Origin of the sequence: Caballeronia jiangsuensis (assembly GCF_046030135.1) — a bacterium.
GTDB lineage: Bacteria > Pseudomonadota > Gammaproteobacteria > Burkholderiales > Burkholderiaceae > Caballeronia > Caballeronia jiangsuensis.
The window spans coordinates 1-56,846 of record NZ_JAQQDB010000028.1 but is presented as its reverse complement, the minus strand read 5'-3'; the positions used below and the strand labels follow the sequence as shown (position 1 = coordinate 56,846).

At 64.3% G+C, this 56,846-nt stretch carries 51 protein-coding genes and 1 pseudogene; 24 read left to right on the top strand and 28 right to left on the bottom strand.

The window, feature by feature from the left end; translation table 11 throughout:
* Positions 1-33: 33 nt before the first annotated feature.
* Both PQR08_RS26110 and PQR08_RS26105 read left to right on the top strand, forming a co-directional pair.
* Positions 34-1,131 (top strand): DUF3300 domain-containing protein, encoded by a 1,098-nt coding sequence (locus tag PQR08_RS26110; protein ID WP_250487633.1) that lies wholly within the window; start codon positions 34-36, stop codon positions 1,129-1,131.
* Positions 1,132-1,141: 10 nt separating this feature from the next.
* Complete coding sequence (locus tag PQR08_RS26105; RefSeq protein WP_250487634.1) at positions 1,142-2,056, top strand: DUF2950 domain-containing protein; 915 nt, start codon at positions 1,142-1,144, stop codon at positions 2,054-2,056.
* A gap of 70 nt (positions 2,057-2,126) precedes the next feature.
* Here the strand turns inward: PQR08_RS26105 and PQR08_RS26100 are convergent, their stop codons facing one another.
* Together PQR08_RS26100 and PQR08_RS26095 are read right to left on the bottom strand one after the other, a co-directional pair.
* Positions 2,127-3,068 (bottom strand): alpha/beta hydrolase fold domain-containing protein, encoded by a 942-nt coding sequence (locus tag PQR08_RS26100; protein WP_250487635.1) that lies wholly within the window; start codon positions 3,066-3,068, stop codon positions 2,127-2,129.
* A 171-nt stretch (positions 3,069-3,239) separates the two neighbouring features.
* Positions 3,240-4,598 carry an epoxide hydrolase family protein gene (locus tag PQR08_RS26095; protein WP_250487636.1) on the bottom strand — a complete coding sequence of 453 codons (1,359 nt, stop codon included), beginning with the start codon at positions 4,596-4,598 and terminating at the stop codon, positions 3,240-3,242.
* Between the two features lie 399 nt (positions 4,599-4,997).
* On the opposite strand from PQR08_RS26095, the gene PQR08_RS26090 reads away from it, so the two are divergent.
* The 11 genes from PQR08_RS26090 (at position 4,998) to PQR08_RS26040 (ending at position 17,636) form a co-directional block, all read left to right on the top strand.
* Positions 4,998-5,627: a TetR/AcrR family transcriptional regulator gene (locus PQR08_RS26090; RefSeq protein WP_250487637.1), complete on the top strand. Its 630-nt coding sequence runs from the start codon at positions 4,998-5,000 to the stop codon at positions 5,625-5,627.
* A 45-nt stretch (positions 5,628-5,672) separates the two neighbouring features.
* Positions 5,673-6,584 carry a LysR family transcriptional regulator gene (locus PQR08_RS26085; RefSeq protein WP_238213015.1) on the top strand — a complete coding sequence of 304 codons (912 nt, stop codon included), beginning with the start codon at positions 5,673-5,675 and terminating at the stop codon, positions 6,582-6,584.
* Between the two features lie 138 nt (positions 6,585-6,722).
* Positions 6,723-8,843 (top strand): 3-hydroxyacyl-CoA dehydrogenase NAD-binding domain-containing protein, encoded by a 2,121-nt coding sequence (locus PQR08_RS26080; RefSeq protein WP_250487638.1) that lies wholly within the window; start codon positions 6,723-6,725, stop codon positions 8,841-8,843.
* 45 nt (positions 8,844-8,888) lie between these two features.
* Positions 8,889-10,070, top strand: coding sequence for an acetyl-CoA C-acyltransferase (locus PQR08_RS26075; protein ID WP_250487639.1), 1,182 nt, complete (start codon positions 8,889-8,891; stop codon positions 10,068-10,070).
* A 13-nt stretch (positions 10,071-10,083) separates the two neighbouring features.
* Entirely contained in the window at positions 10,084-11,292 is a 1,209-nt protein-coding gene (locus tag PQR08_RS26070) for an acyl-CoA dehydrogenase family protein (RefSeq protein ID WP_250487640.1), read from the top strand.
* Between the two features lie 10 nt (positions 11,293-11,302).
* On the top strand, positions 11,303-12,415 hold the full coding sequence (locus PQR08_RS26065; RefSeq protein ID WP_250487641.1) for an acyl-CoA dehydrogenase family protein: 1,113 nt from the start codon (positions 11,303-11,305) through the stop codon (positions 12,413-12,415).
* Between the two features lie 4 nt (positions 12,416-12,419).
* Positions 12,420-13,232: an oxepin-CoA hydrolase, alternative type gene (locus PQR08_RS26060; RefSeq protein ID WP_250487642.1), complete on the top strand. Its 813-nt coding sequence runs from the start codon at positions 12,420-12,422 to the stop codon at positions 13,230-13,232.
* A gap of 38 nt (positions 13,233-13,270) precedes the next feature.
* Complete coding sequence (locus PQR08_RS26055) at positions 13,271-14,479, top strand: CaiB/BaiF CoA transferase family protein (protein WP_250487643.1); 1,209 nt, start codon at positions 13,271-13,273, stop codon at positions 14,477-14,479.
* A 20-nt stretch (positions 14,480-14,499) separates the two neighbouring features.
* Positions 14,500-15,486 carry an NAD(P)H-dependent flavin oxidoreductase gene (locus PQR08_RS26050; protein ID WP_250487644.1) on the top strand — a complete coding sequence of 329 codons (987 nt, stop codon included), beginning with the start codon at positions 14,500-14,502 and terminating at the stop codon, positions 15,484-15,486.
* A gap of 143 nt (positions 15,487-15,629) precedes the next feature.
* On the top strand, positions 15,630-15,947 hold the full coding sequence (locus PQR08_RS26045; RefSeq protein ID WP_187603234.1) for a DUF485 domain-containing protein: 318 nt from the start codon (positions 15,630-15,632) through the stop codon (positions 15,945-15,947).
* A 3-nt stretch (positions 15,948-15,950) separates the two neighbouring features.
* Positions 15,951-17,636 carry a cation acetate symporter gene (locus PQR08_RS26040; protein ID WP_250487645.1) on the top strand — a complete coding sequence of 562 codons (1,686 nt, stop codon included), beginning with the start codon at positions 15,951-15,953 and terminating at the stop codon, positions 17,634-17,636.
* Between the two features lie 55 nt (positions 17,637-17,691).
* On the opposite strand, the gene PQR08_RS26035 is transcribed toward PQR08_RS26040, so the two are convergent.
* From PQR08_RS26035 to PQR08_RS26010, 6 genes are all read right to left on the bottom strand, one after another.
* Entirely contained in the window at positions 17,692-18,639 is a 948-nt protein-coding gene (locus tag PQR08_RS26035) for a LysR family transcriptional regulator (RefSeq protein ID WP_250487646.1), read from the bottom strand.
* Between the two features lie 72 nt (positions 18,640-18,711).
* The gene (locus tag PQR08_RS26030) at positions 18,712-19,962 is read right to left on the bottom strand and encodes an acyl-CoA dehydrogenase family protein (protein WP_250487647.1); all 1,251 of its coding nucleotides are present in this window, start codon (positions 19,960-19,962) and stop codon (positions 18,712-18,714) included.
* 24 nt (positions 19,963-19,986) lie between these two features.
* Complete coding sequence (locus tag PQR08_RS26025; RefSeq protein WP_250487648.1) at positions 19,987-20,751, bottom strand: SDR family oxidoreductase; 765 nt, start codon at positions 20,749-20,751, stop codon at positions 19,987-19,989.
* 53 nt (positions 20,752-20,804) lie between these two features.
* On the bottom strand, positions 20,805-21,833 hold the full coding sequence (locus PQR08_RS26020; RefSeq protein WP_250487649.1) for a phosphotransferase: 1,029 nt from the start codon (positions 21,831-21,833) through the stop codon (positions 20,805-20,807).
* Positions 21,834-21,872: 39 nt separating this feature from the next.
* The gene (locus PQR08_RS26015; RefSeq protein ID WP_250487650.1) at positions 21,873-22,547 is read right to left on the bottom strand and encodes a histidine phosphatase family protein; all 675 of its coding nucleotides are present in this window, start codon (positions 22,545-22,547) and stop codon (positions 21,873-21,875) included.
* 110 nt (positions 22,548-22,657) lie between these two features.
* Positions 22,658-23,542 carry a LysR family transcriptional regulator gene (locus tag PQR08_RS26010; RefSeq protein ID WP_408162820.1) on the bottom strand — a complete coding sequence of 295 codons (885 nt, stop codon included), beginning with the start codon at positions 23,540-23,542 and terminating at the stop codon, positions 22,658-22,660.
* 184 nt (positions 23,543-23,726) lie between these two features.
* Here PQR08_RS26010 and PQR08_RS26005 point away from each other — a divergent pair, with 184 nt between their 5' ends.
* The gene (locus tag PQR08_RS26005; RefSeq protein WP_313761224.1) at positions 23,727-24,725 is read left to right on the top strand and encodes an NAD(P)H-quinone oxidoreductase; all 999 of its coding nucleotides are present in this window, start codon (positions 23,727-23,729) and stop codon (positions 24,723-24,725) included.
* A 27-nt stretch (positions 24,726-24,752) separates the two neighbouring features.
* Here PQR08_RS26005 and PQR08_RS26000 read toward each other — a convergent pair whose 3' ends face one another.
* The gene (locus PQR08_RS26000) at positions 24,753-25,694 is read right to left on the bottom strand and encodes a LysR substrate-binding domain-containing protein (RefSeq protein ID WP_250487652.1); all 942 of its coding nucleotides are present in this window, start codon (positions 25,692-25,694) and stop codon (positions 24,753-24,755) included.
* A gap of 182 nt (positions 25,695-25,876) precedes the next feature.
* Here PQR08_RS26000 and PQR08_RS25995 point away from each other — a divergent pair, with 182 nt between their 5' ends.
* On the top strand, positions 25,877-27,115 hold the full coding sequence (locus PQR08_RS25995; RefSeq protein WP_250487653.1) for a CaiB/BaiF CoA transferase family protein: 1,239 nt from the start codon (positions 25,877-25,879) through the stop codon (positions 27,113-27,115).
* Positions 27,116-27,124: 9 nt separating this feature from the next.
* Here PQR08_RS25995 and PQR08_RS25990 read toward each other — a convergent pair whose 3' ends face one another.
* On the bottom strand, positions 27,125-27,574 hold the full coding sequence (locus tag PQR08_RS25990; protein WP_250487654.1) for a MaoC family dehydratase: 450 nt from the start codon (positions 27,572-27,574) through the stop codon (positions 27,125-27,127).
* Between the two features lie 124 nt (positions 27,575-27,698).
* Entirely contained in the window at positions 27,699-28,394 is a 696-nt protein-coding gene (locus PQR08_RS25985) for a TetR/AcrR family transcriptional regulator (RefSeq protein WP_250487655.1), read from the bottom strand.
* A gap of 282 nt (positions 28,395-28,676) precedes the next feature.
* Here PQR08_RS25985 and PQR08_RS25980 point away from each other — a divergent pair, with 282 nt between their 5' ends.
* The 5 genes from PQR08_RS25980 to PQR08_RS25960 all read left to right on the top strand — a co-directional run bounded on the left by PQR08_RS25980 (position 28,677) and on the right by PQR08_RS25960 (position 34,658).
* Entirely contained in the window at positions 28,677-29,441 is a 765-nt protein-coding gene (locus PQR08_RS25980) for an enoyl-CoA hydratase/isomerase family protein (protein ID WP_035498378.1), read from the top strand.
* Position 29,442: 1 nt separating this feature from the next.
* Entirely contained in the window at positions 29,443-30,678 is a 1,236-nt protein-coding gene (locus PQR08_RS25975) for a CaiB/BaiF CoA transferase family protein (protein ID WP_250487656.1), read from the top strand.
* Complete coding sequence (fahA, locus tag PQR08_RS25970) at positions 30,668-31,984, top strand: fumarylacetoacetase (RefSeq protein ID WP_250487657.1); 1,317 nt, start codon at positions 30,668-30,670, stop codon at positions 31,982-31,984. The genes PQR08_RS25975 and fahA overlap by 11 nt, the downstream gene beginning before the upstream one ends.
* A gap of 46 nt (positions 31,985-32,030) precedes the next feature.
* A complete protein-coding gene (locus PQR08_RS25965) occupies positions 32,031-33,395 on the top strand; it encodes an MFS transporter (protein ID WP_250487658.1) in 1,365 nt (454 codons plus the stop codon).
* Positions 33,396-33,470: 75 nt separating this feature from the next.
* Complete coding sequence (locus PQR08_RS25960; protein ID WP_250487659.1) at positions 33,471-34,658, top strand: porin; 1,188 nt, start codon at positions 33,471-33,473, stop codon at positions 34,656-34,658.
* Between the two features lie 65 nt (positions 34,659-34,723).
* Here the strand turns inward: PQR08_RS25960 and PQR08_RS25955 are convergent, their stop codons facing one another.
* A complete protein-coding gene (locus tag PQR08_RS25955) occupies positions 34,724-35,206 on the bottom strand; it encodes a MarR family winged helix-turn-helix transcriptional regulator (RefSeq protein WP_250487660.1) in 483 nt (160 codons plus the stop codon).
* 68 nt (positions 35,207-35,274) lie between these two features.
* Here PQR08_RS25955 and PQR08_RS25950 point away from each other — a divergent pair, with 68 nt between their 5' ends.
* The 3 genes and pseudogenes from PQR08_RS25950 (at position 35,275) to PQR08_RS25940 (ending at position 37,970) form a co-directional block, all read left to right on the top strand.
* On the top strand, positions 35,275-35,406 hold the full coding sequence (locus tag PQR08_RS25950) for a hypothetical protein (protein ID WP_284509265.1): 132 nt from the start codon (positions 35,275-35,277) through the stop codon (positions 35,404-35,406).
* A 132-nt stretch (positions 35,407-35,538) separates the two neighbouring features.
* A pseudogene (locus PQR08_RS25945) lies at positions 35,539-36,687 on the top strand (2-isopropylmalate synthase); the annotation flags it as partial.
* A gap of 188 nt (positions 36,688-36,875) precedes the next feature.
* Positions 36,876-37,970, top strand: coding sequence for a branched-chain amino acid aminotransferase (locus PQR08_RS25940; RefSeq protein WP_250487661.1), 1,095 nt, complete (start codon positions 36,876-36,878; stop codon positions 37,968-37,970).
* An 80-nt stretch (positions 37,971-38,050) separates the two neighbouring features.
* On the opposite strand, the gene PQR08_RS25935 is transcribed toward PQR08_RS25940, so the two are convergent.
* The 16 genes from PQR08_RS25935 to PQR08_RS25860 all read right to left on the bottom strand — a co-directional run bounded on the left by PQR08_RS25935 (position 38,051) and on the right by PQR08_RS25860 (position 56,236).
* Positions 38,051-38,941: a LysR substrate-binding domain-containing protein gene (locus tag PQR08_RS25935; protein ID WP_238213041.1), complete on the bottom strand. Its 891-nt coding sequence runs from the start codon at positions 38,939-38,941 to the stop codon at positions 38,051-38,053.
* Between the two features lie 74 nt (positions 38,942-39,015).
* Positions 39,016-39,741 carry an amino acid ABC transporter ATP-binding protein gene (locus tag PQR08_RS25930; RefSeq protein ID WP_035498350.1) on the bottom strand — a complete coding sequence of 242 codons (726 nt, stop codon included), beginning with the start codon at positions 39,739-39,741 and terminating at the stop codon, positions 39,016-39,018.
* A 43-nt stretch (positions 39,742-39,784) separates the two neighbouring features.
* Positions 39,785-40,441 (bottom strand): amino acid ABC transporter permease, encoded by a 657-nt coding sequence (locus PQR08_RS25925; RefSeq protein WP_238213042.1) that lies wholly within the window; start codon positions 40,439-40,441, stop codon positions 39,785-39,787.
* Complete coding sequence (locus PQR08_RS25920; RefSeq protein WP_250487662.1) at positions 40,438-41,202, bottom strand: amino acid ABC transporter permease; 765 nt, start codon at positions 41,200-41,202, stop codon at positions 40,438-40,440. Before PQR08_RS25920 ends, PQR08_RS25925 begins: the two co-directional genes overlap by 4 nt.
* Before the next feature lie 43 nt (positions 41,203-41,245).
* On the bottom strand, positions 41,246-42,058 hold the full coding sequence (locus tag PQR08_RS25915) for a transporter substrate-binding domain-containing protein (protein ID WP_238213044.1): 813 nt from the start codon (positions 42,056-42,058) through the stop codon (positions 41,246-41,248).
* A 37-nt stretch (positions 42,059-42,095) separates the two neighbouring features.
* Positions 42,096-43,169 (bottom strand): ABC transporter ATP-binding protein, encoded by a 1,074-nt coding sequence (locus PQR08_RS25910; protein WP_238287383.1) that lies wholly within the window; start codon positions 43,167-43,169, stop codon positions 42,096-42,098.
* 13 nt (positions 43,170-43,182) lie between these two features.
* The gene (locus PQR08_RS25905) at positions 43,183-44,025 is read right to left on the bottom strand and encodes an ABC transporter permease (protein WP_250487663.1); all 843 of its coding nucleotides are present in this window, start codon (positions 44,023-44,025) and stop codon (positions 43,183-43,185) included.
* Positions 44,022-44,942, bottom strand: a complete 921-nt coding sequence (locus PQR08_RS25900) for an ABC transporter permease (protein ID WP_408162814.1) — start codon at positions 44,940-44,942, stop codon at positions 44,022-44,024. Before PQR08_RS25900 ends, PQR08_RS25905 begins: the two co-directional genes overlap by 4 nt.
* 5 nt (positions 44,943-44,947) lie before the next feature.
* Positions 44,948-46,045, bottom strand: coding sequence for an ABC transporter substrate-binding protein (locus PQR08_RS25895; RefSeq protein WP_250487665.1), 1,098 nt, complete (start codon positions 46,043-46,045; stop codon positions 44,948-44,950).
* A 443-nt stretch (positions 46,046-46,488) separates the two neighbouring features.
* Complete coding sequence (locus PQR08_RS25890; RefSeq protein ID WP_250487666.1) at positions 46,489-47,964, bottom strand: aldehyde dehydrogenase family protein; 1,476 nt, start codon at positions 47,962-47,964, stop codon at positions 46,489-46,491.
* The gene (locus tag PQR08_RS25885) at positions 47,961-49,658 is read right to left on the bottom strand and encodes a 5-guanidino-2-oxopentanoate decarboxylase (RefSeq protein WP_250487667.1); all 1,698 of its coding nucleotides are present in this window, start codon (positions 49,656-49,658) and stop codon (positions 47,961-47,963) included. The genes PQR08_RS25890 and PQR08_RS25885 overlap by 4 nt, the downstream gene beginning before the upstream one ends.
* A 296-nt stretch (positions 49,659-49,954) precedes the next feature.
* Positions 49,955-51,472 (bottom strand): hypothetical protein, encoded by a 1,518-nt coding sequence (locus PQR08_RS25880; RefSeq protein ID WP_250487668.1) that lies wholly within the window; start codon positions 51,470-51,472, stop codon positions 49,955-49,957.
* A gap of 78 nt (positions 51,473-51,550) precedes the next feature.
* Positions 51,551-52,537: an ABC transporter permease gene (locus tag PQR08_RS25875; RefSeq protein ID WP_238213053.1), complete on the bottom strand. Its 987-nt coding sequence runs from the start codon at positions 52,535-52,537 to the stop codon at positions 51,551-51,553.
* Positions 52,534-53,514, bottom strand: a complete 981-nt coding sequence (locus PQR08_RS25870) for an ABC transporter permease (RefSeq protein ID WP_250487669.1) — start codon at positions 53,512-53,514, stop codon at positions 52,534-52,536. The genes PQR08_RS25875 and PQR08_RS25870 overlap by 4 nt, the downstream gene beginning before the upstream one ends.
* Positions 53,511-55,073 carry a sugar ABC transporter ATP-binding protein gene (locus PQR08_RS25865; RefSeq protein WP_250487670.1) on the bottom strand — a complete coding sequence of 521 codons (1,563 nt, stop codon included), beginning with the start codon at positions 55,071-55,073 and terminating at the stop codon, positions 53,511-53,513. Before PQR08_RS25865 ends, PQR08_RS25870 begins: the two co-directional genes overlap by 4 nt.
* Positions 55,074-55,108: 35 nt before the next feature.
* The gene (locus PQR08_RS25860) at positions 55,109-56,236 is read right to left on the bottom strand and encodes a sugar ABC transporter substrate-binding protein (protein WP_187603266.1); all 1,128 of its coding nucleotides are present in this window, start codon (positions 56,234-56,236) and stop codon (positions 55,109-55,111) included.
* A 378-nt stretch (positions 56,237-56,614) separates the two neighbouring features.
* Here PQR08_RS25860 and PQR08_RS25855 point away from each other — a divergent pair.
* A partial coding sequence (locus PQR08_RS25855; RefSeq protein ID WP_408162810.1) for a FadR/GntR family transcriptional regulator occupies positions 56,615-56,846 on the top strand: 232 nt, incomplete at its 3' end.

Sequence of the window (56,846 nt, the reverse complement as noted above, 5' to 3'; positions counted from 1 at the left end):
GCTCCGACACCTGCCGCAAGCGGCACGCAAACCGTGGCTCAGGCGTCGGAGGCAGGACGTGCGCAACCTGTCGCGATGGAGTCGGGTTCGCTGGATGCGCTCGTCGGTCCGATTGCACTCTATCCCGACGATCTCGTCGCGATCATTCTTCCTGCATCGACTTATCCGGTCGAAGTGGTGCAGGCAGACCGGTTTCTCGATCGCAGAAAAACCGAGAAGAACTTGCCGGTCAACGAAGCATGGCAGGATCCGATCAAGGCGCTGCTGAACTACCCCGAAGTGCTCAAGACGATGAGCACCAACCTCGACTGGACCGTGGCGCTCGGCGAAGCCGTGGTGACGGATCAAAGCGCCGTGTTGCAGGCCGTGCAGCGTTTCCGGCGTCAGACTCAGTCGGTGGGCAATCTCAAGACGGACGACAAGCAGACGGTGGTGGTCGAGAAGGAAGTCATCAAGATCGTTCCTTCGAATCCCGAGGTCATCTACGTGCCGCAGTACAACCCGTCGACGGTCGTCATCAGCAGCCCGACGCCGGTGTATACCTACTGGCCAGCGCCTTATCCGGTCTACTACTATCCCTACGCACCGGGCGCGGCATTCGCGACGGGCCTCATCTGGGGCGCCGCGATCACGGCGGCGTGGAACGGCGGGCACTACGTGTCGCACTACGAGGGCGGCAACAACACCATCAACATCAACCGCGAAGGGAATGTCAACCGGGCCGAGGTCAAGAACGAACTGAGCAATCGCGCTGCGAACCGCTCGGCGGACGGAACCTCTGCGTCTCAGCGCTCGACCCAGTGGCGCTCGGAAAAGAAGCCCGGACAGGTATCGGGCGCGAGCACGCGCGCATCGGCGCAACGCGTGGGCGATGCGCCATCTCGCGCCGGCGCGCGAACCCCGACGGCCGCGCAGTCGCCACGCGCACAGAGCGCCGGAAATCTTCAGGGACGGGGCGGCGACGCGTTCAGCGGCTACGGGTCCGCCCAAGGCGCGAGAGCGGACAGCGCGCGCGGCGCGGCGAGCCGGCAGTCGATGTCGGGCGGGCAAGGTGGACGCAATTTTCAGGGTGGCTTTTCGGGCGGCGCACGTGGTGGATTTGGCGGAGGCGGCCGCGGCGGTCGCCGATAGGAGACGCTTCATGAATAGCACGTCTCGTCGATTCGTCGCATGCGCGATCGTCGCGATGCTCATCGTTCCTCTGCGCGTTCTCGCCGCCGGGGATCAGGAGACGTTCAGGACACCGGAAGAAGCCGTCAGCGCACTGGAACAGGCGCTCAAGTCGAACGACGACGCCGCGCTCATCGCCATCTTCGGCAATGCGCACAAGGAACTCGTCGTGACGCCGGACGAAGCCGAGAACCGCGAGTTGCGCTCCAATGCGCTCGCCGAGTTCAATGCGTATCACATGCTGGAGGAAACGTCGCCGGACCGCCGCGTTCTGCGTATCGGCGATGAAGCGTGGCCCATGCCGATTCCGCTCGTCCGCACGCAGGGCGCGTGGCGCTTCGCAACCGAAGAGGGTGAGCAGGAAGTGCTGGACCGGCGCATCGGCGCGAACGAGCGCGAGGCCATCAAGGTGATGCGCGCGTATGTCGATGCGCAACGCGAGTACGCGACGCGCGACCGTGTGGGCGATGGCGTGCTGCAATACGCGCGCAAGCTCGGCAGCACGCCAGGCAAGCGTGACGGGCTGTATTGGCCCGCGGATGAATCGAAGGGTGAAGAGGCGAGTCCGTTCGGGCCGCTGATCGCAGCAAGCGCGAACTATCTCAAGGATCGGAACCCGGGCGACGCGTATCACGGCTATTACTTCCGCATTCTCACGCGACAGGGAAAGCACGCGGCGGGCGGTCCTTTCACGTACATCGTCAACGGGCGCATGCTGGCGGGCTTCGCGATGGCCGCGTATCCCGCGCAATATGGCTCAAGCGGGGTGATGACTTTTGTGGTCAACAACAACGGCATCGTGTATCAGAAGAATCGCGGCGCGACGGCGAAGCCGCTGACCGAGTTCGATCCTGATGCGTCGTGGAGCCGTGTGCAGCAGCCTTGAGGGTGCACGGGTCTTGGCCTGCAATCGGCCACGAGCGCGGCGCAAGATCTCATAACAATGCCCGAGGCGATCATCTTCCCATGTGTTCGTCCAGAAAAGCGGCGGTCTGATCGAGCGCCTCTCGCGCGGCTTCCAGGCGCTCGACGCTCTGCTGAAACACGTGGTCCATGCCCATCCATTCCTGCAGCGTGACTGCGTGGCCGGCAGCACAGGCCTTTTGCGCATAGCGCGAGGCGTCGTCGTAGAGAATTTCCTCCGAGCCCACCTGGACGAGCAGCGGCGGCAGCGCATCGGGAATATCGAACAGGGGAGACGCGCGTGGATCGTCGGATGGAGCCGAGCCGAGATAGCCGCGTGCGGCCTCGCGAAGACTGGTCTCGTCGAGCAGCACATCGCTCGATGCACGTTCGCGGACACTCGGCCCGCTCAAGGTCAGATCGGTCCACGGTGAAAACACGACCGCCGCCGATACCTTCGCGACTCGCGCGAGCGTTGCCAGCGTGAGACCGCCGCCAGCCGAGTCGCCCACGACACCGACCTTGCCATGGATGCCGAGCAGCCGTTCGAGTGCTCCGGAGGCGAGATCGAGCGCACCGGGCAACGCGGTTTCGGGCGCGAGCGGGTATTCGAGGATGAACGTCGTGCGCCGCGCGCGCGACGCGATCTGGCTGACCAAGCCGCGATACGCCGGCGCCGTGCCCATCATGTATGCGCCGCCGTGAAGATAGAGCAGCGCCTGATCGTCCACGCGCTTGTCCGGCACGCAGATCCAGCCCGGAATGGCTGCGTCCGTGGACGGATGGAACGTCACGTCGGGCGATGGCGGCGTCATCGCGAAGAACGCATCGTACGCGACGCGCGGCGCGGTCTTCGCGAGCGTACCGGACCATAGATGCCTGAACGTCGCATGCAGCGCGGGAAGGGCGTTCCGGTCCGATGACGTCAACGGAAAGACTTCGACCGCTTTCGGGTCGGCGTTGTCGCGGGTCATGCGGGATCGCGTCATGGTCATCGTCGTCGTCTCCTTGCTGGATGTATCGCAGCTTAGTCGTCCGGGCGCGCGAAACAAGGCGCTGGCGTCGGACGCTGCGTGCAACGCGTTGGACGATCGGTGCGCCGGGCTTTGTTTCCGGCTCTCCTGCGCGGGCATCCGAGCGGCACGTCGGTCGACGAGCGCGCCTGTCTAAGTGCGCAGCGACCTCAACCCCGCACGGACTTCCCCGGCGAAGAGATCCGGCTGTTCCCACGCCGCGAAGTGGCCGCCCTTGTCGAGCCGGTTGTACCAGATGAGGTTGTGATACGCGCGTTCCGTCCAGCTTCGCGGCGCCTGATAGTTCTCGCGCGGAAATACGCTGACCGCAGCGGGCACCGACACGTCCGCTGCGCCGATGAAGTTGAAATGCGATTCCCAGTAGAAACGCGCGGCCGAGACGCCGGTGTTCGTCAGCCAGTAGAGCGTGATGTCGTCGAGCACGTCGTCGCGCGTCATCGCTCCTGACGATTCGCCGTTGACGGTGCGCCCGAACACCGCCGACGTCAGCGCCGCCGCGGGCTGCACGTAACCGTCGCCGTGATCGAGCAACCAGCCCGCAAGACCGATGGGCGAATCCGCGATACCGTACAGCGTCTGCGGGCGCGTACCCATTTCCAGCGCGTATGCGCGGCGCTTCCTTGCGGCGCTGGCGAGCTGGTCGTACGCGTGCTTCTCTTCATCGTCGAGGCCCGCGGGCGGCGGATCGCCGGCTTGCAGCGCCTTGGCGATATCGGCGGGAACGGTCGCCGGGAAGTTGACATGGATGCCGAGCAATTCAGGCGGCGCCTGCTTGCCCATCACGTTCGCGACGACACCGCCCAGATCTCCGCCTTGCGCCGCGAACTTCTGGTATCCGAGCCGCTTCATGAGCGTCACCCAGGCGCGTGCGGTGCGTTCGGGGCCCCAGCCGGTTTGCGTCGGCTTGCCCGAGAATCCATAGCCGGGCAGGGAGGGAATGACCAGATGAAAGGCATCCGACGCACTCGCGCCGTGTGCCGTGGGATTGGTCAGTGGATCGATGATCTTGAACTGCTCGATCACCGAACCGGGCCATCCATGCGTCACGATGAGCGGCATGGCGTTCTCATGTTTCGAACGAACATGGATGAAGTGAATATCCAGTCCGTCGATCTCGGTCACGAAATTCGGATAACCGTTCAGCTTCGCCTCGACCTTGCGCCAGTCGTAATCCGTGACCCAATGACGCGCAAGCTCTTGCATCATCGCGAGCGGCACGCCTTGCGAATCGTCGGACACGGTTTCGCGTTCGGGCCATCGCGTCGCTCTGATACGTCGACGCAGATCGGAGAGTTGCGCCTCGGGTACGTGCACACGAAGCGGACGAATGGCGTCGTTGTCGCCGTTCGCTGCCTTCGTGACTGAAACAATGGACGGATTCGTTTCTGCAAAAGCCAGCCGGCTCAGCGATACCGCCGCGACACCGGCCGCTGCGGCCTCCACGAAACGGCGGCGTGAGGGAGACGGGGGAACGGTTTTGTTGTCGAACATGAGAACTCCTGATGAAAATTAAGCGATCCACGTACTGCCGGTGACACCCATCGCGCCGGCAGCGCCCGTTACGAGAATCGGCCGATCGTGTCCAGATGCACATACATACATAAATGTGCAGTGTTCGAAGCGTTGATGAGTTTCAGATGATATGCGCCACGCTCGCTGATTGTTTCAGGCTGCTCGTTCTGAAGCGAAGTGCCCGCTGTTCTTATTAAAGCGTGCGAACGTATCCCGCACGTGTCGAAAAGCGACGCGCTGAGTAAGCGCGCGTATCTGCATGAGCCGCAGATACGTTGCGATACACAATCGAATGCGTCGATACAGGTCAATGGTGATCGCCATTGTATTTTGTTAAGGGCGATATAATCGAGCGGAGAACGATGCGGAGCATGGACGATGGGCGTTTCGAAACAGCAGGCGGCGGAGAACCGCAAGGCGATCATCGCGGCGTCGGAGAAGCTGTTCCGTGAGCACGGGATCGACGGCGTCGGGCTGAGTGCGTTAATGAAGGCCGCGGGGTTCACTCAGGGCGGCTTCTACAACCACTTCGAATCGAAGGAAGCGCTGGCCGCCGCGGTCGTGGCGAACGCGATGGACAAGGCCAATCGCAACCTGAAGGAAGCCATCGACGCACCGATCGGGCGCGGCGGCAACCGCCTGAAGCGGCAGTTGGACTTTTACTTGTCCGGCTCGCATTGCGGCGACATCGAGCGGGGTTGCGCGGTGGCGGGACTGACCGCCGACGTGCGCCGCCTCGGCCCCGAAGCGCAGTCGCACTTCGCCAGCGGCTTCGAAACGATGATCGATACGCTGACCGCGCTCATCGCAGAACAGCGCGGCGTAGGCGCGGAACACGACGAAGCCCGCCGCGAAGCGCTCGCGTTCTATAGCGAGATGGTTGGCGCGCTGATCCTCTCGCGGGCGATCGGCGGCGCGAATCCGGCGCTCGGCGAGGAAATACTGGAGGCGAGCCGGCGGACGCTTCTCAGGAACTTTGCACTGGACGGGCGACGCGGCAAGCGCTGAAGCCGTGAAGCATCGGTCAGAGAATCAGACGACGGAACGTTTCTCATGGACCTGAACCTCATCGGCCTGTTCGTCGAGATCGTCGAATCGCGCAGCCTGAGCGACGCCGCGCGCAAGCTCGGCATGACGCGCGCGAACATCAGTCAGCGGCTCAAGCTGCTGGAGCGCGAAACCGGCGCGCAACTGCTGCGCCGCTCGACGCGCAACCTCGAACTCACGCAGGCCGGCCACACGCTCTACGACTGCGGGCGACGCATGCTGGAGGACCTCGGCGCGGCGCGCGCATCGATCGACAATCTCGGGCAGTCGCTGACCGGCCGTGTGCGCGTCAGCGTGCCGACGGGCTTCGGGAGAATGTTCATCGGAACGAAGCTGCTCGACTTCGCGCACACGCATCCGGGCATCACGCTGAACGTGACGTTCAACAACCGCATCGAGGATCTGATCGCGTCGGAAGTGGATGTCGCGTTGCGGATCACGAGGACGCCGCCGCTCGATTGCGTGGCGCGCAATATCTGCTCGTTCGACTGGAGCCTGTACGCGTCGGCGGACTACGTCGGCAAACATGGGCCGATCGAATCTCCGGCGGATCTCGAAAGGCTGGCGCTGGTCGCGGCGCCGCATCCGGACCGGCGGATCACGATGACGCTCACGCATCGGCAGGACGAAGCCGATGTCCACGCCATCACCATGCAGCCCGCGCTGCAGTCGTCCGACTTTCCGTTTCTTGCGGAGGCGGTATGTGCGGGCATGGGCGTGGGGCTTCTTCCGGCCTATGTGCCGTATGCGCCCGCGGGACGTGGACTGCTACGCATCCTGCCGCAATATCGTGTCGCGGGCCCGCTGAACACGCTTTATATCGTGACGCTTCCCAACCGCTTTCCTTCGCCGGCGACACAGGCGCTGATCGACTATCTGCGCACCGAAATCACGGCGCTCGCGCAGACCTGGGCCTGAGTTCAGGCTTCGCCTTCGATGGCCGCGCGGTCATCGATGTCAATTTTCAGTTAACAGTTCGTCAACTGCCACTTGGATTGTCAAGGCCAAGGCTGCATTCCACAATCGCCTCACACCAAATATACGGAGACAAGGGCGATGACCCCGGAAGTGTCTGCAGACGTCGTCACGCAGGAATTGCGCGGCCGCATCCTCGTCGTGACCATCGACAACCCGCCCGTCAACGCGCTCGGCGCGAACGTGCGATACGAACTGCAACTTGCGATCGAGGCCGCCGAAACGAATGCCGCCGTCGATGCCGTATTGCTGCTCGGCGCGGGGCGCAACTTTATTGCCGGCGCGGATATCCGCGAGTTCGGCAAAGCGCCGCTGCCGCCGTCGCTGCCCGATGTGTGCAACCAGATCGAAGCCTGCGGCAAGCCTGTCGTCGCGGCGATCCGGGGCGCGGCGCTTGGCGGCGGCCTCGAAATCGCGCTTGCGGCGCACTACCGTATCGCGCTCGCCGATGCAAAGCTGGGCCTGCCCGAAGTGGCGCTCGGCCTCCTGCCCGGCGCGGGTGGCACGCAGCGCGCGCCGCATCTGCTCGGCGCGAAAGCCGCACTCGATCTGATGTTGAGCGGCCGTCATTTGGGCGCGAAGGAAGCCCACGCAATCGGGCTCATCGATCGAATCGGCGAAGGCGACGATGTTCTGACCGAAGGCCTCGCCTATACGCGGGCATTGCTGACCGCGCGTGCACCGGCGCGCCGGACGCGCGACGCGAACGGTCTAGCCGATCATGTTGCGAGCCGCGCGGCCATCGACGTGGCGCGAGCCGAAACATCGAAGAAATCGCGCGGACTCTTTGCGCCGCTGAGGATTGTCGATGCCGTGCGCGCGGCGCTCGAATCGCCCTTCGACGAGGGCTTGCGCCACGAACGCCAGCTCTTCCTGCAATGTCTCGACAGCCCGCAGCGCGCGGGGCTGGTCCACGCCTTCTTCGCGGAGCGCGAGGTGCTGAAAGCGCCCGAAACGCGCGATGCCAAGCCGCGCGCGATCGCGAGCGTGGGCGTGGTGGGCGGCGGCACGATGGGCGCGGGCATCGCGGTGGCCGTGCTCGATGCGGGTCTGCCGGTCACGATGATCGAGCGTGACGACGCGGCGCTGGCGCGAGGCCGCGCGCATGTCGAGAAGGTCTACGAGGCACTGATTGCGAAGGGCCGCATGACACCCGAGACCAGGGCCGCCGTCCTCGCGCGCTTCAGCGGCAGCACATCGTACGATGCGCTGGGCGCGGCCGATCTCGTGATCGAAGCGGTGTTCGAAGACATGGCCGTCAAGCAGGCGGTGTTTGCCGAGCTCGACCGCGTCTGCAAGCCGGGCGCGGTGCTCGCGACCAACACCTCGTATCTCGACATCGATGAGATCGCCGCGAGCATTTCGCGCCCCGCGGATGTCGTGGGCCTGCACTTCTTCTCGCCGGCGAACGTCATGAAGCTGCTGGAAGTCGTGGTGCCCGCGCAGGTCAGCGCCGACGTCGTCGCCACTGCTTTCGAACTGGCGAAGAAGCTGCGCAAGGTGCCGGTGCGCGCGGGCGTGTGCGACGGCTTCATCGGCAATCGAGTGCTGGCCGTTTATCGCGCGGCCGCCGATCATATGATGGAAGACGGCGCGTCGCCCTACCAGATCGACCGCGTGCTGCGCGAGTTCGGTTTTCCGATGGGACCGTTCCAGGTGTCGGACCTCGCGGGCGGCGACATCGGCTGGGCCACGCGCAAGCGCCGCGCCGCCACGCGCGATCCGAAAGCGCGCTATGTTCAGATCGCCGATCGCATCTGCGAACGCGGCTGGTTCGGTCAGAAGACGGGACGCGGCTACTACCTGTATCCCGATGGCGCGCGCAGCGGCGTGCCCGATCCCGAAGTCGAGGCGATCATCGACGCCGAGCGCGAGCGCGCCGGCATCGCGCCGCGCGCTTTCACGGACGACGAGATCATCCGCCGCTACATGGCCGCGATGATCAACGAAGGCGCGAACGTCGTGCATGAAGGCATTGCGCTGCGTCCGCTCGACGTGGACGTGACGTTTCTATACGGCTACGGCTTCCCGCGTCATCGCGGCGGTCCGATGAAATATGCCGACAGCATCGGCCTGGCGAAGGTGCTCGCCGATATCCGCGAGTTCGCGAAAGAGGACCCGATCTTCTGGAAGCCGTCGCCGCTCATCGTCGAACTCGTCGAACAGGGCGAAACGCTTGCGAGCCTCAACCAGTCCGCATGATTCGTTCGGTATTTTATTTTTCTCATTGACTTAGGATTACTACGCATGCGAGAAGCCGTCATTGTTTCTACCGCGCGCACGCCGCTGACCAAGGCGCATCGCGGCGAGTTCAACATCACGCCCGGTCCCACGCTCGCGTCGTTCGCGGTGCGCGCCGCCGTGGAGCGTTCGGGCGTCGATCCGTCGATGATCGAGGACGCGATCCTCGGCTGTGGCTATCCGGAAGGCATCACCGGCCGCAATATCGCGCGCCAGACCGTGATCCGCGCGGGCCTGCCGCTGTCGATCGCGGGCACGACCATCACCCGCTTCTGCGCGTCCGGCTTGCAGGCGATCGCGATGGCGGCGGGCCGCATCGTCGTCGATGGCGCGCCGGCGATCATCGCGGGCGGCGTCGAAAGCATCTCGGGACTGCGCACCCGCGAGGACGGCGTGAGCGGCCTCGATCCGTGGATCGTCGAACACAAGCCCGAGGTCTATATGGCGATGATCGACACCGGCGATATCGTTGCGCGTCGCTATGGCATCAGCCGCGAAGCGCAGGATCGTTTCTCGGCGGAGAGCCAGCGGCGCACGGAGGAAGCTCAGCTTGCCGGGCGCCATGCCGACGAGATCGTGCCCGTCACGACGACGATGGCCGTCACCGACAAGGCAACGGGCGCCGTCAAATACCGCGAGGTGACCGTTTCCGGAGACACCTGCAACCGCCCCGGCACGACCTACGAAGCGCTCGCGAGTCTCGTTCCCGTCAAAGGCCCGGACAAGTTCGTCACGGCGGGCAACTCGTCGCAACTGTCCGACGGCGCATCCGCCTGCGTGATGATGGAAGCCAAAGCCGCCGAGCGCGCGAACCTCACCGCTCTAGGTGCATTCCGGGGCTTCGCGGTCGCGGGTTGCGAGCCGGACGAGATGGGTATCGGCCCCGTGCTCGCCGTGCCGAAGCTGCTTGCGCGTCACGGTCTCACGGTGGACGACATCGGCCTGTGGGAACTCAATGAAGCGTTCGCATCGCAGGCGCTCTGCTGCCAGCAGCGACTCGAAATCCCGTCGGAACGTCTCAACGTCGACGGCGGCGCGATTTCCATCGGTCATCCGTTCGGCATGACAGGTTCACGCCTCGCGGGACATGTGCTCATCGAAGGCCGCCGTCGCGGCGTGAAGTACGCCGTCGTCACGATGTGCATTGCCGGTGGCATGGGCGCCGCCGGGCTGTTCGAAATCTACTGAGAGACACGACGTCATGGATCTGAAATTCAACGCCGACGAGGAAGCCTTTCGCGCGCGCGTCGTGCGCTTCCTCGAGGAGAAGCTGCCGGCGCGGCTATCCGCAAAGGTACGCGGCGGTCTGCGCCTCACGCGCGCCGACATGGCCGAGTGGCACGCCATCCTGAACGAGCAGGGCTGGCTCGCGAACCACTGGCCCGAACAGTATGGCGGGCCGGGATGGAGCGCCGTGCAGAAGTTCATCTTCGAAAACGAATGCGCGCTCGCGGGCGCGCCGCGCATCGTGCCCTTCGGCGTGAACATGCTCGGGCCGGTGCTCATCAAGTACGGCAGCGAGGCGCAGAAGTCCTGCTGGCTGCCGCGCATCCTCGATGGCTCCGACTGGTGGTGCCAAGGCTATTCGGAACCGGGCTCGGGCTCCGATCTCGCGTCCGTGAAGACGAGCGCGGTGCGCGGCATCGATGCACAGGGCGAGCACTACATCGTCAACGGTCAGAAGACGTGGACCACGCTCGGCCAGCACGCGAACATGATCTTCTGCCTCGTGCGCACGGCAACCGACGTGCGCAAGCAGGAGGGCATCAGCTTCCTGCTCGTCGATATGAACAGTCCGGGCGTCGATGTGCGTCCGATCATCACGCTCGAAGGCGAGCATGAGATCAACGAAGTGTTCTTCACCGACGTGCGCGTGCCCGCAGCCAACCTGGTGGGCGAAGAGAACCGGGGCTGGACGGTCGCGAAATATCTGCTGACTTACGAACGCACGAACATCGCGGGCGTCGGGTTTTCGGTTGCGGCGCTGGCGCGCTTGCGGCGCATCGCCTCGAAGCTGAAGCGCCACGGCCGTCCGCTCGCCGACGATCCGCTCTTCGCGGCACGCATGGCGCGTGTGGAGATCGACCTCGCGAACATGAAGACGACCAACCTGCGCGTGATCGCCGCAGTGGCGGGCGGCGGCGTGCCCGGCGCGGAAAGCTCGATGCTCAAGATTCGCGGCACCGAGATCCGGCAGGAAATCTCGTCGCTGATGCGGCGCGCGATGGGTCCGTATGCGCAGCCGTTCATCGAGGAAGCGCTGCACGAAGGCTACGACGAAACGCCCGTCGGCCCGGAAGGCGCCGCGAGCGCCGCCGCGCTTTACTTCAACAACCGCAAGCTGTCGATTTTCGGCGGCTCCAACGAAATCCAGAAGAACATCATCTCCAAGATGATCCTGGGACTGTGAGGGGATCGCGATGAATTTTCAGCACACGGAAGACCGCCGCATGCTGGCGGATACGCTGAACCGTTTTGTCGCCGAGCAGTACGGCCTTGCGATGCGCGATGCGGGCTTCAATGCGGACATGTGGCGGCGCTTGGCCGATCTGGGCGTGGTCGGCGCGCTCTTCTCCGAGGCCGACGGCGGCTTCGGCGGCGATGGCTTCGATATCGCCGTCGTCTTCGAGAGCCTCGGGCGCGGCCTCGTGGTCGAACCTTTCTTGGGCGCGCTGGTGGCCGGCCATGCGCTCGCTCATGCGGGCAACGAAGCGCACAAGGCGCTCATCGCGGGCATGGTCGAGGGCCGCACCGTCGCGGCGCTCGCACATGACGAAGCCGACTCGCATTACGAACTGTCGCGCGTATCGACGCGTGCGACACGCAGTTCGAACGGCTGGGTGCTGACGGGCACGAAGGCCGTCGTACAGCAAGGCGAAGCGGCCGACTTCTTTCTCGTCTCCGCGCGAACGAGCGGGGCGAACGATGCCGAAGAGGGCATCTCGCTCTTCGTCGTCGCCCGTGACGCGGCGGGCGTCGAGCTGCGCGGCTATCCGAAGATCGATGGAGGGCGGGCCGCCGAGGTGCGGTTCAACGAAGTATGCATCGCCGATCACGCGTTGCTCGGCGAACCGGACGCGGGATTCGTGACGCTCGAACGCAGCATCGGCGCCGGCGTGCTTGCCTTGTGCGCGGAGGCGATCGGCGCGATGGATGTCGCGAAGGAATACACGCTCGACTATCTGCGCACGCGCAAGCAGTTCGGCGTGCCGATCGGCAGCTTTCAGGCGCTGCAACACCGCATGGCCGATCTGTTGCTGGAGATCGAGCAGGCTCGTTCGGCGGTCATCAACGCGGCCGCCGCTCTGGGCGCGAGTCGCATCGAGCGCGAGCGTGCGCTGTCGGCGGCGAAGTACACGATCGGGCGCATCGGCACGCGCGTGGCCGAAGAGTGCATCCAGATGCACGGCGGCATCGGCATGACCTGGGAGCTGCCGCTCGCGCACTACGCCAAGCGCCTTGTGATGATCGACCATCAACTCGGCGACGAAGATCACCATCTCGAACGTTTTATCACTCTCGGCAGGAGCTGAAGCCATGAACGAACCCATTCTTGCGCGTCGCGACGGCGCGGTGCAGGTGCTGTCCCTCAACAATCCGTCCGCGCGTAACGCGCTCATGGCGGAAGTGTACAAAGCGCTGCCGGCCGCGCTCGCCGAGGCAGAGCGCGATACGAGCGTCGGCGCGATCGTGCTGACGGGCGTGGGCGCCACTTTCTGCGCGGGCGGCGATCTGAATCGCCTCGCGCAACGGCGCGCGATGGCGCCATCCGAACGGCGCGCAGGCATCGAAAGTCTGCACGGCATGATCCGCGCGATCCGCGACTGCGGCAAGCCGGTGATCGCGGCCGTGGAAGGCGCGGCGGCCGGCGCGGGCCTGTCGATCGCGCTCGCGTGCGACCTGCTGGTCGCGGCGCGCAATGCGTCGTTCTCTGTGGCGTACGTGAAGGTCGGACTCTCGCCCGACGGCGGCGCGACCGCGTTTCTGTCCGACTTCGTCTCGCGGCAATTGCTGACCGAGCTATGCCTGACCGGCAAGCCCGTGACGGGCGAGCGCATGCAGGCGCTGGGCGTGGCGAATCGCCTCGCGGAGCCGGGCGACGCGCTCACGGAAGCGCTCGGCATCGCTCGCACGCTCGCCGCCGGTCCCGAGCGCGCGATCGGCAGGATCAAGGCGCTGTGCCGTCGCGCGGGCGAGAACACCGTCGATGCGCAACTGGATCTCGAAGCGCGTTACATGGTGGAGTCGCTCGGCGATGACGAAGCTGCCGAAGGCATCAATGCTTTCTTCGGCAAACGGCCCGCCGATTTCGCCGCCTTGCGTCTCGCCGCGGTCGCGCAATCCGACTAGACGACGCTTCGGCATCCTAATCTAATATGGAATTTGCCATGTCAAACATGCATTCTTCTTTACCGCTCGCCGGCGTTCGCGTGCTCGATCTGTCGCGCGTGCTCGCGGGGCCCTGGTGCGCGATGGTGCTCGGCGATCTCGGCGCCGAAGTCATCAAGGTCGAGCACCCGACGCGCGGCGACGATACGCGCGACTGGGGCCTGCGCGTCGGCGCGACGGAGACGACCTATTTCAACAGCGTCAATCGCAACAAGCGTTCGGTGTGCCTCGATCTGCAAACGGCGGAAGGTCAGCAGATCGCTCGGGATCTCGCGCAGCAAAGCGATGTCGTGCTGCAGAACTTCAAGTTCGGCGGCGCGGAAAAGCTTGGCCTCGGTTACGAGCAGCTCAAGGAAGGACGCGACGATCTCATCTATCTGTCCATCGCCGGATATGACCGCCACGGACCGGAAGCGGCGCGTCCCGGCTACGACATCGTCGTTCAGGGCGAGGCGGGATTGATGGCGATGAACGGCAACGCGGACCAGCCGCCGCTCAAGTTCGGCATCGCCGCGGTCGATCTGTTCACCGGGATGTATTCCGCGCAAGCGGTGCTCGCCGCGCTGTTCGAGCGTCAGAAGACCGGCAAGGGACGCCACATCGAGATGGCGCTTTTCGACTGCGGCCTGATGATCACCTCGTACTGCGGACTCGAGTCGATGAAGCTCGACGGCGACCCGCCGCGCTACGGCAATGCGCATCCGTCGATCGTGCCCTACGGCGTGTTCGATGCGCAGGACGGTCCGCTCGTGATCGCGGTGGGCACCAACCGCCAGTACGAGCGCTTCTGCCGCGAGGTGATCGAACGCCCGGATCTCGTCGATGACGACCGCTTCCGCACGAACCTCGTCCGTGCTGCTAACCGCGACATGCTCGTGCCCGAACTCAGGCGCGCGATCGGTACGCAAAAGCGGCAAGTGCTGTTGGAGCGCTTGGTGGGCGCGGGGATTCCATGCGGCGAAGTGCTCGGCCTTCACGAGGCGCTCACGTCGAAGCGCGCGGGAGAAGCCGGCCTCGTGACGACGTACAGCCATCCCGAAGCGGGCGAAACGCACGTGCTCGCGCCGCCGTATCGCTTCGACGGTGCGCGTCTGCCGGTGCGCAGCGCGCCGCCGCAACTCGGGGAAGGCACCCACGACGTTCTTCGGTCGCTGCTCGGGCTGTCCGAAGAACGACTCTCGCGACTGAAATCCGAAGGCATCGTATGAGCGTTCGGGAAGGACATATCATGACTCAGCCTGTTTTTTCGAACGCCGTCACCGAACTGTTCGGCACACGCCTGCCGATCGTCGCCGGCGGTCTCATGTGGCTCGCCGATGCGGACTATGTCGCCGCCGCGTCACGCGCCGGCATCATCGGCTTCATCACGGCGGCGAGCTTTCCCGAGCCGCAAGCGTTGCGCGACGAAATCCGCCGTTGCCGCGACCTGTGCGAAGGCGGCCCGTTCGGCGTCAACGTGTCGATGCTGCCGAAACTCGTCCCCGGCGAGAAGACGCGGGACGTCTTCGAACTCATCGTCGATGAAGGCGTTAAGTGCGTCGAAACCTCCGGTCGCAATCCGGAGGAATTCATGCCGCTTCTGAAAAGTGCCGGCGTAAAGGTGCTTCACAAGGTGCCTTCGGTACGGTTTGCGGTGAAAGCGGCCTCGGTGGGTGTCGATGCGGTCGCCATCGTCGGCGCCGAATGCGGCGGGCATCCGGGGCTCGACATGGTCGGGTCGTTCGTGAACGCCGCGTGGGCCGAGAGCCACCTCGAGATTCCTTACCTCATCGGCGGCGGCATCGGCCGTGGTTCGCAACTTGCCGCGGCGCTCGCGATGGGCGCGTCGGGCGTGGTCGTCGGCACGCGTTTCGCCGTGGCCGAGGAGATCTGGGCGCACGATGACTACAAGCGCCGTCTGGTGGAAGCCGGACCCACGGACACCGAGCTGTGCATGCACTCCGTGCGCAACACCGTGCGCTCGCTGCGCAACGAGACCACGGCCGCCGTGATGGAAATCGAGGCGCGCAACCCGAGCGTGACCATTCAGGATCTGATGCCATTCGTCGCCGGCAAGATCGGCCGCGACGCCTACGTCACCGGCGACTGGTCCAAGGGCTTGCTCTCCGCCGGGCAGTCGCTCGCTTTCGTCGACCGCATCGAACCGCTCGCCGACATCGTGAATCGCTTCGAGCGCGACATGCAGCAAGCGCTGGCGCGCGTGGCAATCGGCTGACCTGTGTTCATCGACGCCGCGTGGCCGTGCCGGCGTCGGGCATCGACTCAAAACAAGAGCTGCTCAAGGCAGCCGCTGAATACGTTGCAATCGAGGCCGTTCCGACACTCGAAACATCATCCTGAAACAGGAGGGAGACATCCATGCAGCAAATCCATATCGATCTGACGAAGGCAAGCCCCGCATACAGGCGGCTGGTCGCCTCGCGCCGGCGCTTCAGTTTCACGCTGACCGCGCTGATGATACTCACGTACTACGGCTTCATCCTGTTCGTCGCGCTGGCGCCGCACATGCTCGCGCATCCGCTGTATGCGGGCGCCACGACGAGCATGGGTATCGTCGCGGGCGTCGGCGTCATTCTCGTCGCCGTGGGCCTGACCGGCTGGTACGTGCTGCGTGCGAACCGCGCCTTCGATCCGTCGATGCGCGCGCTCATCTCCGCTGCCGCGCAAGGAGACTAACCCATGAAATCCGGTCGTTTTCTTCAGGGCGCGACGCTCGCCTCGATGTCCGCGCTCGCTCATGCTTCATCCATCGAAGGTCCCGTGCCGGATCATGTCGATCTGAATCCCGTCGCGATCGGCACGTTCCTGCTGTTCGTGCTCGTCACGCTCGGCATCACGCGCTGGGCCGCGCGCAGGACGCGCACGACGAAGGACTTCTACAGCGCGGGCGGCGGCATCACGGGCTTTCAGAACGGGCTCGCTATCGCCGGGGATTACATGTCCGCGGCTTCGTTCCTGGGCCTCTCCGGCATGGTGTTCGTGTTCGGTTTCGACGGTCTCATCTATTCGATCGGGTTTCTGGTGGGATGGCCGTTCGTGATGTTTCTGCTCGCCGAGCCCTTGCGCAACCTCGGCAAATTCACGTTCGTCGACGTCGTCGCGTATCGCTTCGAACAGGCACCGATCCGCCTGCTGACTGCCAGCACCTCGCTCGTCGTCGTGATCTTCTATCTGGTCGTGCAGATGGTCGGCGCGGGAAAGCTGATCCAGTTGCTCTTCGGCTTGCCCTACTGGATGGCCGAAGTCATCGTCGGCGCGCTGATGGTGGTCTATGTGTTCTTCGGCGGCATGACGGCCACCACGTGGGTGCAGATCATCAAGGCCGTCCTCCTGCTGGGCGGAGCGACGTTCATGGCCGTCATCTCTCTCGCCCAGTTCGGCTTCAGTCCGGAGGAGATGTTCCGGCGCGCCGTCGAGATTCATCCGGGCGAAGCGAGCATCATGGGCCCCGGCAAGCTGCTGAAGGACCCGCTCAACGCGCTTTCGCTCGGCATTGCATTAATGTTCGGCACCGCGGGATTTCCGCATATCCTGATGCGCTTCTTCACCGTGCCCAGTGCGAAAGAAGCACGCAAGTCCGTGTTCGTCGCAACCGGGTTCATCGGATACTTTTATCTGCTGACCTTCATCATCGGCTTCTCCGCGATCACCTTGCTCGCGCAACATCCGGAGTTCTTCAAGACGGCCGTGGACGGGCATTTCAACCTCACGCGCGATCTGCTCGGCGGCTCGAACATGGTCGCGGTCAAGCTGGCGCAGGCCGTGGGCGGCAATCTGTTCTACGGCTTCATCGCCGCCGTCACCTTCGCGACGATCCTCGCGGTCGTCGCGGGCCTCACGCTCTCCGGAGCGACCACGGTATCGCATGATCTCTATGCCTGCTGGCTCGCGCGCGGCAAAGGCAGCGAAGCGCAGGAGATGCGCATCTCACGCATCTCGACGCTTATGCTCAGCATCGTGGCGATCGGGCTCGGGATTCTCTTCGAACATGTGAACGTGGCGTTCCTGGTCGGCCTGGTCGCTGCTGTTGCGGCGAGCGCGAACTTCCCGGTGCTCGTGTCATCGATATTCTGGCGCGGCATGACGACGCGCGGCGCGGTTGTGGGCGGCGGTCTCGGACTCGTCTGCGCGGTGCTGCTGACGCTGTTCTCGAAGTCCGTATGGGTCGATGTGCTGCATCAGGCGCACGCACCGGTGGCGCTCGACAATCCGGCGCTGATCTCGGTGCCGCTCGCGTTCGCGGGCATCTGGCTCTTTTCGATACTGGATCGCGGCGCGCGTGCGCAGCGCGAACGCGAGGCCTTCGCGCTGCAGGAGTTTTATTCGCAGACGGGCATTCTGGCGCTGAAGGCAGCCGAGCATTGAGCGCGATGAACGTTGCCTGCCGAACGCTACAAACGCTCGCCCGAAGGACGAAGTTCTACGCCGGGGCCTTGCCGGCCCGGCGCTTGCGCTTCGGCACATCGAGAGTCGCCGCCGGGCCGCTCAGAATATCGATTATCTTTTCGCCAAGCCAGATGCTGGCCTGATCCTGTTCGCTGCTGCGATGCCGGTACAGGTGCCATTCCTGCCTCGGAAGCTGGAAGGGCAATTCGAGAATCCGCGCGTCGTGGCGTTGCAGCAGTTGCATGGGAGCACTCAGCGCGAGGTCGGTGCGCAAGGCCACGAGCGGTGCAACCATGTAATGCTGCACGCGCATTTGTATCCTTCGCTCCTTGCCGAGCTTCCTCAGCTCCGCATCCACCAGACCGCTGCCCTGACGGCGGCTCGATACCTGGATATGGCCTAACGCCAGGTAGTCGTCGATGCTCAAGACGTCGCCCCTGAACGGATGGTCATGCCGCACCATGCAGGCATAGCGGTCGCTACCGAGCGACGCCTGACGCAATTGCGGGTCGTTAATGAGCGGTACGTCGATTGCGAAGTCGATCCTGCGCGTCGCGAGTGCGGAGGACACCTCGCTGCGCGGCGTGAAGTAGCTCTCGATGCTCATGCTGGGAGCCTGTTGCTGAAGCACTTCGCCGAGCAAGGGCAACAGAACCGCTTCCGTCAGATCGGGCATGCTCAGGCGAAACGTGCGCCTGGATGTGCCCGGCACGAAGACGTCGCCTTCGGACGCGCTCGCCTCCAGCAGTTGCAGCGCCTCGCGCACGCGGCCGATGATGTTTTCGGTGAGCGGCGTGGGCACCATGCCGGATGGCGTGCTCACGAAGAGCGGATCATCGAAGGCCTTGCGCATGCGCGCAAGCGCATTGCTGACCGCGGGCTGAGTGATGTATAGCGCCTCCGCCACGCGAGTCAGATTGCGCTTCTCATAGATCGACTCGAATACGACGAACAGGTTCAGATCCAGCTTCGGCAAACGCATCTTGCAGTCTCCGTTTGCACGACATCATAAGCGAGAGGCGCCGGAGATGCGTTCGCCAGAATTCTCGACGCTTCAGTTTCGCGGCGGAATGTTCAGGTACGCTGCCGTCGCGCCGAGCCTTTGCTCGCCATGCGCGATTTCCATGCGCGCAATGGCTTGCAAATGGACCTCATCGGGGCCGTCCGCGTAACGCAATGCGCGGGCCCAGGTCCAGTGGTCGGCGAGCGGCGTGTCCGGGCTCAGACCCATCGCGCCGAAGACCTGCATCGCACGGTCGCATACCGTCGAATAAACCTGCGGCACAAGTGCCTTGATCATGGAAATCTCTTTGCGTGCTGCTTTCGCGCCGACTTCGTCGAGGAGCCACGCCGCCTTCAGCACGAACAGGCGAGCCTGATCGATTTCGATTCGCGATTTCGCAATCCATTCGCCGACCGTGCCGTGCTGATGAAGGAACTTGCCGAACGCCTTGCGTTGCACGGCGCGCTCGACCATCAATTCGAGCGCAAGCTCGGCCGCGCCGATGGAGCGCATGCAATGGTGAATACGGCCCGGCCCGAGCCTCGCCTGGGCGAGCGCGAAACCGCCGCCTTCTTCGCCGAGCAGATTCGACGCCGGCACGCGGACGTTCGCGAACACGATCTCGCAATGCCCTTCCGGAGAAACGTGATTCATCACCGTGATGTTGCGCACGATGCTCACGCCGGTCGTGCCCGCCGGCACGAGAATCATGCTCTGCTGACGATGACTTTCCGCGTCCGGATCGGTCTTGCCCATGACGATGAAAAGCTTGCAGTTCGGATGGGCGGCGTTCGTGATGAACCACTTGCGCCCATTGATCACGTAGTCGTCGCCATCGCGCCGGATGGAAGTCGTGATGTTCGTCGCGTCGGAGGACGACACGTCCGGCTCGGTCATCGCGAACGCCGAACGGATTTGCCCATGCAGTAGCGGTTCGAGCCAGGCCTTGCGCTGCGCGGGCGTGGCGAACATATGAAGCAGTTCCATGTTGCCGGTATCGGGCGCGCTGCAGTTGAAGACTTCGGAGGCCCACGAGACGCGGCCCATCAGCTCGGCGAGCGGGGCGTATTCGAGGTTCGTGAGGCGAGTGCCTGGCTTGCCGTCCTCGAGATGCGGCAGGAAGAGATTCCACAGGCCTTCGGCCTTCGCCGTGGCTTTGAGGTCTTCCATGAACGAGACAGGGTATTGGCCCGCGTGCACTTCTTCGAGCCACTGTCGCTGGCGCGGCACGATATGTTCGTCCATGAAACCGCGCACGCGGCGCAGCAGGTCTTCGACTTTGGGGCTATTGGCAAAATTCATGATGAGTTCCTTCTGTGCGGTTGACTAGATCGTCAGCCCGCCATCGACGACGATACATTCGCCATTCGTATAGCTGGCCGCGTCGGACACGAGATAAAGAACGGTCCCGGCCATTTCCTGCGGCTCGCCGTGACGGTGCAGCGGGATCTCGTTGATGAGGCGGTCGTAAATTTCTTGATTTTCGAACAGCGCGCCGGCGAATTTCGTCTTCGTGATACCGGGCAGCAATGCATTGACGCGAATGCCCAGCGGTCCGCATTCCCTGGCAAATGCCCTTGTCATGTGAGCCACTGCGGCCTTCGAGATGGAGTAGATCCCCTGCATGTCGCCGGGCTGCAGCGCGTTGACCGAGGCGACATTGACAATGGCGCCGCGACCCTGGCTCTTCATGAGCTTTCCGGCTTCGACCGACATGAAGAAATACCCGCGGATATTGACCTCGACAGTCTTGTTGTAGGCGGCGAGATCGGTATCCAGGATGTGGCCGAAATAGGGATTCGTTGCCGCGTTGTTGATGAGTATGTCGAGCCGGCCATGCTGTTCGCGGATATGAGCGAACGTCGCGGCGATGTCCTCCATGCGGCCGACGTGGCAGGCGAGTGACTCGGCGCTGCCGCCGGTCGCGCGGATGCTTGCCGCGACCGTTTCGCAGTCGTCGAGCTTGCGGCTCGACACGATCACATGGGCGCCCTGTTCGGCGAGGAGCCTTGCGATGGCTTCGCCGATGCCGCGGCTTGCGCCTGTCACGAGGGCGATCCGGCCCGTGAGGTCAAAGAGGTTCGTGCTCAATTTTGTATCCTTGGTTCGGGTTGAATGGCATCGCGCGTCATGCACGTTGTGCTTCAGGCGATCAGCTCCATGGCGAGACTGGCGAGCGGCTCGACCATCCCGCCCACCTCGGATGCGCGGGCGTTCGAAGCGTTGCCCTGCAGAGCGCGCGACTTGACACCCTGGGCAATCGACGCGAGGCGGAAGAAGCTGAACGCCAGATAGAAGTGCCAGTTGTCGATACCGGGCAGGCCACGAAGTTCGCAGTACTGCGCAACCATCTGCTCTTCCTCGGGGATCCCGAGCGCCGAGCGGTCGTGGTCGCGCAGTCCCGTGATATCTCCCGTCGACGGCAGGCGCAGGCACATGGAGAAATACGCGAGGTCCGCAAGCGGATTGCCGAGCGTCGACAATTCCCAATCGAGCACGGCGCGCACGCGAGGCGCATCGCTGGCGAAGATGAGGTTGTCGATTCGAAAGTCGCCGTGCACGAGCGAGGGACGTTGCGTATCGGCGGGGCAATGTGCGGGAAGCCACGCGATCAGCGCTTCCATCGGCCCGATTCGTTCTGTTTCGGCGGCGCGGTATTGCCGCGTCCAGAGCTCGATCTGACGCTGGAAGTAGTTTCCGGGACGTCCGTAGTCGGAGAGACCCACTGCATCGACGTCGACGTCGTGAAGCGTCGCGAGTGTCGCGACAATCGACTCGTAATAGTCGCGGCGCGCGTCGCGGTCGATCTCCGGCAGGGCGGGGTTCCAGAATATGCGGCCTTCTTCGTAGCTCATCAGATAGAACATGCTGCCGATGACTTCGCGGTCTTCGCACAAGTGCCATGCATGCGCGACGGGCACAGGGGTCTCGCCGAGCGCGCTCAGCACGCGGAATTCGCGGTCGATGGCATGCGCGGACTTGAGTAACTGCCCCGGCGGCTGACGTCGCAGGACGAAGCGGCCGCCTGGCGTATCGAGCAGGAATGTCGGGTTGGACTGGCCGCCTGCGAACTTCGTCGCTGTCACGGGCCCCTGAAAACCGGGAACGTGGGGCTGCAGATAACGGACGAGCCGGTCTACGTCGAGAGCGGGTTGGGTCGATTCGCTGGTCATAGGTTTTTGTGCCTGACTCATGGGACTTGAGGACGCGATTCAACCGTAGGTCTGAAACGCATGGCGTTGCAGGCTGTCGAGATGTGCGACGACATTGAAGCTCGACAACTGAAAAGTTTCGCGGTTGAAAAAGCAATGAGTGACGCTGCTGTTGCGGATCTGCATGTTGAGCGCGATGGCCGTCGATGCCGGCGCTTGCAACGCCTGCTGCATCAACGCTCCGATCACGCCGCCCGAGGTGACGGCCAGGACGCGCTGCCCGCCGCCTTGCTGAATGGCCGAGCGCGCAGCGGCGACACGCTGCTGGAATGCGCTCCACGTTTCGGGCACGCGGTCGTCGAGTTCGCCTTCGGCCCACCATTGCAGCACCTGGCGCAGGGCCTTGAAGAACTCGCGCGGATCGCTGGCCGCGGATTCGACAAGGTGGCGATGTTCAGCGCCCGTCGCGCGAAACAGCGCGTGGAAATCGTACTCGTCGAGTCCAGGAAGAATTTCGCATTCGACGGGCAGATCAGGCAGCGTGCGACGGATCGCATCGAGAGTCTGCGCATGGCGCTGCAGCGTGCCTGTCACTACGCGATCGAATTGCAGATCGTTCTGCGCGAAATGCTCGGCGAGCCACACGCATTGCTGCTCGCCCTTTTGTGAAAGCCGGTCGTAGTGCTCGGAGCCAAGCGACGCTTGCCCGTGTCGCACAAGGTAGAGTTCCGCCATCGCAATCTTTGCCCGTGGAGAAGGTAGGGCCAGCGTAGCGAGGCTGGAGGCATTGATGAAGTTTATTTTATTGATGCATCGTCATTCATGTTCGTGATGCGCCGGCGTGATCATGCCGAGTGGGTTCGATGATCTGCGAACGCTGAGACGATGCCGTCGATCATTGCCGCGATGCGCGCGGTATGTCGAAGGTCCTGGTGCGTGACAAGCCAGATTTCATAGACCGCTCCGCGTGCGGGCGAAGGCCCTATCTGCACGAGGCCGTCGTGTTCGGCGAGATGTATCGGAAGCTCGCCGATGCCGATGCCGGCCTTTACCGCGGTGCGCAGCATGAGGCTTGAATTGAAGGTCGATACGATGCGCCCCGCATGGTTCGGTTCGCCCGCAAGCGCCGGTGATCGGTTATTGGTCCAGCTTCCCTGATAGACGACAAGATCGTGGCCCGCGAAACCCGTGCCGGCGGCAGGCTTGCCATGCCGCTCCAGATAAGTATTCGATGCGAAGAGCGCCATCGGCCAGCGCGCAAGGCGACGCGCGACGAGATCGGGATTCTCCGGCCTCACTGAACGCACCGCGATATCCGCCTCGCGCTTTGCGAGATTCAGCATGCGTGTCGACGTGTCCAGCAGAACGCGCACTTCGGGATGCGCAGCGTGCAGGCGTTCGATAGCGGGAAGCAGGAATTCGAGCGCGATCGAGTCGGTGCTGGTGACTCTTACATCGCCCGCGGGCCGCGTATCCGTGCCTTGAGTCCGCCTGACGAGTTCGTGTGCGGAGTGCTCCATCTTCTCCGCCGATCTCAGCGCGGCTTCGCCGGCGGCGGTCAACGCGTAACCGTCGGATGTGCGCAGGAAGAGCGTTGCGTGTAGTGCGTGCTCTAGTGCCGCGATCCGTCTGCCGACCGTCGCCTGATCGAGATTGAGCGTCCTGGCCGCTCCACGAAGCGTTTTTTCGCGCTCCACCGCGAGAAATACCCGCGCGTCATCCCAGTTCATGGTGCCTCCCTCCTGATGCAAATTTGCATCTGCCAATCTGAATATTGCTGCATGTATTCATCAAGGTCGAGGCCTAAACTGAACTCAGGAGTTCCTCGTTCAATGATCCGCCCGGATCGATCAAGCCTCATTTTCCGAAGGAGTGTGGTCCATGTCTGCTTCAACTTATCGTGTGCCGTCGTCCATGACGGCGATTGAAATCAAACAGCCCGGCGGTCCCGAAGTTCTGGTGCCGACAACGCGCCCGATCCCGATGCCGGCCGGCGATCAGGTTCTGATCCGCATCCACGCGGCTGCCGTGAACGGCCCGGACGTTTTCCAGCGCAAAGGGCTGTATGACCCGCCCCCCGGCGCTTCGGACATTCCGGGGCTGGAAGTGGCGGGTCAAGTGGTAGCTGTGGGTTCCGAGGTGTCGAGCTTCCGGATCGGAGAACTGGTGTGCGCATTGATTCCCGGCGGCGGCTACGCGGAGTATGCAGTCGCGCACGCCTGCAACACGATGCATATCCCCAAGGGCCTGACGCTGGTGGAAGCGGGGGCCATGCCCGAAACGTTCATGACGGTATGGCTGAACCTGTTCCAGCGCGGCAAGCTGCTTGCCGGCGAATCGGTGTTGATCCACGGCGGGGCGTCGGGTATCGGAACCACGGCGACCATGCTGGCGAAAGCACTCGGCGCTGCCAAAATCATCACGACGATCGGCTCGCAGGCGCATCGAGAGGCGAGCCTGACTCTAGGCGCCGATGTCGCGATCGATTACCGCGAGGAAGATTTCGTCGCCGCAACGAAACGGGCTACCGATGGAAGAGGCGTCGACGTGATCCTCGACATCATTGCCGGCGACTACGTGGCGAGAAACTTCGACGCCGCTGCCATGGACGGACGGATCCTGCAGGTGGGCGTGATCAAGGGCCCGGCGAAGGACCTGAACGTCGTGCCGATGATGACGAAGCGTCTGACGCATATGGGCTCGACATTGCGATCCCGCACACCCGAGGACAAGGCGACCATCATCAGCGAACTGGAGCGGCACGTATGGCCGCATATCGAGAGCGGCACGATCAAGCCGGTCGTCTACAAGACGTTCGCGCTTGCCGACGCTCGCGGTGCTCACGAACTGATCGATTCCGGTACGCACTTCGGGAAGATCGTCCTCACGACGGGCGCCGATCTCATCGGCTAATAAAGCCGGTGCGGGTGCGCGGCAGTGTCAGGTATCGCGACTCGCTGCCGTCTGCGTTTTTCTGCGCCCGGTCGTTTCCCCATGCCGCGCCGCTTCCCGCGCGATCCATTCGCGAAAGGCGAGCAGCGCGGGATTGTGGGACTTGCTTTCGGGAACGATGAGGTAGTACGAGCGACCGCTCGGCATTTCATGTGCGGCGATTTGCACGAGCAGGCCGCGACGCAACTCGTCTTCGATGATCAGACGGGGAATGAGCGCGATGCCCATGCCGTGAACAGCCGCCTCCGTAAGCATGGAGAAGAGCTCGAAGCGCGGTCCCGTCATGTCGCCATCGACCGACATGCCGCGCGAGGCGAACCATTCGCGCCACGCATACGGACGCGTGCTCTGTTGCAGTAGGGTATGGCGTCGCCAGTCGGCGGTCGTCAGCTTCTTGCGCGGCGCGATGAGATGCGGACTGCACACCGCGATCAGCGTCTCCTGCATGAGCCACTCGCCCTCCGTTCCCGGCCACGGCGCGACGCCCGGATGGATCGCCGCATCGAACTCCGTTTCGGCGAAAAGAAACGGCCGTGTGCGCGAAGCGAGATTGATCGTGATGTCCGGATGCTCGTCGACGAACCCCGGCAACCGGGGCAGGAGCCACTTCGTCGCGAACGTCGGCACGACCGCGAGTTCGAGCGCGCCGCCGTGGCCTCGTTTGGCCATCAACTCCAGCGTGTCGCGCTCGGCTTCATCGAGCAGCGCCGTCACCTTGCGACTATAGGCCAGCCCCGCCTCCGTCAGCGCGATGCCGCGCCGGTCCCGGCGAAAGAGCCTGAGTCCGAGGAAGTCCTCGAGCGAAGCGATTTGCCGGCATATCGCGCTTTGCGTCACCGCGAGTTCGTCGGCGGCCTTGGTGAAGCTCTGATGGCGCGCCGCCGTCTCGAACGCGGAGAGCGCAGCGGTGGAAGGGATCTTTCGACGCATGATGAAGGCTCGACAGGGTGTTCGTTCAATTGTGCGATCTTCGCACAGGTCCATGAGAACAAGTCGGTTGTGGTGCGCACGCGATCCCTTTAAATTGCAGACAGGACTTCCGATCGGCTCAATGTGGCGTGCGATTTCCGCACAGATCGGAAGCGCGATCCGATGACACTCCACATGACCCCATGAATCCATCCTTGCAGGAAGGCGCGCTCTCAGGCTTGCGCGTTCTCGATCTTTCCCGCGTGCTCGCCGGTCCCTGGGCCGGTCAGCTGCTCGCGGATCTCGGCGCGGACGTGATCAAGGTAGAGCGTCCGCAAAGCGGCGACGATACGCGCGCCTGGGGACCCCCCTGGCTTGCCGACGCCGATGGAGAGCCGACGGGCGAATCGGCGTACTATCTCGCCGCGAATCGCAACAAGCGCTCCGTGACGGTCGATCTCGGCCGGCCAGAGGGGCAAGCGCTGATCCGCCGGCTGGCCGACAAGGCCGACGTGCTCATCGAGAACTTCAAGGTCGGCGGCCTCGCCCAATACGGGCTGGATTACGCGAGCCTCAGCGAGGTGAATCCGCGCCTCGTCTATTGCTCGATCACGGGCTTCGGACAGACCGGCCCCTATGCCGCGCGGGCGGGCTACGACTTCCTGATGCAGGGTATGGGCGGGCTGATGAGCCTCACTGGCCGCGCCGATGGCACCGCCGGAGAAGGGCCGCTGAAAGTGGGCGTCGCGCTCACGGACATCATGACCGGTCTTTACGCGACCGTGGCGATCCAGGCGGCGTTGGCGCATCGCGCACGCACGGGCAAGGGGCAGCACATCGACCTCGCATTGCTGGACGTGCAGATCGCGTGCCTCGCGAATCAGGCTTCGAATTATCTGATCGGCGGCGTGGTGCCGGAGCGCATGGGCAACGCGCATCCGAGTATCGTGCCGTATCAGGATTTCCCCACCGCCGACGGTTACATGATCATCGCGGTCGGCAACGACGGCCAGTTCGCCCGATGCTGCGAAGCGCTGGGCAGACCCGAGTGGAGCCGCGACGATCGCTTTGCGCGCAATCCGCAGCGCGTCGCGCACCGTGACACGTTGATCGTGCTGATGCGTGACATCACGCCGAAGCGCACGACGAGCGAGTGGATCGGCATCATGGAGGCGGCGGGTGTGCCGTGCGGGCCGGTCAACAGCATCGACAAGGTATTCGCGGACGCGCATGTGCAATCGCGCGAGATGCGCATCGAGATGGCGCATCCGTTATCGGAGACGGTGCCGCTGGTCGCGAATCCGATCCGCCTGTCCGAATCGCCCGTGCAATACCGCCACGTTCCGCCGACGCTCGGCGCGCATACCGACGAGGTCCTCGACGCCTGGCTGGCCATGTCCGGTGCGGAGGTCCAAACGCTTCGCCGCAACGGGGTCATCTAGACCGCTGGATCAGGCATCGCGCGCCGTCACGAGCAGTTTCGATACGAGGCGCTGCACGACTTCGCCGGAGTCGTCCATCGTTTCGGACATCACGGTCGCGATGCCTTGAGATGGCTTCGATCTCGATCGCTGCACGTCCTGCACGGTGCTCACGACCCGAAGCACATCGCCGGGACGCACCGGCCTGACCCATGCAAGCTCCACGCTCATGCCGACGATGCCGCCCGCGAGCGGCAATCCGCCCGATACGAGCAGACGCATCGTGAGCGCCGCGGTATGCCAGCCACTCGCGGCGAGACCACGAAACACCGACGCCTTCGCGGCGGTTTCGTCGAGATGGAATGGCTGTGGATCGAATTCCGATGCGAAGCGGCGAATGTCTCCCTCGCTCACCAGGAACTCCGGCGATTCGAACTGCATGCCCGCTTTCAGGTCGTCCAGATAAAGAGGTTCGGTCATCGCGTGTGCTCCGGATTGCGCAGCGGGCGGCGTGCTTCTTGTCAAATCGCGCTCACGATCATAATATGCGCATATCAACATATGGGCAAGACGCAGTGCGCGATGCGGACGAGGGTGCGCCGCGTCACGCTTTCGGGGCTGCGGCGCGGGTGTCGCCGTTCATCGCGGGAAGCTGATCGAGCATGTTTTCGAGGTGCGTGGGGCCCGCCGCGACCGCGCTCAGGAACATGCCGATCGAGAAGTGAATCATGTGATCTATCTCCACCGGACGATCGGAGCGCGGCACGCGATCGGAAAGAATGAGCGTGGCGAGTCCGTGTTCGATGCTCCACGCCGCGTGCGTGACGAGCGTCAGCGTGCTCTCGGGCCAGCCGTTTTCGAGCGCGGCCCGCTCGACCGAGGATGCGAACAGCCTGAACGAAATCGAGCCTTCCTCCGTGAGTTCGGGATGCAAGTCGCGCGCGACGATGCGCGGTCCGACCATCAGATCGAACAATCCCTTGTGGCTCTGCGCGAATTCGACATACACGCGCAGCATGCGATACGCGACGGTCATCGCGGTATCGTCGGTGCCGAGGATTGCGCGACGCATGGCGGCGAGATCCCGCCAGCCGTCGGCCGCGATCGCGGCGAGCAATCCGTCCTTGCCGGCGAAGTGCCGGGACGGCGCCGCTTCCGAAACGCCGACCGCGCGGGCGAGGTAGCGCAGGCTCAACTCATGCGCGCCGACATCCTCGAGCGCACGCCGGCCTTCGGCGATCAGGGCTTCACGCAGGTTTCCGTGGTGGTAGGGCACATCGGCGGATGGTTTCGGGCTCACGATTCGGCGGCATCTCGGTTAGAGGTGGGAAGGAATTATAGGTGCGCGGCTTCGCTGGCGGCAACGTGCGGCAGGCGCGCGGGAATCGCGGGATTACCCTGATTTTCTTTAAAGTTAACACTGTTATCATCAATTCCAGTTCGAGCCGGTTAACGCGGATGCGGCGCCAGTTCATCGGATGTCGCGCTTATCGGCGAGGCGATCATTCGTAATCCTATTGGAAATTGGGATCGTTTATTTCGTTCGTCTGACGTGAAGTCGGACTCACATGCAGGAAGCCAAATGAGCACGGTCGTGTTTGAAAAGGACGGTATGGTCGGCGTCGTCACGATGTCGAAGCCACCTCACAATCTGATCGAGGATGCATTCCTCAAGGATCTGCTCGCTGCCTACGGCAAGGCGGTCGAGTCGGGATGCCGGTCGATCCTCTTGCGCAGCGGCATGCGCCATTTTTGCGCCGGCGCGGACGTCGCGGGCTTCGCCAACGGCGGCCGTCGGCGCGATCAGGCCAGCCTCGACGCGTTGCTCGATGCACTCGAGAACGTGCCGCTTCCTTCCGTTGCCGCGGTTCATGGCGGCGCGCTCGGCGGCGGCTTCGAGCTCGCGCTGACTTGCGACATGATCGTCGCAGCGGATACCGCGTTCTTCGGCATGGCCGAAGCCTCGCTCGGCCTGCTGCCGCTCCTGGGCGGCGTGCAGCGAGTCGTGCAGCGCGTCGGTCCAGCGCGCGCGAAGGAAATGGCGATGTTCGGACGCCGCCACGATCCCGCGGCGCTCGAACGTTGGGGCGTGGTCAATCTCGTCGCGGCGGAAGCGGAGCTGGCGGCCGTATCGATGTCGTGGGCGCGGCAACTGGCTTGCGGCCCCACGGTCGCGTTGCGCGGCATCAAGACGCTGGCGAATCTGTCGGCGCGGCACGGCATCGCGGGCGCGGATGCGCAGCAGACCGACGTGAACAACATGATGTGGGCGAGCGCGGATCAAAAGCGCGGACTCGCCGCGTTTGCCAAAACCGGCCCCGGTTCGGCCGTCTTCGAGGGGAACTGATATGGGCGCGCCTCTTGACGGACTGAAGGTCATCGACTTCACGCGGGTTCTGGCGGGCCCGCTGTGCACCAAGACGCTGCGCGACCTGGGCGCGGAGGTCACCAAGATCGAGCCGCCCGGCGGCGATTCGGGACGTGGCGGCGTGCCGCACATCGGCACGATGTCGGTCTATTACGCGCAGCAGAACGCGGGTAAGCGCAATCTCAGCCTCGACCTCAACTGGCCCGAAGCGCGCGCGATCGTGACCGACTTGTGCCGCGAAGCGGATGTCATCGTCGAAAACTTCCGGCCGGGCACGCTGGCGCGCTTCGGGCTGGGCTACGAGCAGGTGCGCGAGTTCAATCCGGCCGTCGTCTATGTGTCGATGAGCGGCTACGGGCAATCGGGCCCGTGGCGCAACCGGCCGGCGTTCGCGCCGACCGTGCAGGCGGAAACCGGCCTCACCGACATCCTGCGCGAGCACTACGGCCATGCGCCCGACGCGCTGATGAACGACGCGTGCAGCCACGCGGACGTCTACACCGGCCTGCATGGCGCGATCGCCGTGCTCGCCGCGCTCGCGCAGCGCGACCGCACGGGCGAAGGGCAGCATGTCGACGTGTCGATGGCCGCGACCATGCTCGCCGTCAACGAGCGCGCCGGCGCGCAACTCGCGGGCGTCGACACGAACGGCGAGCCGCCTGCGCTGAGCGCGCCGGAATCGCATATCTTCATGTTGCCCGACGGACGTCAGGTGACGATCGCGGCAAGCCCGATCTATTCGCCGATGTTCGTGCGTTTCTGCTCGATGATGCGCCGCACGGACCTCTTGGGCGATCCGCGTTTCGCGAGCGCAACGTTGCGCCGTCAGAACCTTGAGGCGCTGCTCGCCGAAGTGCGCGCGTGGATTCTCACCTTCAACGATCTCGAAGAGCTTCAGGCGCAGGTCAGCGAGCAGGGACTGGCGATCGGCGTGGTGCGCAGCACGCGCGAGCTGGCCGAGTCCGAGTGGGCCGCCGACTGGGGCGCGATCGTCAATGTCGACGATCGCACGGGCGGCACGATGCGCATGCCCGGGCCGCCCTGGCGCTTCAGCGGCGCGACCTTGCCGCAACCGGGCATTCCGGCGTTTCAGGGCGAGCACAACATCGAGCTGCTCATGGAGCGCAACATCGACCCTGCGATGATCCACGAACTCAGGCAGCGCAAGATCCTGCTGAGCCGCAAGAGCCTGCGCGGTGATTTCGATGAAGTCTGACCATACGCACGACATCGATGCGAGAAGCTGGCTCGCCTCGGCCAACGACGCGTCCACGCCTTTTCCATTGCAGAACCTGCCTTTCGGCGCATTCAGGCGCGCGGGGACGAACGAGGCGTTTCGCGGCGGCGTCGCGCTGGGCGATCAGGTGATCGATCTCGGCGCGTTGAGCGAAGCGGGCGCGTTCTTGGGACTTGCGGCCGACGCCGCGCGCGCCTGCGCGCAGCCGTCGCTGAACGCGTTCTTCGACATGGGCCCGGACGCGTGGCGTGCGCTTCGCCATGCGCTTTTCGCGCTGTTCGACGCACGTCGCGAAAACGCGGGTTCCGGCCAGCGCTGTCTCGTGCCGCAAGCCAGCGTGGAACACGGCATGCCCGCGCATATCGGCGATTACACGGACTTCTATACGTCGATCGATCACGCGCGCAACATCGTGAAGCTGCTGCGTCCGGACGGCGCGGTGTCACCGAATTTTAAGTGGATGCCCGTTGCGTATCACGGGCGCGTATCGAGCATCGGGCTTTCCGGGCAGAACGTTCGACGGCCCTGCGGCCAACGCATGGCAGTGGGTGCGCGCGTGCCGGATGTCGGACCGTGCACGCGGCTCGATTACGAGCTTGAACTGGGCATCGTCATCGGCGTAGGCAACGGGCAGGGCGAGCGCATTCCCGTCGCGTCGGCCGAGGATCACGTGTTCGGACTGTGTCTGCTCAACGACTGGTCCGCGCGCGACATCCAGGCGTGGGAATCCACGCCGCTCGGACCGTTTCTCGCGAAGAGTTTCGCGACGACGTTATCGCCGTGGATCGTCACGATGGACGCGCTCGCGCCGTATCGCACCGCATGGACGCGACCGGTCGACGATCCGCAGCCGCTTGCGTATCTGTCGGCGCCTGCGCTTGACGAAAGCAGCGCGATCGATATCCGGCTGGACGTCGCGCTCGAAACCGCGATGCATCGCCGCGACGCGCTGCCGCCGACGCGCCTCTCTTGCACGAGCTTCCGTCATCAATACTGGACGCTCGCGCAGATGGTCGCGCATCACACGATCGCGGGCTGCAATCTGCGCAGCGGCGACCTGCTCGGCAGCGGAACGATATCGGGTCCATCGCGCGACGAGGCGGGCGCGCTGATCGAGCTGACGCAGGCGGGCCACGCGCCGATACGCCTGCCAACCGGTGAGACGCGCGCATTCCTCGAAGACGGCGATGCCGTCGTGATGAGCGGATGGTGCGAGCGTCCCGGTTACGCGCGCATCGGCTTCGGCGAGAACCGCGCGGAAGTGCTTCCGGCGAAATGGGACTGACCGGCTCCGGATGACGAGACGGCCCTGCAAATCAGGAGACAAATCGATGAACGCGGTATTCGAAACAGACGCGCCGCTCGCCGGCAAGGATGCGGACCGGGCTTTGCGCGATGCCTATCGCGCGACGGAATGGCGCATCATGCCCATTCTCTTCGTTCTATGGCTGCTCGCGTGGGTCGATCGCGCGAACGTAGCCTTCGCCAAGCTGCAGATGCTGTCGGACCTGCACTTCAGTGAAACCGTGTACGGCCTCGGCGCGGGTTTGTTCTTTCTCGGCTACGTGGTGTTCGGCGTGCCGAGTTCGATGATCCAGCAACGCGTCGGCGCGCGCACGACCATATCGGCGATTGCGCTGGGCTGGGGCGTGACCAGCGTCGCGATGATGTTCGTTCACAACACGGCCACGTTCTATGTGCTGCGTTTTTTGCTCGGCGCCTTCGAGGCGGGCTTCTATCCGGGCGTGATTCTGTACATGAACCAGTGGTTCCCGTCGAAGCGGCGCACGCGCAACTTCAGCATCTTCCATTCGGCGGCGATCTGTTCGACCGTGGCGGTCGGCCTGACCGGCGGCTTCGTGCTGGAGCACATGAGCGGTCTTTTCAGCATCGCCGGATGGCGATGGATGTTCCTGCTCCAGGCGGTGCCCACGGTGCTGATGGGATGCATCGCGTTCGCCGTGCTGACGGATGGGCCTGGCAGCGCGCGCTGGCTGTCGCCGCAGCAACGGCGTCTCGTGCAGGCCGATCTCGAACGCGATCGTGGCGACGCGCCTCCGGCTACCGATCGCGCCGGCTCGTTGCTCGCGAATCCGCTCGTCTGGATGTTGTCCGCCGCGTACTTCTGCATTCTGACGGCGAACTCGGCGCTCAGTTTTTTCATTCCGACGATCCTTCACGAAGCGGGCTTCGGCGGCTACAGCGCGATCGGCAATGCGATCGCGGCGATCTGCGTGCTCGGCGCGCTCGGCAACATCGCGCTCTCGACGTTCGCCAGCCGTTACCGTGATGTCCGGGGACATTGCGCGATCGCGTCGCTCATCAGCGTCGCGAGTCTGCTGGTGCTCGTTTTCGTGTGGCATAGCAGCCGGTCGGTCACGTTCGCCACGCTGGTGCTCGGACTCGCCGGCACGGGCGCGGGCATCTCGCTGTTCTGGCAGATTCCGGGACGCTACCTGCACGGCAACGCAATGGCGCTCGGCGTGCCGTTCATCAGCTCGGTCGCGAATCTCGCTGGCTTCCTGACGCCCTGGCTCACGGGCTATGTACGCGACGTGTCCGGCAGCTATACGAGCGGATTCGTGACCGCCGCCGTGGTTCAGTCGCTTGCCGCGATCGTGCTCATTGCCGGCGTGCCGATAGCCGCCCGCAGACGGAACATGCGCGCCGCGACGCGCGGACACGAACCCGCCTGATTCATCGGCAAGGTCGTTCTTCGAAGGAACGACTCGATGAAAAATAATTAGATATACGAATCAATGGAGATCGGAATGAAAAAGACCATGCGGCTGGCGGGCGCACTCGTCGTGCTGACGCCGATGACCGCGTTCGCTCAAAGCAACGTCACGCTCTACGGACTCGTCGACGCGGGCATCAGCTACGCCAACAACGTCGCGCCGAAGGCCGGCGCTATCGGCGGACGCAAGATTCAGGAGACGAGCGGCGTCGGTGTGCCATCGCGCTGGGGCTTGCGCGGCGTCGAGGAACTGGGCGGCGGGAACACCGCGGTCTTCGTGCTGGAGAACGGCTTCAGCGTCGCGAACGGCACGATGCTGCAAGGCTCGCGTCTCTTCGGACGCCAGGCCTATGTCGGCCTCGGCAACAAGCAACTGGGCACGGTCACCTTCGGGCGTCAATACGAATCCGTCGTGGACTTCGTAGGCCCGTTCGTGTCCGCGCGGCAGTGGGGCACGCAATACGGCGCGCATGTCGGCGATATCGACAATCTCTACACCACGTTTCGCATCAACAACGCGGTCAAGTATCAAAGCGCGACGCTGTGGGGCATCACGCTGGGCGGCCTGTACGCGTTCAGCAATCAGGCCGCGGGGCCGGGCGGGACGGGCTTCGCGAACAATCGCGCCTGGAGTGTCGGCGGCAGCTATACGCACGATGCATTCTCGTTCGGTGTCGGACATTTTCATCTGAGCAACCCGTCGGCGGGCGGAACGGATGGCAGCAATACATCGGGCGCGGTGGTCGGGGACTATTCGAATCCCACGGCCATCTTTTATACGCGGCCGGTGACATCGCATGAAGTGACCGCGGTGGGCGCTGCCTATGCGTTCGGCGCGTTCACGCTGGGCGGCGCCTATACGTACGCGCACTTGAGCTATGCAGATCACACGAGCTTTTCGATGTCCAACTACGAGGCCAACGCGCGATACCGCTTCACGCCGGCGCTGGTAGCGGGCATCGCGGCGATATACAGCATAGGCGACGTCGGAGGCGCGTCCTCGATCGCCAATATCAGCGACGGGCCGCATCCGCACTGGCTGCAATTCAACGCCGGTCTGATCTACTCGCTAAGCAAGCGCACGGATGTCTACGGTGCTGTCGTGTATCAGAAGGCGTTGAACGGCGCCCTGACTGCCGCGATCGTGAATGTCGGCGGACCGAGCGGCACGAACTCGCGATATCAGATTGCGACGACCGCTGGTGTACGGCACAGGTTTTGAAGGCACCACGAAAGTCCGCGGCCGGACTGCAATTGCATTGGCCGATATCGTGCCGCGGGCGCTGACTACTCACCTGACGACGCCGCTTCGCCCTCCGACCACGGACTGAAACCGCTTTGCAGCACACTGCGCAACGAACTGCGCAATGCCTCGGCGCGCTTTTGTCCGAAGCTGTCTTCGAACTCCCGCTGAACCGCTTGCCACAGCGGAAACGCCATCCGATAACGCGATAAACCCGCGTTCGTGATAACCACCTTTCTGACGCGCCGATCTTCTCCAGGCACCATTTCGAGCAGCCCATCGCGATCGAGCGGCTTCAGGTTTGCCGATAGGGTGGTGCGGTCCATCGCCATCGACTCCGCGAGCTCGCCGATGGTAAGCGGTCCATTGCGGGCGAGCCTGTACAGGATCGAGAATTGGGTCGACCGGAGGTTCGACGGGCTTAGAGCCTGATCGTATGCTGCCGTGAGATATCGCGCGGCCTGACGTGCCGCGAGACAGGTGCAGGTTCCGTCGATGTTTTCTACTCGCTCTTTTGTCGATGCCATCTCGCGTTCGTTTCGTTTGAAGTCGATGTGATGCTTGCCATTGCATTTCGATTCATCATCATATGTGCATGTCAACGTATAGTAAACGCGGACGCATCATCCATGTGCAGGAGCATTCAGCGGGATCGGCGCTCGGTATCGGCTATGCGGCGCCCATTCGTCTCGAACGCGCGATGCGCGAACCGGTCGATGCGGGTTGACCCTAGATTTGCCCGCGGCATCGTTAGCTATAATCGCGCGGTCAGGCGCTGTGATCCAGCGTCACGACAGGCAGGAAGGGTTACCCCCCATTCCCTGATCAACGCAATTGCCGTTCCCCACAGGAGACTGGCATGTCAGACCGACTCATCATTTTCGACACCACCTTGCGCGATGGAGAACAGTCGCCGGGTGCCTCGATGACCAAAGACGAAAAACTGCGCATCGCCCGGCAACTCGAGCGCATGCGCGTCGACGTGATCGAAGCAGGGTTCGCCGCGAGTTCCGAAGGCGACTTCGAGGCGATTCGGGCAATCGCCGGCGAGGTCAAGGACAGCATCGTCTGTTCTCTGGCGCGGGCGAACGAACGTGACATTTCGCGCGCCGCCGAGGCGCTGAAGCCGGCCAGCCGGTTCCGCATTCATACCTTCGTCGCCACATCCGCGCTGCACATGGAAAAGAAGCTGCGCATGTCGCCCGATCAGGTCTATGAACAGGCGCGGCGCGCAGTGCGTCTCGCGCGCGGTCATACCGATGACGTCGAGTTCTCGCCGGAAGACGCGAGCCGCTCCGACTTCGACTTTCTCTGTCGCGTGATCGAAGGCGTGATCGACGAAGGGGCGACTACCATCAACGTCCCCGATACGGTCGGCTATGCCGTTCCGGATGGCTACGCTGCGTTGATCCGCGAACTTCGCGAACGCATTCCCAATTCCGACCGGGCGGTCTTTTCGGTCCATTGTCACGATGATCTCGGCCTGGCCGTGGCCAACTCGCTCGCGGCCGTCAAGTCGGGCGGGGCCAGGCAGATCGAATGTGCGATCAACGGCCTTGGCGAGCGAGCCGGCAATACGGCGCTCGAGGAAGTCGTGATGGCAGTCAGGACGCGACGGGATGTATTCGGCCTCGATATGCGCGTGGACACCACTCAGATCGTCGAAGCCTCGCGGCTGGTTTCGGAGATCACAGGGTTCACGGTGCAACCTAACAAGGCAGTCGTCGGCGCCAATGCGTTCGCGCATGCATCGGGCATCCACCAGGACGGCGTGCTGAAAGCGCGCGACACTTACGAAATCATGCGCGCGGAAGACGTAGGCTGGAGCGCGAACAGGATCGTGCTCGGCAAACTGTCGGGTCGAAACGCATTCAGGCAGCGCTTGCAGGAGCTGGGAATCGAGATCGACAGCGAAGCCGAACTGAATGCCGCGTTCGTTCGCTTCAAGGCGCTCGCCGATCAGGAAGCTTCCGTGTCCGACGACGCACTCGTCGCCTTGTCGCGGCAAGGCAAGGTCGCGGATACGACCGGCGTGCAACACTGACGACGTGCGCCGGATGCAACGATGCGGTCCGAAGAAGACATGCCTTCGAAAACGCCAGTTCCGGGAGACGAACGCCTCCGCGTTCGCTCTCCTTCCATTTCAATCCCTCGCGAGTCTGGTGGGACCCGTCCCATCATTGGTCGCATGAAAGTATGAAAACCGCTATGCCTACACAGTTTGTCGTTTCCCCGAGCGCAACGCCGACTCCGCACGATGAGATCGTCGCGAGCATTTCAAACCCCGTGTTCGGTAAGGTGTTCACCGATCACATGGCAACGATGCGCTGGACCAACACGCTTGGCTGGCACGATGCCAAGGTCGAGCCTCGCCGGCCGTTTCAGATCGATCCCGCTTGCGCGGTGTTGCACTATGCGCAGGAAATTTTCGAAGGCATGAAAGCGTACCGCGGCGAAGACGGCTCGATCTCGCTGTTCCGCCCGTTCGAGAATGCCAGGCGCTTTCGTGCGTCGGCCGCGCGTCTTGCCATGGCCGATCTCCCGGAAGCGCTCTTCGTCGATGCGGTGGAATCGCTCGTCAAGGTAGACCGGGACTGGGTGCCCGGTGGCGACAGCAGCCTCTATCTGCGTCCGTTCATGTTCGCGTCCGAGAGCTTCCTCGGTGTGCGCGCGTCTCACGAGTACGTGTTCTGCGTCATCGCCTGCCCGGTAGGTCCGTACTTCAAGGCAGGCAAGTCGTCGGTGACCGTCTGGGTGTCCGACCAATACACTCGCGCGGCGCCGGGTGGAACGGGCTCGGCCAAATGCGGCGGAAACTATGCCGCCAGCCTGATCGCGCAGACCGAGGCGGCGGCCAAGGGTTGCGACCAGGTCGTTTTTCTCGATGCCGCCGAGCACAAATGGATCGAAGAGATGGGCGGGATGAATCTCTTCTTCGTCATGGACGATGGCTCGCTGACGACGCCGCCGCTGTCCGGCACGATTCTGCCGGGCATCACCAGGGCGTCGATCATCGAGCTTGCGAGGCGTGAAGGCATCGTGGTCAACGAAACGCCTTATGCATTCGATGCATGGCGTGCGGATGCCGCGAGCGGCCGTGTCCGGGAGGTATTCGCTTGCGGGACCGCTGCTGTCGTCACTGCGGTCGGTGAGGTTCGCCATGCCGCCGGAGAATTTAAGATTGGGGACGGGGGAGAAGGACCGGTGACGCAACGCATGCGCACGCAACTGACCGGCATCCAGCGCGGCAGGCTCGCCGATCCTCTCGAATGGGTGTATCGCATCGACTGAGGCCGATTGGGCCTTAAGTCGCGCTCGTCCTCTGCGGCATGGGTGCGTGGCGTCACGCGTCGCGCACTTTATCCGCGAAGTTACCCGATAGCCAAAGCAGCATCCCGGTTGCGCGTGATCCATTCGCTGAAGAGCTTGACCTTCGGCTGATTCGCGACGCAATCCGGATAGACGAAGTAGTAACGCGACCCCGTCTCGAGCACGGTGTCGAACGGCATGACGAGCCGCCGGGCCGCCACGTCTTCGCTGACCAGCGTGCGGTCGCTGATCGCGACCCCGAAGCCCTGCATCGCGGCGTTCGTCGCCAGATCGAGCGTTTCGAATGTCGGGCCGAGCGTCGCGTCGATCTCGCTCGCTCCCGCACGATCGAGCCACAGCTTCCAGTCGCGATGATCGCGCGTCGGATGCAGCAGCGCATGATGCGCCAGATCCGCCGCCGCGGCGAGCGGCCGTTCGCTGAGTAGATCGGGCGAGCACACGGGCGTGAGTTGCTCGTTGAAGAGCGGCACCGCGTGCACGTCCGCGCCGGGCGACGAGCCGTAGATGATCGCCGCATCGAACGATTCAATCTGAAAATCGACGTCGTGCTGCCAGGTCGTCGTGATCTGCAATTGCAGTTCGGGATGCTCGCTCTGAAAGCGCATGATCCTCGGCAGCATCCAGCGCATCACGCAGGTCGGCACTTTCAGCGCGAGATCGGTGCGCTGGCGCGTGAGACGCAGCGATACCTCCTCGATGCGCGCGAAACCCTCTCTCACGACGGGCAGCAGCACGTCGCCTTCGGCCGTCAGCGTCAGCCCCCTTGCGCCCCGTTTGAAGAGGGGAAAGCCGAAATATTCCTCCAGCGTGAGAATCTGTCTGCTGATCGCCCCTTGCGTGAGGCACAGATGCTCCGCCGCACGCGTGAAACTGCGGTGACGCGCGACCGTCTCGAAGATCTGCAGCGCATTGAGCGGAGGAAGTCGTCGCATGGGGCGTGTCTCCGATCATGGAAGGCATGTCAGTCGGAACTATAGTAGCAAGTCCGGCGCGACGTGACGGCGTGTTAGTGGAGTATCTTGCCCAGGAATTCCTGCGCCCGTTCGGAGCGTGGATGCGCAAAGAACGCATCCTTGGCGTCGTCTTCGACGATGCGCCCGTGATCCATGAAGATCACCCGATGCGCGACCTTCCTCGCGAACCCCATCTCGTGCGTCACGCACATCATCGTCATGCCTTCCTGGGCCAGTTCGACCATCACATCCAGCACCTCGTTGATCATCTCCGGATCGAGGGCGGAAGTCGGTTCGTCGAACAGCATCGCGACGGGGTCCATCGACAGCGCACGCGCGATCGCCACGCGTTGCTGCTGGCCGCCGGAAAGCTGTCCGGGATACTTGTCCGCGTGCGCGCGCAGGCCGACTCGCTGGAGCAGGCGCAGCGCCTTGTCGGATGCTTCGTCTTTCGAGCGACCCAGCACTTTCGTCTGCGCGAGCGTGAGGTTTTCCGTGATCGACATATGCGGAAACAGCTCGAAATGCTGAAACACCATCCCGACCTTCGCGCGCAGTTTCGACAGGTTGGTCCGCTTGTCGTGGACGGCCTCGCCGTTGATCGTAATGCTCCCGCTCTGGAACGGCTCGAGTCCGTTGACCGTCTTGATGAGGGTCGATTTGCCGGACCCGGACGGCCCGCAGACCACGACCACTTCGCCTTTACTGACCGTGGTGGTGCAATCGGCCAGAACCTGAAACTGGCCGTACCACTTCGACACGTTACCGATGGAAATCATGCGCAAACCCGTTTTGAAAGGACGTTGGACATCGAGTCGAACTTCAGCGATGCCTGCCGATCCGATACCGGCGTTCGAGCGCACGGGCATACCAGGTCAGCGGAAAGCACATCGCGAAGTACAGCAGCGCGACGAGGGCGTAGATCGGGAAAGGGCGAAACACCGCGTTCGTGATCATGGTCCCGGTCTTGGTCAGTTCCGTGAGCCCGATGATCGACGTGAGCGCCGTGCTCTTCACGACCTGCACGAGAAAGCCGACGGTAGGCGGCACGGCGATCTTCCATGCCTGCGGCCAGACGACATAACGCAACTGCTGCATCCATGTCATGCCGAGGCTCGCCGCCGCGCTCCATTGACCGCGCGGCACCGCTTCGACGCAGCCTCGCCAGATGTCGGAGAGATAGGCGCCCGTATACAGCGTGAGCGTGACCGTTGCCGCAGCCCACGGCGACACCTCGACGCCCAGCATCGGCAAGCCGAAGAAGCCGAGGAAGAGCTGCATCAGGAGCGGCGTGCCCTGGAACACTTCGACATACAGCACCACGAACCTGCGCAGCCACGGCAACGGCGAAACGCGCATGGCGAGCAACACCAGCCCTGTCAGGCCGCCGCCGGCGAACGCGATCAACGAAAGCAGAACGGTCCAGCGCGCGGCGAGCATCAGATTGCGCGCGATATCCCATAGCGTGAACTCGATCATCGTGAACGCTCCTTCGGAAGGCCGGGATCTACCACGGCTGCACGCACGGAGAAGAGGCCGCGCAACCCGCGTCGAGGCGCAATCGTGACGCCGCGAGCGGCGCGCCCCGCGAACAGCCGCTTGCCGAGCCGGTTGATCAGGAGGCGCAGCACGATCGACAGCAGCAGATAGATCGCCGTGACGATCACGTAACATTCGAACGAACGGAAGTTACGCGACTGAATGAAACTGGCGGCATGCGTCAGGTCCGGCACCGAAATCTGCGATACCACCGCGGAGCCGAGCATCACGATCAGCACCTGGCCGAGCAAAGCCGGAAATACGTTGGCGAGCGCCTGCGGCAACACGACGTGGCGAAAGACGTGCGGACCTCGCAAGCCGAGCGCCATCGCGGCCTGGACCTGTCCGCGCGGAATCGAGTCGATGCCCGCCCGGACGATTTCCGTCGCATACGCACCGAGGTTCACTGTCATCGCGAGCACGGCGGCCTCGATTTCGCCGATATGCACGCCGAGGCTCGGCAGCCCGAAGAACACGAAGAACAGCTGCACGAGAAACGGCGTGTTGCGAATGAGCTCGACATACGCGGCCACGACGGCACGAAGCGGCTTCGGCCCCGCCACGGCGATGCACGCTCCGCCGATGCCGACCAGACCGCCCAGGAGCGTCGATACGGCGGTGAGGCCGAGCGTGACCGCGACGCCATGCGCGAGCACGTCCACGTAGAGGCCGAAGTCGCTGAAATCGAACGTGTAGGTCATCGAAGCATCCTCGGCGTGCGATCGAACGAAAAGGCGAAGCGCATCACAGATCGGCCGGCAGCGGCGCGCGCAGCCACTTCTGCGAGATGGCGTTCATCGTGCCGTCCTTCTTCGCGGCGGCGATGGCCTCGTCCACCTTCTGCTTCAGACGCGGCTCGTTCTTGTTCAGGCCCACGTGATCGGGCGAGCTGAAGAGCGAAAACTTCTGCTCGGGATCGATCGACGGGTGACGGGCGATGATCGTCGCGCCCACGTCGTTACCGACCACGAGCAATTGGGTCTGTCCCGCGAGAAACGCGGAGATCGCGCCATTCGGGTCATCGAATCGCTTGATGGTCGCGGACGATGGCGCGACCTTGCTCACGCTCAGGTCTTCGAGCGTGCCGCGCGCAACCGCGATGCTCTTGCCGCCCAGATCGCCCGCGTTCTTCACGGCGAGCGACTTCGGACCGAACACGGCGAGGTTGTACGGCGCATAGGCTTGCGAGAAGTCGATCACCTTTTCGCGCTCCGGCGTCTTGCCGACCGAGAGCAGCATGTCGGCCTTATGGTCGACGAGGTACGCCATGCGGTTGTCGCCCGTGACCTGAATCAGTTCGACCTTCGCGTTGAGGGTCTTGCCGATCAGACTGGACACGTCGATGTCGTAGCCTTGCGGCTTCATGTCCGGCCCGATCGAGCCGAACGGCGGATAGTCCTCGAACACGCCGATCCGCACCACGCCGGATTTGCTGATCGAGTCGAGCGCATCGGCCTGCGCGAGCGGCGCAAATGCACCGAGGCCCACGACGCCTGCGAAGGCGAGCGTGATGGACGCGCGCTTGAAGAAGCGCTGCACGGAAGTCGTCGTGTTCATAGGGTGTCTCCTGTGGCTATGGTTTGGTCGGCGTGAATCAATGCGCGGTACGTGCCGCGATGAGCTTGCAGGCGTGCGGCGGCAATTCCGCGAAGATGGGCATGCCAACCCGAAGATCCGGTGTTTCGCGCGGGGTCGTGGCCGCGGTGAGCGTGAAACCGGCGCAGTCGATGGTGGCTTCGAGCGACGAGCCGACATCCCGGATGAACGCCACTTTTCCGGCCAGCACGTTGGGTCCGGGATTGGCCGTGACCGCCCGCATCGATACGTCCTCGGGGCGAATCAGCAAGCGGACATCATCGGTTGCGCCGCCTGCGCGCGGCGCGCCATCGACTGTGATCTGCTGGCCGTTTGGAAGCGCGATCCGGTTCGTGCCGTCGAGCGTGACGGGCAGGATGTTGCCGAGGCCGATGAAATCGGCGACGAATTCGCTGACGGGATTGCGATAGATATCGAGCGGCTTGCCGATCTGAGCGATGCGTCCTTTTTCCATCACGACGATTTCGTCGGCCATCGTCATGGCCTCGCGCTGGTCATGCGTCACCATGATCGTCGTGATGCCGAGGCGTTGTTGCAGCAGACGGATTTCGACCTGCATCGCTTCGCGCAGCTTCGCATCGAGCGCGGAGAGCGGTTCGTCGAGCAGCAGCAGCTTCGGCGACGATGCGATCGCCCGGGCGATGGCCACGCGCTGACGCTGTCCGCCGGAAAGCCGCGAGACCGGACGGTCCGCCATGTGCGGCAACTGGATCAGTTCGAGCAACTCGGCGACCCGCGCCGCCTGCGCGTCTTTCGCGACGCGGCGCAGCCGCAGCGGATAGGCGATGTTCTGCGCCACCGTCATGTGCGGAAACAGCGCGAGCGACTGGAACACCATGCCGAAATCGCGCTGGTTCGCCGGCACGTTCGTCAGATCGCGCCCGGCGAATGCCACGGTTCCGGACGTTGCCGTTTCGAGGCCCGCGATGATTCGCAACAGTGTCGTCTTGCCGCAGCCGGACGGTCCGAGAAAGCACACCAGCTTGCCGTCGGGCACGGCGAGATCGACGTGATCGACTGCGTACGCGGTGTGAAAGCGCTTCGTCACCGCCTGAAGTGTCAGATGAGTCATGAGGGTTCCCTCGTTAAAGCGCGACGCCTTCGTCGCCAACCAGCTTTTCGAGCAGCCAGATCAGGGCGAAGTCGATGAGCACGATGACGACCGCGAACGAAAACACCGTCGGATCGAGCGACGACACGGTGCGGCTGTACAGCCAGACGGGCAGCGTCATCGTGTTGATGTCGTATAGAAAGAACGTCACCGTGAACTCGTTGAAGGAGATGATGAAGGCGAACAACATGCCGGCGAGAATGCCCGGACGCATGAGCGGCAGGACCACATCGACGATGGCGCGGCGCGGGCTCGCGCCCATCAGGCACGCGGCTTCCTCGAACTCGGGGCCGATCGAGGCGACCGAGGCCGCGCAGTTCTTCACGGTGAACGGCAGGACGAGAATCACGTGCGCGATGATGAGCCGCAGCAGGCCGAGTTCGACGGGCAGCACGTTGAACACGAGCAGCAGCGAAAGCCCGAGCATCACGAGCGGATAGACGAGCGGCAGCGCGACGAGCTGTTCGATCACGGCCTTGCCGCGAAAGCGGTAGCGCGAGAGCGCGTAGGCCGCGGGCACCGAGACCGCAGTGGCGATGATCATCGTCGAGACCGCGACGATGAGGCTCGTCGTCAAAGCGGTTCCCATCGAGAGCACGTCGCTCGCGTCGGGCGACACGAAGGTGTGCCACGCGGCCTGATACCAGCGCAGCCCGAAGCTCGGCGGCGGGAATTCGAGCGTATCCGAATTGCCGAACGACATCGTGATCATCGTGAGGATCGGCAAGGCCGCGAGAAACAGCACGGTCGTCGCGAGCAGGCTGGTTGCACGGCCCAGACGTCCGGGCATGACCGCGGCAAGGCGCAGGGTACTCATGAGCGGGATTCCTCCGTGCGTTGCATGCCGCGCACGAGCCGTTGAGAGACCGACATGACGACGAGCGTCGCCGCCATCAGCACCACGCCGGATGCCGACGCGGCCGGCCAGTTCAGGAGCGGCGCCACCTGATCGTGCACGAGCACGGCGAGCATGGGCACGCGCCGTCCGCCGAGCAGCAGCGGGACTGCAAACGCGCTCGCGTTGTAGGCGAAGACGAGCAGGGCGCCGGAAACGAGGCCGGGCATCGCGAGCGGCAGAACGATGTGGCAGAGCGTCTGCCAGCGGGTCGCGCCGAGCGTGGCGGCCGCTTCCTCGTAAGCACGCGAGATGGCGCGCATCGCGCTCGCGAGCGGCAGCACGGCGAGTGGAAACGCGGTCTGGATCAGGCCGAGCAGCACGCCGTTCTCGCGATAGAGCCACTGCACCGGGCGCTGCACGACGCCGGCGGCGAGCAGCGCATGATTGAGCAAGCCGGCCGGTCCGAGCATGACGAGCCAGCCATAGCCTTGCAGCAGCAGGTTGACGAGCAGCGGCAGAAGCACGCCTGCGAGGAGCAGCCGGCGTGCGAGCCGCGACTCCGTGCGCGCCATGGCAAGCGCCACGGGAATCGCCAGCAGCACCGCGCAGACCATGCTTTGAAACGCGAGTTTCAGCGTGAGCCAGAGCGAGTGCAGGAAGTACGAATCGGCGAGGTCCGCGTAATTGCGCAGCGTGAGCGCATGCCACTCGTTCCCCGACACGCCGAAGCTCATGCGCAGCACCACGAGCGAAGCTGCGACGAGCACGGCGAGAAAGGCCAAGATGGGCGCGAGCAGCACCCAGGGCGGCACCCTCGGCAGCGCGGGCGCCGGCGCCTGCCCGAGGGCGACGTCTGCCATCGCTGCCGTCCTGCGGCGGAAAAGAAGTGCGGACATGGGGCTCAGGCCGAGAAGAGTTCCGTATAGCGCTTGATCCACGCCGGCTGCACCGCCGCCAGCGCCTTGTCGTCGTGCAGCACGGCGTTCTGCGCGATCTGCTGGGCCGACGGCACGAACGCACGGCTTTCGGCGGGAATCAGCGCCTTCGAATTCACCGGACCGTTCAGCACGTCGGCGGCCATGCGGCCTTGCACGCCGGCATCGAGCGAATGGTTGATGAACGCGTGGATCAGATCGATGTCGCCCGGATGCGCCTTCGGGATGACCGTGAACATCAACTGGGTCGCGAAGCCTTCCTTCATGCCGTACGTGACGGCCATCTTGTACTCGGGCTTGCGCAACTGGTTGGGGAAGAACGCCGGGGAGTAGATGCCGCCGATGTCCAGCGATCCGGTGCGAAACAGGTCGGCGACCTGATTCGGATTCTCGCCGAGCGTGAGCACCCGGTCCTTCAGTTGAGCGAGCTTCTTGAAGCCGGGCTCGATGTTCTGCTGCGAGCCGCCGGCCATCTTCGCCGCGATGATCGCGAGATCGACCGCTTCGGCCCATTCCGGCGGCGGCAGGAAGATCCGGCCCGCATACTTGGGATCCCACAGCGCCTCGTAGCTCAACGGCGCCGTCTTGACCGACGACGTGCTGTAGATAAGCCCGTCCGACCACAGCAGGTAGCCGATGCCGAAGCCATTGGCGCCGGTCTGGTACTGCGGGGCGACATCCTTCAGGTTGGGCAGCCGGTTCAGATCGGGCTTCGTCAGCAGGCCGGCATCCGCGAGACCCGACGCGCCCACGCCTGCGAGCGTGATCACGTCGTAGGTGGGCTTCTCGCCTGCCGCTTTCACTTTCGCCACCATGCCGGAGGTGCCGTCCGCGCGGTCGGCGATGACCTGCGCGCCGGTCTTCTGACTGAAGGTCGCGGCGATGTTGCGCAGAGCCGCCGCGCCCGTGTCGTCGGACCAGGTAAGCAGGCGCAGCGTCTTGCCGGCAAAGCTCTTTTCCTGTGCCCGCGCCGTGCTGATGAACGGCATCGGCAGGCTCGATGCAGCGAGCGCCATGCCGATGGTCTTGATGGCCTGCCTTCTGCCTCGTTTGATGTCCTGCATGGTTATCTCCTCGCTGAGCGTGCAGCAGTCGGTCGATGCGGTCGGTCGATCTGAAACGGCGTTGGTGAGAACACTCTAGGGATGCCAAATTTCGGCAACAATCGAAATCTCGGCATGGTTGCCATGAGCCGAGCGCATGGCTAGGGTCTGTTCACCTATAAAACGGCCATGCGTTGCCCCGTAAAGGGCCGCTCGCAAGGAATGCGACGAAGCGAATACCGGGCGTATTCGCAAGGAGCATGACGCCGCGAGCGGCCCTTTACGGGGCAACCCCTAACTAAAAATCCATTCCAGGGGAACGCCCGAAATCGGCCGGATTGCGGCGTCGCGCGTCGCTTGTTTGGGAGCGCCAAACGGCGCGCCGCGCTCCTTGCACTCCAGCCGATTTCGGGCGTTCGCATGGCCGTTTTATAGGTGAACAGACCCTAGCTTCGAAAAGCCTTTCAGACGGGACCCGTCGCGCTCAGAACCTGCTTGATTTCCTGGAAAGCCGCGAGCCCGAACGGCCCGAGTTCGCGGCCGATGCTGCTCTTCTTGTAGCCGCCCCACGAAGTCTGAGGAAAGATCAGTTGCGGTGCATTGATCCAGACGACGCCCGCCTGCAACGCCCCGGCGACCCGCTGGCCGCGCGCCGCGTCGCGCGTGACGACGGTGGCGACCAGCCCGAACTCGGTGTCGTTGGCCGCGGCGATCGCATCGTCTTCCGTATCGAAAGCGCGCACGCACATCACGGGTCCGAAGATCTCTTCGCGCCAGATCGCACTGTTCGTGGGCACGTCGACGAACATCGTCGGCTGCACGAAATAGCCCGGCCCTTGCGGCGCCGAGCCCTCGACCACGAGACTCGAGCCGTCCGCCTTGCCTCGCGCGATGAAACGCTGCACGCGTTCGTACTGCGCGCGGTTCGTGAGCGGCCCCATCTGCACGCCGGAGCCGAACGGATCGCCAACGACGGTTCGCGCCACCCGGTCGGCGAGGCGCGCGATCAGCGCCTCCGCGAGCGGCCGCTGGACGAGCACCCGCGACGTGGCCGAGCACATCTGTCCGGCATTGAAGAATGCGCCGCCCGTGACGAGATCGACGGCGAGATCCAGGTCGGCGTCCGCGAAAACGACGATCGACGACTTGCCGCCCAGTTCGAGGCTCACGCCCTTGATGGATTGCGCCGCCGCTTTCATGACCTGCTCGCCGACCGCCGTGCTGCCGGTGAACGACACCTTCGACACGAGCGGATGCGTCGTGAGCGCCGCGCCGACCTCCGTGCCGGTGCCCGTCACGACGTTGAATACGCCCGGCGGCAGACCCGCGCGCTCGACGATCGCGGCCAGTTCAAGCTCCGGCAAGGGCGTGAATTCGGAGGGCTTCAGCACGACCGTGCATCCCGCGGCGAGCGCGGGGGCGAGCTTCCACGCGGTCGTGACCATGGGAAAGTTCCACGGCACGATCAGGCCGACCACGCCCGCCGGTTCACGACGGATCACGGCGCGGTGATCGCTGCTCGAAATCGCGATCTCTTCTTCCGCTGCGTCCAGCGTTTCGGCGAGGCCCGCGTAGTAGTCGAAGGTCGCGACCACGTCGCCGACGTCGATGCGCGATTCGGCTATCGGCTTGCCGTTGTTGAGCGACTGAAGCGCGGCGAGTTGTTCGCCGTGCGCCTCCACGCCGCGCGCAATCGCCCGCAGAAAACTGGCGCGCTCTACGCCCGATGTCTGTTTCCAGGCGCGAAATGCACGCGATGCCGCGCGCACCGCGCAATCGACATCGGCGGGGCCGCCGGCCTCCACTTCGACGATCGTTTCCTCAGTCGATGGATCGATGACGGGCAGCCGCTGCCTCGTCTCGGGCAAGCACCAGCAGCCATCGATGAAGAGCCGCGTGCGCAGCGGAAAGTCGAAAACCGGGCGTGCCTGCGCGCTCATGACGGCACCCGTGCAAACCAGTCGGCTTCGCGAACCTCGATCACGGTCGGGACCTCGCGCGATACCGCCTGCCGCAATTGCGCGTCGAGCGCCTGTGGATCGTCGACGCTCGCGGCCTCGCATCCGAAGGCTCTCGCCAGCGCCATGAAGTCGGGCGTGTAGATATCGACGCCAACGGGCGAGATATCGCGCTGGTCCATATATTTGCGGATTTCGCCGTAGCCGAAGTTGTTCCAGAGCAGCACGATCACGGGCACGCGCGCTTCCACCGCGCTCGCCAGTTCCGGCAGCGTGAACTGAAGGCCGCCGTCGCCGATCAGACACACGACGGGCCGCTCACGCGCGGCGAGCTTCGCGCCGATCGCGGCAGGCAACCCGTATCCGAGCGTGCCGTAACCGGTCGACGAGTTGAACCATGAGCGCGGGGCCGGCGCATCGTGGAGGAAATTGCCCGCGTAGACCGGGCTCGTCGAATCGCCTGCAATGACGACGCCGGGCAGCGCGTGCACGATCGTGTCGATCAGGCGCTTCTGCGATCGCATCGCGGCGTCGCAGTTGGCGAAGATGGCGTCGCGCACCGCCGTCACGCGCGCGGCGCCCCAGTCCGGCGATGCGGGAAGCACTTCTCGCTCGTGCAGTCTCGTCGACAGTGCGCTCAGCGTCTCGCGCGAATCGCCGACGATAGCCACGTCCGGCCGGGCATTGCGCATGACCTGCTGGGCATCGATATCGATGCGGATGAGTTTTCCGGCGATGGCGAAGCCGCCATCGAAGAGCACGTCGTAGTCGGTCTCGCCCAGTTCGGTTCCGACCGCGAGCACGACGTCGGCTTCGCGAATCATCGCGCGGGTCGGCGGCAGCGATTGCGTCGAGCCGATGAGAAGCGGGTCCGCGCCCGGCAGAAGTCCTTTCGCGTTGGTCGTGAGCGCGACGGGCGCTTGCAGCCGCGCGGCGAGTTCGCGCAATTCGACTGCGGCGTGCGCCGCGCCGCCGCCGGCGAGAATCAGCGGGCGGCGGGCATCGGCGAGCAGGTCCACGGCAGAAGCGAGCGCGGCAGGATGGGCGGCGGGCTTCGCCGCGTGCACGGCGGGCGCAGCCTTCATCGCGTTCGCCGGCGACACGATGACATCGAGCGGAATCTCGATATGCACGGGCCGCGGCCGCGCGCTCTCGAATACGGCGAACGCGCGCGCCAGCACCTGAGGCAACTCGGCGGCATCCAGCAAGGTGTGAGAGAACGCGGCGAGCCCGTCGAATACTTCGCGCTGCGAAGGAAGTTCATGAAGACGTCCGTCTCCGTTGCCGAGGTGGCTACGTGCATTGACGCTTGATATCACGAGCATCGGAATGGAGTCGGCATAGGCTTGCGCCATCGCGGTCGCGATGTTGGTCATGCCCGGCCCGGTGATGATGAAGCACACGCCGGGTTTGCCCGTGACACGCGCGTATCCGTCGGCCATGAAGCCCGCGCCCTGTTCGTGACGAGGCGTCACGTGCCGGATCGACGAGTCTGCAAGCCCGCGATACAGCTCCACGGTGTGCACGCCCGGGATGCCGAAGACGTACTCGACGCCGTAGGTTTCGAGCAACGTGACGAGCGCTTCGCCACAGGTTCGAAGGCGTGCGCCCGCACGGCCGTTCGCCGCTCGTGCATTGCGTTCGTCGAAGTGCTTGCTGGATTCGCGAAGGTTCATCGGTCGTCGCATTCCTGGTTGGTTTGAGCCCGGACGCAGTCGGCTCTACGAGTCGACAGTGCGCACGGATCTCGGGCATCGGTGGAATCATTCTCGATGCGGCCCGGTCGCGACGACAATCGAAAAGATCTCATGGGGCGCATGACTTCCCTGCATGAGGCAGCGAGGGCTCGAGCGGACGGATATCGTCGGAGATGGCGATCGAAGAGATCGCGCTGACGCGGCAGGCGCGCGTCGGGACGACGGAGCAGGGCGTTACCGGGAAGGCGCGGACCGGCCTCCGGTCATGTGTCGATTCATTGCTCGTCGCACGCGCTGCGGCCGTGATCCGGGCCGTCCGGCAGGTCGGTATCGCCGAACATCTGGCGCACGAAATCGAGCAATGCGGGGTTCATCACGTCGCCGTGTCCGTCGATGATGCTCGAGTCCGCCTTGACGTTCCAGACGAGCGTCTGCGCGTTGACGACGCCATCCTTCGCCTCGACGTCGAGCGTGGCGCCGCCGCAGAACTTGCGTTGCCATGTCGATGGAGCCGGCCGTTGCGCATTCAGACCCGCGATGAAGGCTTGCGACTGCGCCACTTCGAGCCGCTTGTTGTTCGTCACAGCCCTCGCGAGTTCGTCGTTGGTCATGCCGAGCAGCTTGTCGCCCGACGTCCAGCCCTCGCAGACGGGGCTGTGCGCCGCCGATGCGTCCTGTGCCGGTCCGTGCAGCCGATGCGTGATATAGCCGTCGTCATGACCCGGCGTCTGCTTGATGGCGGTCGCCTGCGCGTCGGAGGAAGTGGGGCGCTCGAACAGCGTGTTCAGGAAGCGGCCGGCGGGAAAGGCGATGCCGGTGGCGTCGTCGGTGGCGGACGTGATCGACATGAACATCGGCGCAACGTAGCACCGATGCTGCTGCCGGTTCGCCACGCGATAGAGCGCCTCGAACTGCGACGCCTCGAACGCCGGGTTCACGAGCACGATCATGTCCGCGACACGTTCCGCCTCGGCGGTGCGCTCGTTCGACGCGCTCTGCTGCAAGGGCGGCAGGTCCGCGAGATCGCTTTCCTCGGTGAGCGTCTCGATCAACGGACCCGACGTGGCGGCGTACAGAATCAGCCCGCCGAAGCTGTGGCCGATCATCAGCGTGCGCATCGCGGGGCGCCGGCCTTCCTTGAGCGCCTCCAGATTGAAGTAGCGCTGCATGCTGCGCAAGCGAGCGAACAGTTCACGCACGGTGCCCGCCGATACGCGCGACGCCGTGGCCTTGCGATTCCAGAACGAGAGATTCAGCACGGGATCGGGCAGCAGCCAGGGCTTGCCGCGCCATCCGATATAGATGCCTATGACCTGACGCTTGCTCTGCTGATAAAGCTCGTCGGACGCCGCGCGTTCGAGCAGGCGGCGGAACTTCATCACGTTGTCGTCGTCCGTCTCGGCGTTGTGCTTCCAGCCGTGCACGAACAGGATCACCTTGACGTCGGTCCTTGCCTTGAGATACTGCTTGAGGTTGTCCATCAGCGCATCGATTTGCATTGCCGACTGATCGGGCGCGGCATCCGGCGACGCGGCTGTTTGAGGATGCAGCCAGCCCTGATCGTCGAACTCGACGAAATGCAGTTCGTATTTTCCGTCGACGATTTCCGGCGTGCGTCCGGCGCATTCGGGCGCGGTCTTGCCGTCGCGATCGGTGCGACATTGCTGGCTGTCGAGCCAGGGATTGACGACCTGGGTGCGATAGGCTTCGTGAGAGGCGCAGCCGCCGAGCATGATGGCCGCTAGAAACATGACGATCGCCGTGATTGCACGCACGGATCTGCTGGCAGCCATGATGGAATGACCTCGCTAATAATCCTCGCTCTCAGGAGAACGAACGCAGATCGCTTCTTTTGAACCGATGCGTCGGCCCTACGCCTCCGGCTTGCTGCGCCCGTACAGCAGCAGCATCGCCGCGATCACCACGCCGTAGATGATCTGACGCCCCGCTTCCGGCATCTGCGCGACCGATAGGATCGACTGCAGCAGCGTGATGAGGATCGCGCCAGCCACGGTGCCGAGGTACGACCCGCGACCGCCCAGAATCGAGGTACCGCCGAGCACGACCGCCGCGATGGCCGGCAACAGGTAGGCATCGCCCATCGACTGCGCGGCCTTCGACGCATAGCCCGCGAGCAGCACACCGCCGAACGCCGCGAACGCGCTGCACACGGCGAAAGCGGCCACGGTCACGAGCCGCGTATCGATGCCGGAAAGGTATGCCGCGCGTTCGGTGTTGCCGATCGCGTACAGCGTGCGGCCAAAAGTCGTGCGCGACAGCAGAAACATCGTCGCGCCGCCGATCACGACCCACAGCGCGACCGCATTCGGCACGCCCGGCACGAGCCAGCCCGCCGCGAGCCATCGCATCACGTCCGGCGCGGAATCCTGCGGCGACGATCCCCCCGTGTAGACGATCATGATGCCCTGCGCGACTGCATTGGTGGCGAGCGTCGCGATCATGGACGGAATGCGCAGGAGCGCGACGAGAATGCCGTTGACGACGCCGATCAGCACGCCGCAACCAATCCCGACGGGAATCGCGAGGACGCGTCCCAGTTCGCCGTGCCCCGCGACGGCGCACGCCATCATCGCGCCGACCGTGATCGTCCACGGCAACGACAGATCGATGTGGCCGAGCAGGATCACCATCATCAGTCCGGTCGCGATGATGCCGAGAAACGCGCCGACCTTCAGTTGCAGCAGGATGTACTCCGGCGACATGAAGCTGCGCGAATACATCCCGCCGACCAGCAGCAGCGCGACGATGCACGCGAACGCGATCACGATCGGCTTGTCGATCCGGCGCGCGAGCCTCGACACGAATGTGGTGCGTCCGTTCGCGGAAACGTCGCTCATTGGAACCACTCCAGGCGGTTGCGCACCCGGAACAGCCCGCACGCGCCGATCGAAACGGCGAGCAGAAGAATCACGCCCTGGAAGAGCGGCTGCCACAGCGCATCGACGTTGAACACGAACAGCAGGTCGCCGATCGAGCGGAACGCGAATGCGCCGAAGACCGCGCCGATCGCGCTGCCCCTGCCGCCCAGCAGCGACACGCCGCCGATGACCACGGCGGCGATCGAAAACAACGTGTACGAGTTGGCGCTGCCGAGGCTGGCTTCGCCGGTGTCCGTGAAGAAGGTCAGAAAGAGGCCGCCGATCGCGGCGAGCAGGCCGGCGAGCGTATAGCTCATGAACTTCGCGCGGCGGATCGGCATGCCCGAGAGAAAGGCCGCGGGTTCGGACGAGCCGGTTGCATAAGCCGCGCGCCCGATCGCGGAGCGCTTGAAGGGAACCCAGACGATCACCACGGCCGCGAGCAGAATCAACAGGCTTGCCGGCACGACGCCGGCGACCTTGCCGGTCAGTACGTCGGCGAGATCCTCGTTGATGGCGCCGCCGGGAACCGGGCGAAGCAGCAGCGCCAGTCCGTAGTACACCGCACCCGTTGCGATCGTCGTCACGATGGGCTGCAAGCGCCCGAAAATAATGATGACGCCGTTGAGCGCGCCGCACAGCGCGCCCGCCGCGAGCACGCCGGCAATGCCGAGCGCGCTGTGCAGCGCGCCGCCCGTGACGATCCACGATCCCAGGCAATTCGTCAGCACGAGCATCATCCCGATCGACAGGTCGATGCCCGCCGTCAGTACGACGAGCGCCTGGCCCATCGACACGAGCGCGAGCAGTACCGCCTTGTTCGCCGCCGTCTGAAACACATTCGCCGACAACGTCGACGGATAGTTGAAGAGGTAGATCGCGAACATCAGCACGAACAGGGCGAATGCGAACGCCGACCCGCGATTTTCCGCGTACCAGTAGCGCAATCCGCTCATGGCGCGACTCCTTTGGAAAGCGCGACCTGTCCGACGGGCAGGTCGAGCGCACTGGCGATGAGGTTCTGCTCGGTGATCGCCGCCCCGGCGAGCTCCTTCTTGATCCTGCCTTCGTACAGCACGAGGACGCGATCGCAGCAGCCGATCAGCTCGTCGTAGTCGGTCGAATAAAACACGATTGCTGCGCCCTCGTCGGCGAGCCGCCTGAGCAACTGATAGATCTCCTGCTTGGTGCCGACATCGATGCCGCGCGTCGGGTCGCAGAGAAGCAGGATGCGCGGCTGCCGGACCAGCCACTTCGCGATGACGACCTTCTGCTGGTTGCCGCCCGAGAGCGAGCCCACGGCCGCGTCGGTGCTGAACGACTTGATCGCGAGGAGCGCCATCATCCGGTCGACGAACGACTGCTGGCGGTCGCGATCGATCACGCCCGCGGTGGACATGCGATCGAGCGCGGCGAACGACAGGTTCTCGCGCACCGACATCGGCAGCATCAGACCTTCGGTCTTGCGATCCTCCGGAATCAGCGCCATGCCGATGCGATTGGCGCGGGCGGCCACGGGGCTCCCGATCGACACGGCCTTGCCGTCGATCTCGATCACCCCCGCGCAACCGCGCAGCACGCCGAACAGCGCGAGCAGCAGTTCGCGCTGGCCTTGTCCGTCGAGGCCGCCCAGCCCGAGGATTTCGCCGGGCCTCACCGAAAAGCTGACGCCGCGCAACGTGTCGTTCCACGCGAGGTCGCGGCAGGCGAGAACCGCTTCGGCGGCGCTGCGTTCGCCGGGCTCGTTCGCGGGCTTGGCGGGAAACACATGCTGGTACTTGCGGCCGATCATCATCTCGACGACCTCGTTGTCGGAGCGCGTGCCTGCCTCGAAGCTCATCACGTGGCGACCGTTCCGGTAGACGGTGCATTCGTCCGCGAGCGCTTTCACCTCGTGCATCCGGTGCGAGATGAAGAGCAGCGCGAGCCCTTCGTCGCGCAGGCGCTTGAGCACGTCGATGACGCGCGCCACGTCGGCCGCGGTCAGCGCCGACGTGGCTTCGTCGAGTATCAGGATGCGCGGCTCGTGCGCCAGTCCTTTCGCGAGCTCGACCATCTGCTGGCGCGACAGCGGCAGATCGCGGACTTTCGTGAGCGGATTGATATCGGCTGCGCCGGCGCGGGCAAGCGCGGCCTCGGCCTGGCGGCGCTGCACCCGGCGATCGATCATGCCGAAGCGCCGCGGCGGATTCGCAGCGAAGATGTTGTCCGCCACGCTCAGGTCGGGGATCAGCGACAGCTCCTGATACACGCAGACGATGCCGGCCGCGTTCGCCGCGGCGGGCGACGCGAACGAGACTTCACGGCCATCGAGGTGCATCGTGCCTTCGTCCGGCTGCACGACGCCGGACATCACCTTCAGCAGCGTGGACTTGCCCGCGCCGTTCTCGCCGAGGACCGCGTGGATGCGTCCCCTGCGCACCGCCAGCTCCGCGTGATCCAGCGCGACGGCGCCGCCGTAGCTTTTCGACACTCCGGACATCTGAAAGAACGGCCGCTCTGCGTCGTCCCGCATGCTTCGTCTCCCGTCACGTCGCCGCCATCATCCGCTTACTGGTTGCCCTGGCTCTGCTTCATGATTTCCTGCGCGGAGAAGTTGATGCCGCAGGTCGGAAACGAGTTGCCGACGAAGAAGTTGTCGGATTCGTTCGGGAAGTAGTTGACGCCCGCCTTCAGCTTCGCGTCGTCGGTGATGTCGAGGGGCAGTTTGATCGCCACGGGAATCGTCTGACCGTCGAGTGCCGAGAGCGCGGTCTTGATCGCCACGGCCACCTGCGCGGGACCGCTGCCCGCCGACGTGCATTTCAGGCCCTGGCTGCCGTACTGCGCGCAGAACTTGCGAAAGCCGTTTTCAGTCTCGCCGCCGAACGGCACGAACGGATGCTTCGCGTCGATCATCGCGCGCACGACACCGGTGTCGCCACCCTGCGCCGAAATGCCGTCGAAATGGCCCTGCACCGCGATGGCGTCCGCGGCGGCCTTCTGCGCGACGCCGTCGTCCCATTTGCCGTAGACCTGCACGACGTTCCACTTCTTGCCGGTTTCGTCGAGCGTTTTCAGGAAACCGTTGTGCCGGTCCGTATCGACCGACGTGCCCGCCACGCCGCGCACCTCCAGCACCTTGCCGCCGTTCGGCACATGGGTCGCGAGCCACTTGGCCCACAGCACGCCGAGCCCGTACTGATCGACGTCGACGTTGATCGCGTCTTCGCTGTCGAGCGTGTTGTCGAACGCGATCAGCACGACGCCGGCTTTCTTCGCGCGGCGGATCGCCGGGCCGAACGAGGAGGGATTCTGCGCATCGACGATGATCGCGTCGTAGCCCGCATCGATGAAGTTGTTGACGGCCGAGATCTGCGCCGGGACGTCCTCGCCGGTCGAGACGACCTTGAATTCCTTGAGCTTCGCGGCGACCGCCGGTTGCGCCGTGTAGGCCTTGGCCGTCTTGATCATCTGGATGCGCCAGGTGTTGGCGATATAGCCGTTCACGAGCGCGATGCGGTACGGGCCGTTCTTCTTCGGATACTTGACGAACTTCGTGTCGCTCTTCCAGGGAACCATGCATGCGGGATCGCTGGATGGACCGGAAACGATCGAAGCCTGCGCGAAAGCCGCACTCGTGCATAACGCCAATGCCGCGCTCGCCGTCACTCTGAGCACCTGGATTCCTGGACGCATGTTGTCTCCTTGTTGTTGGATTCAATCTACCGACTGCGGGCGCGCATGGCTCGTCGTGGATTGGCGACACGGTGCGCGGGAAGCACGGAATCTTGCGGATTTGCCAGGCGGGACGCGATCGAACTGGCAGCAGGACCATTTTCAAAGGCGCCCCTCGAAGCGTCAGGAGGGGCACGCGCGTGCGCGTTCGCGTCTGACAGTACTGGCATACCAATCCACGCGCGATAGTGGTTTACGAGCGTGCGCCGTTCGGCTTGAAACGCTTGATGGGTAAGGCTGGCCCGCGATCGGCCGATGCTGCGTTGCACAGGGATTGGTGTACCATTTTGACCAGCTTCGAGCGCCGCCCGGCGTCCTTGACGATCTCGAGAGTTCCAGATGGCCGATCTTTCGCACACGCCAGCCGGCCGTCTCGCCAACACGGACGCGGGCGATCGTTCGTATGTCGGGCTGGCGAACCGGATCTACGACCTGATCGCGGCCGGCGATATCGGGCCGCGCGCCCGCCTGCCTTCCGAACGCACGCTGGCCGAGCGTTTCGGCGTGAGCCGCACGCAGGTGAGGGAGGCGATCATTGCGCTGGAAGTGCAGGGCGTGGTCGAGGTCCGTG

Bases quoted from the DNA above. Each gene is read 5' to 3' on its own strand.
- PQR08_RS26105 (WP_250487634.1), top strand. From the start codon at position 1,142: ATGAATAGCACGTCTCGTCGATTCGTCGCATGCGCGATCGTCGCGATG.
- PQR08_RS26100 (WP_250487635.1), bottom strand. From the start codon at position 3,068: ATGACCATGACGCGATCCCGCATGACCCGCGACAACGCCGACCCGAAA.
- PQR08_RS26095 (WP_250487636.1), bottom strand. From the start codon at position 4,598: ATGTTCGACAACAAAACCGTTCCCCCGTCTCCCTCACGCCGCCGTTTC.
- PQR08_RS26090 (WP_250487637.1), top strand. From the start codon at position 4,998: ATGGGCGTTTCGAAACAGCAGGCGGCGGAGAACCGCAAGGCGATCATC.
- PQR08_RS26085 (WP_238213015.1), top strand. From the start codon at position 5,673: ATGGACCTGAACCTCATCGGCCTGTTCGTCGAGATCGTCGAATCGCGC.
- PQR08_RS26080 (WP_250487638.1), top strand. From the start codon at position 6,723: ATGACCCCGGAAGTGTCTGCAGACGTCGTCACGCAGGAATTGCGCGGC.
- PQR08_RS26075 (WP_250487639.1), top strand. From the start codon at position 8,889: ATGCGAGAAGCCGTCATTGTTTCTACCGCGCGCACGCCGCTGACCAAG.
- PQR08_RS26070 (WP_250487640.1), top strand. From the start codon at position 10,084: ATGGATCTGAAATTCAACGCCGACGAGGAAGCCTTTCGCGCGCGCGTC.
- PQR08_RS26065 (WP_250487641.1), top strand. From the start codon at position 11,303: ATGAATTTTCAGCACACGGAAGACCGCCGCATGCTGGCGGATACGCTG.
- PQR08_RS26060 (WP_250487642.1), top strand. From the start codon at position 12,420: ATGAACGAACCCATTCTTGCGCGTCGCGACGGCGCGGTGCAGGTGCTG.
- PQR08_RS26055 (WP_250487643.1), top strand. From the start codon at position 13,271: ATGTCAAACATGCATTCTTCTTTACCGCTCGCCGGCGTTCGCGTGCTC.
- PQR08_RS26050 (WP_250487644.1), top strand. From the start codon at position 14,500: ATGACTCAGCCTGTTTTTTCGAACGCCGTCACCGAACTGTTCGGCACA.
- PQR08_RS26045 (WP_187603234.1), top strand. From the start codon at position 15,630: ATGCAGCAAATCCATATCGATCTGACGAAGGCAAGCCCCGCATACAGG.
- PQR08_RS26040 (WP_250487645.1), top strand. From the start codon at position 15,951: ATGAAATCCGGTCGTTTTCTTCAGGGCGCGACGCTCGCCTCGATGTCC.
- PQR08_RS26035 (WP_250487646.1), bottom strand. From the start codon at position 18,639: ATGCGTTTGCCGAAGCTGGATCTGAACCTGTTCGTCGTATTCGAGTCG.
- PQR08_RS26030 (WP_250487647.1), bottom strand. From the start codon at position 19,962: ATGAATTTTGCCAATAGCCCCAAAGTCGAAGACCTGCTGCGCCGCGTG.
- PQR08_RS26020 (WP_250487649.1), bottom strand. From the start codon at position 21,833: ATGACCAGCGAATCGACCCAACCCGCTCTCGACGTAGACCGGCTCGTC.
- PQR08_RS26015 (WP_250487650.1), bottom strand. From the start codon at position 22,547: ATGGCGGAACTCTACCTTGTGCGACACGGGCAAGCGTCGCTTGGCTCC.
- PQR08_RS26010 (WP_408162820.1), bottom strand. From the start codon at position 23,542: ATGAACTGGGATGACGCGCGGGTATTTCTCGCGGTGGAGCGCGAAAAA.
- PQR08_RS26005 (WP_313761224.1), top strand. From the start codon at position 23,727: ATGACGGCGATTGAAATCAAACAGCCCGGCGGTCCCGAAGTTCTGGTG.
- PQR08_RS26000 (WP_250487652.1), bottom strand. From the start codon at position 25,694: ATGCGTCGAAAGATCCCTTCCACCGCTGCGCTCTCCGCGTTCGAGACG.
- PQR08_RS25995 (WP_250487653.1), top strand. From the start codon at position 25,877: ATGAATCCATCCTTGCAGGAAGGCGCGCTCTCAGGCTTGCGCGTTCTC.
- PQR08_RS25990 (WP_250487654.1), bottom strand. From the start codon at position 27,574: ATGACCGAACCTCTTTATCTGGACGACCTGAAAGCGGGCATGCAGTTC.
- PQR08_RS25980 (WP_035498378.1), top strand. From the start codon at position 28,677: ATGAGCACGGTCGTGTTTGAAAAGGACGGTATGGTCGGCGTCGTCACG.
- PQR08_RS25975 (WP_250487656.1), top strand. From the start codon at position 29,443: ATGGGCGCGCCTCTTGACGGACTGAAGGTCATCGACTTCACGCGGGTT.
- fahA (WP_250487657.1), top strand. From the start codon at position 30,668: ATGAAGTCTGACCATACGCACGACATCGATGCGAGAAGCTGGCTCGCC.
- PQR08_RS25965 (WP_250487658.1), top strand. From the start codon at position 32,031: ATGAACGCGGTATTCGAAACAGACGCGCCGCTCGCCGGCAAGGATGCG.
- PQR08_RS25960 (WP_250487659.1), top strand. From the start codon at position 33,471: ATGAAAAAGACCATGCGGCTGGCGGGCGCACTCGTCGTGCTGACGCCG.
- PQR08_RS25955 (WP_250487660.1), bottom strand. From the start codon at position 35,206: ATGGCATCGACAAAAGAGCGAGTAGAAAACATCGACGGAACCTGCACC.
- PQR08_RS25950 (WP_284509265.1), top strand. From the start codon at position 35,275: ATGTCAACGTATAGTAAACGCGGACGCATCATCCATGTGCAGGAGCAT.
- PQR08_RS25940 (WP_250487661.1), top strand. From the start codon at position 36,876: ATGAAAACCGCTATGCCTACACAGTTTGTCGTTTCCCCGAGCGCAACG.
- PQR08_RS25935 (WP_238213041.1), bottom strand. From the start codon at position 38,941: ATGCGACGACTTCCTCCGCTCAATGCGCTGCAGATCTTCGAGACGGTC.
- PQR08_RS25930 (WP_035498350.1), bottom strand. From the start codon at position 39,741: ATGATTTCCATCGGTAACGTGTCGAAGTGGTACGGCCAGTTTCAGGTT.
- PQR08_RS25925 (WP_238213042.1), bottom strand. From the start codon at position 40,441: ATGATCGAGTTCACGCTATGGGATATCGCGCGCAATCTGATGCTCGCC.
- PQR08_RS25920 (WP_250487662.1), bottom strand. From the start codon at position 41,202: ATGACCTACACGTTCGATTTCAGCGACTTCGGCCTCTACGTGGACGTG.
- PQR08_RS25915 (WP_238213044.1), bottom strand. From the start codon at position 42,058: ATGAACACGACGACTTCCGTGCAGCGCTTCTTCAAGCGCGCGTCCATC.
- PQR08_RS25910 (WP_238287383.1), bottom strand. From the start codon at position 43,169: ATGACTCATCTGACACTTCAGGCGGTGACGAAGCGCTTTCACACCGCG.
- PQR08_RS25905 (WP_250487663.1), bottom strand. From the start codon at position 44,025: ATGAGTACCCTGCGCCTTGCCGCGGTCATGCCCGGACGTCTGGGCCGT.
- PQR08_RS25900 (WP_408162814.1), bottom strand. From the start codon at position 44,942: ATGTCCGCACTTCTTTTCCGCCGCAGGACGGCAGCGATGGCAGACGTC.
- PQR08_RS25895 (WP_250487665.1), bottom strand. From the start codon at position 46,045: ATGCAGGACATCAAACGAGGCAGAAGGCAGGCCATCAAGACCATCGGC.
- PQR08_RS25890 (WP_250487666.1), bottom strand. From the start codon at position 47,964: ATGAGCGCGCAGGCACGCCCGGTTTTCGACTTTCCGCTGCGCACGCGG.
- PQR08_RS25885 (WP_250487667.1), bottom strand. From the start codon at position 49,658: ATGAACCTTCGCGAATCCAGCAAGCACTTCGACGAACGCAATGCACGA.
- PQR08_RS25880 (WP_250487668.1), bottom strand. From the start codon at position 51,472: ATGGCTGCCAGCAGATCCGTGCGTGCAATCACGGCGATCGTCATGTTT.
- PQR08_RS25875 (WP_238213053.1), bottom strand. From the start codon at position 52,537: ATGAGCGACGTTTCCGCGAACGGACGCACCACATTCGTGTCGAGGCTC.
- PQR08_RS25870 (WP_250487669.1), bottom strand. From the start codon at position 53,514: ATGAGCGGATTGCGCTACTGGTACGCGGAAAATCGCGGGTCGGCGTTC.
- PQR08_RS25865 (WP_250487670.1), bottom strand. From the start codon at position 55,073: ATGCGGGACGACGCAGAGCGGCCGTTCTTTCAGATGTCCGGAGTGTCG.
- PQR08_RS25860 (WP_187603266.1), bottom strand. From the start codon at position 56,236: ATGCGTCCAGGAATCCAGGTGCTCAGAGTGACGGCGAGCGCGGCATTG.